The sequence below is a fragment of the Dyella sp. S184 genome, from assembly GCF_009766065.1.
Lineage (GTDB): Bacteria > Pseudomonadota > Gammaproteobacteria > Xanthomonadales > Rhodanobacteraceae > Rhodanobacter.
Window position 1 is genome coordinate 345315 of the sequence record NZ_LMUE01000012.1, and the last position, 57671, is coordinate 402985.

The window sequence follows — 57671 nt, forward strand, 5'->3', positions numbered from 1 at the left end:
CAAGGTGATGGCCGCCATCACGCGACTATTCGAAGCCGATGCACGGATATTGAAGGACCCGCCGCCGAACGTATCGATCGCCAGCCTGGCTGGCGACACGGTGAACCTGGTCTTGCGCGGCTGGACCCGCGTCAGCGACAGCACGGGAGTCCAGGCCGACCTGCTACGCGCGATCAAGCAGCGGATCGACGCGCAGGAGATCGGCATACCGACCCCGCCACTGGATATCCGCTTGGTCCAGGGCGTGATGCCAGCCGCGGTGAAACCGGACTGAGCCGCCGCTACTGCAGCGTCACCGGTCGCCGGTTGTCGCTGGAGACGCGGTCGATCAGTTCGTTGTACGGATCGATACCGGCTTCGAACGGTTTGCTGTCGACGGTCACGGTGATCGTGCTGTCACCGTTCGCCACCATCTGCTTCTTCAGGTACAGCGGCTTGCCATCCTTGCCATCGGCGGGCGCGGCAAACACGCCGATGTCGATCGGGATGTCCGGCGTGCCGTCGGTTTCCTTGCCGGTGCCATCGACGTAGACCTTGCCGGCATGCACCTTCATGGTCACTTCATATTTCCCGTCCGGCAGCTTCTTCGCCGTGGCCTCGGTCATGCGGTTGTCGAACAGGGTGATCTTCCAGAAGAAGTCATTAAGCAGTGGCTGCCACTTCGGCCCGGCGGACTTGGCCAAGGCGTTCATGAATTCCTGCGAGGTGGTGTAGGGCGGTTGCTGGAAACCCTTGTCGATCAGGAACTGCTTGAGCATTGCGTCGAGCTTGTCCTCGCCGATGTAATCCTGCAGCGCGTAGAACACCAGCGAGCCCTTGTTGTAATGGATGTACTGCTGGTTCTCAACCTTCGCCAGCGGCTCCTCGGCCAGCTTCTCGGTGGCGCGGCCCGCGAGATATTTGTCCAGTTCGTACTTCAGGAACTTGTGCATCTGGTCGGCGCCGTACTTCTGCTTCATCACCATCAGCGCGGAATATTGCGCCAGCGATTCGCTGAGCATGGTGGAGCCCTGCATGTTGGCGCCGATCACCCGGTGTGCCCACCACTGGTGCGCCACTTCGTGCGCGGTGATGTAGTAGGGGTAGTCGATCTTGGATTGATCGCGCAGATCGGCGATGAAGCCGACCGATTCGGAGAACGGAATCGTGTTCGCAAACGACTGCGCGATGCTTATGTAGTTCGGGAACTCCAGGATGCGCAGCTGGTGAAACTGGTATGGCGTGTAGTTCGCGTTGTAATAGTCCAGCGCGTCCTTCGTGCCCTGGATCATCCGGTCCACGTTCCATGCATGCGCCGGGTTGTAGTACACCGCGATATCGACGCCTTTCCAAAGCTCGTGCTTCACGGCATAGCGTGCCGAGAGGTAGGAGAAGAACGGCAGCATGGGCTGGTCCATTGTGTAATGGAAATAGTGCCGTCCGTTGGCCGTCCATTCCTTCTGCAGGTAGCCCGGTGCCACCGCGATCTGATCGGCGGCGGTTGACACGGTGGTGTCGAAGCTGATCCAGTCCGCATCGTTGCTGATATAGGTATTGGCGCGTGCCTTCTCGTCACCGAGTTTCGGCATTCGCGGCACTTCGCCGACAAGGTCGTACTTGCGGCGATCATTACGATCCGTGATCTGCGCATCCGTCTGGTAGCCGAACTGCGGCATCACCGTGTTATTGAAGAAGGTGCCGTTATAAGCGAGGAATTGGCCTTCCGGGCTGTTGGTAAAGCCCTTCGGCGCGTACTCCATGTCGAAGTCGAAGTTCATGGATGCGCCCGGTGCCAGCGGCGTCTTCAGCCGGTAGATGGTGTAACCGAGATCCTTGTCTTCGCTGATCGTGTCATGCGGCGCGAAATCCAGCGACTTCAGCTTGAAGCCGTCGGTGTAATTCACATGCAGTTCGCTGATCGGCGTGTCGTGCTTGTTCACCAGTGTGTAGTGGCCGCGGATCTCCAGCCTGCGCTGGTACGGGTAGATGTCGACATCGGTCTTTACCGCGGTGATGCGCGGCTGCGGCAGATCCTTGTACTTCGCGTATTTCCTCTCGTAGTTGGCATGCTGCTGTAACTTGTCGCTGCTGCTCAGGTAGTGATTGAGCACGTTGGTGTTGTAGTAGATCCACGCGCCGCTGCCGACGAACGCGAGCAGGCCGAACGCCATGGCGATCTTCGCCGGTACATGCAGTCGTACCCTTGCTTCGCGCATCCGCTCAGGCCAGGTCTGGTCGGTGCCGCGTACCCAGAACAGCGCGGCCAGTACCTGCAGCACTACCGCGCAGCTGGCCCAATAAAAGTCGAACCACAGTGTGGCCGCGAGGAAATGGCCGAAACCGTTCATGTCCGAATACGGCAGGTCCGGCGCGCTGCCGTAGTCATACAGGTTCTGTTCCCAGTGCAGCAGGCCGAAGCCGATCTGGCAGACGAACCACATGATGGTGAACAGATAGCCAAGGAACTTGTTGTTCGACAGCACCTGCAGGAACAGCGCCAGCGCCGCCAGCAGCGCGAATGGAATCGCATCCAGCGCCAGCGTCTCCAGGTACAGACCCAGCTCCAGATGGGTGTAACCATGCGCCAGCTGCCAGCCGATGCCGACCAGCGAGCCGACCAGCAGGAATGCCCCGATCACTGCCAGCAGCGCACCCAGCTTGGCGGTCAGCGGGATCCAGTCTGGCAACGGAAACGCGTCGGTAACCTCGGCCGAGCGCTGGCTGCGCTCGCGCCACACCAGCTCACCGGCATAGAAGGTGATGATGATGTACAGCAGCCACTGGAAGCCGCCGCGGATGTTTTCCAGCACCTGATGGGTGACCGGCCAGGTCGCGGTGCCGTAGATCTGTCCGGAGAACATCAAGGCGCCGAACAGGTTGGCCAGGCCCAGCGCCAGCATGATCAGGAACGGCGCGCCGCGCAACACGCCGAGCGTGTCAAACGCGAACTGCGTGCGCAGCTGCAGCAAGTGCGCGCCGAGGTTGTCGGCCAGGCGAACCTTGGGCAGCGTCAGTGTGGTGTTGCTGGCTTGCGGGCACAGCATCGGTGGCTCTGCGCGCTTCTTGCGCCGTGGCAGTTGCAGTCCTTCGCGGTTCGGCCGGAACAGTGCAAACGTGGCGCCGAACATGGCCACACTGACGCCGGTCCACAGCAACCGATTGAACAACAGGACACCGGTCAGCGCGGGCAACTCGTGATTGGACTGGTAGGCCGACCAGTAGCGGGTGACCAGCGCAACCGTGCGCCCGCCGAACGGATCGAGCATGGCGGCAACGTAGTGATTGTTGACGTCCTTGGTCAGCTGGCCAACGATGCTTTGCAGTACGAAGTAGGCGATCACCCCGATATAGGTGGCCAGCAGCGAACGCGTGGTGGTGGCGAGCAGGAACAGCAACGCAGCAATGAACAGCATGTCCGGCACCACCATCACGCCGAACGCCCACGCGTAGCCGTGCCAGCTGGCCGGACCCAGTCGTAGCACATCGATCCACGGCATCATGCCGCCGAATGCGATGCCAAGCGCACAGGCCAGCATGATCGCCAGCGAGGCCAGGTAGCCTGCGGCGAAGCGGCCGCCGAGATAGGCGCCGCGGCTCATCGGCGTAGTGAAGAACAGTTCGGCGGTGCGCTGCTCGAAGTCGCGCAGCGCGGCGCCAGCGACGAATACCGTCACCAGGAACATGCTGAGTACGGTCAGCGCGCTGAGCAGCCGGACGATCACCAGCGGTGCATTGCGCAGCACGTTGCCGCTGGCGCCACCAACGGTCACCGCATCGGTTGTCACCAGGGTGAAGGCAAGCGTGCCGAACACCGCCGTAATGATCCAGAACAGTGGCGCCTTCAGCTGCTGGCGCAATTCGAATCGGAGGATCTCGAAGAACATCGGTATTCGCGTCCCTGTAATGGAAGACTGCTGCCGGAGCGGCGGGTGTCAGGCGGCTCTGGCAGTGGCCTGCTCGCGCAGGCGCCCGAAATAGACGTCTTCCAGATCGGGTACAACGGCTTCGAAGCCTGCCTCCGGCCGGGTGTCGGCCAGTACATGCAGCAGGGTGCGTCCGCCGGCGAGGCGGGTGGACAGGATGTTCATGCGGGCGCGGTAACCGTCCAGTTCGGCCTTGTCGATCGTGCGCCGCCACACGCGGCCGTCGAGCGAACGGATCGCCTCGACCGGCTCACCACTCAGCAGCACCTGGCCCTGGCCGATGATCGCCATGCGCGAGCACAGGTCGGTGACGTCCTCCACGATATGTGTGGACAGGATCACCACCACCCGCTCGCCGATTTCTGCGAGCAGATTGAGGAAGCGGTTGCGCTCCTCCGGGTCGAGGCCCGCGGTGGGTTCGTCGACGATCACCAGTCGCGGATCGCCGATCAGCGCCTGCGCAATACCGAAACGCTGGCGCATGCCGCCGGAGTAGGTGCCGAGCTTGCGCTTGCGTACATCCCACAGGTTCACCTGGCGCAGCAGCGACTCGACCAGCTCGCGACGTTCGCTTTTCACGGTGACGCCCTTGAGCACGGCGAAGTGGTCCAGCATCGCCTCGGCCGAGACCCTCGGATACACCCCGAACTCCTGCGGCAGATAGCCGAGCAGACGGCGGGTGGCCTGCTTGTCGGCCATCAGGTCCATGTCGTCCAGCTTGATCGTGCCCTCGTCCGGATCCTGCAGGGTGGCGATCGTGCGCATCAGCGACGATTTGCCCGCACCGTTGGGGCCGAGCAGGCCGAACATGCCATTGGGGATGTCCAGCGACACGCCGCGCAGTGCCCGCACTCCGTTGGCGTAGGTTTTCGACAGGTCACGAATCGTCAGCATGGCTTGCTTCCCGGTACCGCTCTGAGCGGCGTTGGCTGAGCCCAGATTAGGGGAACGATTGAGGCAGTGCGTGCGCTCAAGGTCATGCATACGCGCGCGCATGGTAACCGTCGAAAGAAGCTGCCGCACAACATCAGGCATACGAATCGGGCAGCGCTTCGTTATGATTGAGGCCTTGTCTGCGGCCGCCATCCCCGAGCGGCACGCCACCGCCATTGCAGGAGTCATCATGGCCGAGCTCAAAGAAGCCCTTGTTCCCGATATCGGTCACGCCGACGTCCCCGTCATCGAAGTGCTGGTCAAGGTCGGTGATCGCGTGGAGAAGGAGCAGAGCCTGATCACGCTGGAGTCGGACAAGGCCACGATGGAAGTCCCTGCGCCGTTCGCCGGCACGATCAAGGAAATGAAGCTGAAAGTGGGCGACGAGGTGTCGGAGGGCGCTGTGATCGCGATCATCGAGGCCGACGGCGCCGCTGCTGCACCTGCCGCCGAGGCGCCGAAAGCCGCTGCGCCAGCTCCAGCCCCGGCACCTGCGCCAGCCAAGGTGGCCGCGCCGCAGGTCGAGGAAAAGCCCGCGCCGATCGGCGGCCGCAGTGTGCTGCCCGGCAACGTGCCGGAAGGCGACGTGTCGCCGGCTGCGCGACCACCGCTGGATGCACGCCTGGTAATGCCAGGCGATGCGCCGTACGCCAGCCCGGCGATCCGTGCCTTCGCGCGTGAGCTGGGCGTCGACATCACCCAGGTCAAGGGTTCCGGCCGCGGCGGCCGCATCCAGCGCGAGGACGTCAGCGCCTACGTGAAGCATGCGCTCGCTTCCGGTGCGCGACCGACAGCTGGCGCTGCGGCGTCGCTCGGCGGCCTCAGCCTGCTGCCGTGGCCGAAGATCGACTTCGCCAAGTTCGGCGAGATCGAGGAGAAGCCGCTGTCGCGCATTCAGAAAATTTCCGGCGCCAACCTCGCGCGCAACTGGGCGATGATCCCGCACGTTACCCAGCACGATGATGCCGATATCACCGAGCTGGAGGCCTTCCGCAAGAAGCTTGGCGAAGAGAACAAGGAGTTGAAGGTCACACCGCTGGTGTTCCAGATCAAGGCGGTGGTGGCGGCGCTGAAGCAGTTCCCGCAGTTCAACGCCTCACTCGACGAGAGCGGCGAGAAGCTGATACTGAAGAAGTACTTCCATATCGGCATCGCGGTGGACACGCCCGATGGCCTGGTGGTGCCGGTGATCCGCGATTGCGACAAGAAGGGCTTGCTCGACCTTGCCCGCGAGCTGGGCGAGATTTCGAAGAAGGCGCGCGACAAGAAGCTGGGGCCGGCCGAGATGTCCGGTGGCTGCTTCTCGATCTCCTCGCTCGGCGGTATCGGTGGCACCGGCTTTACGCCGATCGTCAATGCGCCGGAAGTGGCGATCCTCGGCGTCTCCAAGGCGGCGACCAAGCCGGTGTGGAACGGCAAGGAATTCGCGCCGCGGCTGATCCTGCCGCTGTCGCTGTCCTACGACCATCGCGTGATCGACGGCGCGCTCGCCGCGCGCTTCGCGTCCTTCCTCGCCACCCAGCTCGGCGACATCCGTCGCCTGCTGCTCTGACCGGGAGGATGACGATGGCCAACACGATCGAAATCAAGGTTCCCGACATCGGCGGTCACGGCAACGTGCCGGTGATCGAAGTGCTGGTGAAAGCCGGCGACACCGTGGCGAAAGAACAGAGCCTGATCACGCTGGAGTCGGACAAGGCGACGATGGAGATTCCCTCCAGCGCCGCCGGCGTGGTCAAGGAGTTGAAACTCAAGGTGGGCGACGAGGTCTCCGAAGGCGCGGTGATCGCCGTGCTTGAAGTTGCTGATGACACTGCTGCGCCCAAGGCCGAGGCGCCACAAGTCGAGGCACCACGAGTCGAGGCACCCAAGGCTGCTGCGCCGGCACCTGCTGCGAGCGCGCCTGCCGCGGCACCGGCTCCACAAGCCGCCGGTGCTTCCGGCCGCAAGGCCGACATCGAATGCAAGCTGGTCGTGCTTGGTTCCGGCCCGGGCGGCTACTCGGCGGCGTTCCGCGCCGCGGATCTGGGTGTCGATACCGTGCTGGTGGAACGCTATGCCACGCTCGGCGGCGTCTGCCTCAACGTGGGCTGCATCCCCTCCAAGGCGCTGCTGCATGCGGCCGCAGTGATCGACGAAGCGGCCTCGATGGCCGCGCACGGCGTCAGCTTCGGCGCGCCGAAGATCGACATCGACAAGCTGCGTGGCTTCAAGACCAAGGTGGTCGGTCAGCTTACCGGCGGCCTGACCAGCATGGCGAAGCAGCGCAAGGTGCGTACGCTCGAAGGCAACGGCAGCTTTGTCTCGCCGAACGAAATGGAAGTCCAGACCAAGGACGGCGTGAAGCTGGTCCGCTTCGAGAACGCAATCATCGCCGCCGGTTCGCAGTCGGTGAAGCTGCCCTCGTTCCCGTGGGACGACGATCGCATCGTCGACTCCACCGGCGCGCTGGAGCTGAAGGACGTACCGAACAAGCTACTCGTTGTCGGCGGCGGCATCATCGGCCTGGAAATGGCGACGGTGTATTCCGCGCTCGGCAGCGAAGTGACCGTGGTCGAGTTCATGGATCAGCTCATCCCAGGTGCCGATGCCGACCTGATCAAGCCGCTGGCCAAGCGCATCGGCGGCAAGCTCAAGGGCGTGCATCTGAAGACCAAGGTGGTCGAGGCGAAGGCGACCAAGAAGGGCATCGAAGTCAGCTACGAAGGCGATAGCATCCCCGAAACCACCTTGTTCGATCGCGTGCTGGTGTCGGTGGGCCGCTCGCCGAACGGCGGCAAGATCGGCGCCGACAAGGCCGGTGTTGCGGTGACCGATCGCGGTTTCATCAACGTCGATAGCCAGATGCGCACCAATGTGCCGCACATCTTCGCGATCGGCGACTTGGTCGGCCAGCCGATGCTGGCGCACAAGGCCACGCACGAGGCGAAGGTCGCCGCGGAGGTCGTCGCCGGGCAGAAGAGCTACTTCGATGCACGGGTGATTCCGTCGGTGGCCTATACCGATCCGGAAATCGCCTGGGTCGGCGTGACCGAACGCGAGGCGAAGGAAAAGGGCCTGAAGATCGGCGTGGGCAAGTTCCCGTGGGCGGCCAGCGGCCGCGCGATCGGCATCGACCGCACCGAGGGCTTCACCAAGCTGATCTTCGACGAAGCGACCCATCGCATCGTCGGCGGCGGCATCGTCGGCGTGCATGCCGGCGAGCTGATCTCCGAAGTCGCGTTGGCGATCGAGATGGGCAGCGAGGCCGCTGATATCGGCCTGACCATCCACCCGCATCCCACGCTGAGCGAGTCGATCGGCATGGCGGCCGAGGTGTACGAAGGCACGATCACCGACCTGTACCTGCCAAAGAAGAAGTAAGTCGCGCCGCCGCGATAAAACAAAAACTCGGGTCGCCCCGAAGGAGTCGTGATGAGTCATTCGCAGATCCGGATCGGCGCTGCCGTCGCCTTGTTGGTGGGGCTGACGGCCGCGACGAATGTCAGTGCCGATGTCGGCCGGGGTGATCGCTACTCCGGCCATCCCTGGGCCTCCCGTTCGCCGGTGCTGGCCCAGCATGGCATGGCAGCGACCGAGCAGCCGCTGGCCTCGCAGATCGCGATCGACATCCTCAAGAAGGGCGGCAGTGCGGTGGATGCCGCGATCGCGGCGAACGCGGCGCTCGGCCTGATGGAGCCGGTGTTGAACGGCATCGGCGGCGACTGCTTCGTGATCGTGTGGGATCCGAAGACGCACAAACTCTACGGCTACAACGGCTCCGGCCCGTCGGCAAAGGGCCGCGATCTGGCGAAGATGCAGGCCGAGGTCAAGGCCGCGTATCTCAAGGCCGGCCTGCCGGTGAAGGATCACATTCCCGCCGTCGGCTCGCTGCCGATCACCGTGCCTGGCACGGTCGATACCTGGGGCGCGCTGCACGACAAGTTCGGCAAGCTCTCATTGGCCGACGATCTGGCGCCGGCGATCGGCTATGCCCAGAACGGTTTCCCGGTCACCCAGCTGGTTGCCCAGTACTGGAAGGGCAACATGGCCGCGTTCGAGCGGATGCACGGGCTGATCGAGGAAAGTGCCAATGCGCGCCACACCTATTTGATCGACGGTCACGCGCCGGCCGAAGGCGAGGTGTTCCGCAATCCCGATCTGGCCCGCACGCTGACGCTGATCGCGCAGGGCGGCCGCGATGCGTTCTACAAGGGCGCGATCGCGCACACCATGGATGCCTACTTCAAGCGCATCGGCGGCGACCTGCGCTACGAGGACTTTGCCGGTTATCACGGCGAGTGGGTGACGCCGCAGTCGGTGAACTACCACGGTTACGACGTCTACGAACTGCCGCCGAACGGACAGGGCTTCGCCGCGCTGGAAATGCTGCAGCTGCTCAAGGGCTTCGACCTGAAGAAAATGGGCGTGGGCAGCGCCGACGCGCTGACCGCGATGCTGGAAGCCAAGCGCCTCGCCTATGAGGATCTGGCCAAGTACTACGCCGATCCGCGTTTCGTCGATGTGCCGATGAAGGGCCTGCTGTCCGAGGGCTACGCCGACCAGCGGCGGAAGCTGATTCATCTCGACCACGCCAACGCGGACATCGGTCCCGGCGATCCGAAGCTGTTCAACGGCGACACCACGTACTTCACCACCGCCGACAAGGACGGCATGATGGTCTCGATCATCCAGTCCAACTACCGCGGCATGGGTTCGGGCCTGGTCGCCGACGGGCTCGGCTTCATGTTCCAGGATCGCGGCGAGCTGTATTCGCTCAAGCCTGGCGCGGCGAATGTCTACGCTGCCGGCAAGCGGCCGTTCCACACCATTATCCCGGGCTTCGTGATGAAGGATGGCGCGCCGTACATGTCGTTCGGCCTGATGGGCGGCGACATGCAGCCGCAGGGTCACATCCAGGTGCTGACCAACATGATCGATTACGGCATGAACGTGCAGGACGCCGGCGATGCCGCGCGCTGGCGCCACTACGGCAACGCCGAACCCACCGGCGAAGCCTCGCAGGGCATCGGCACGGTGGAGATGGAGTCGGGCTTCGACCCCGCGGTGAAAGCCGAGTTGGTCAAACGCGGCTACAAGGTCGTGCCGGGCACCGGCAACTTCGGCGGCTACGAGGCGATCATGTTCGACGCCAAACAGCAGGTGTACTGGGGCGCTACCGAGATGCGCAAGGATGGCGAGGTGCTCGGGTATTGAAGCGACTGGTGCGGAGTGCCGAAAGCGCCGCCGCACCGCGTATCGCTGTGCATCGATACGGGACCGATCCTGGGCTGACGATCAGGCCTGCAGGAACGCCAGCTTCCGCTCCCGCGGCAACTGCTTGATCGCCCACTCCGCACGCGAGGCGCTGGCGCGATCGGGATAGCTGCGAAAGCCCAACAACCGCAGCGGCGGGTTGGCGCGGGTATAGCGCGCGCCGCGGCCGGCCACATGGGCGGCGTAGCGTGCGTCGAGGCGGTTGGTGATGCCGGCATAGTAGCTGCCGTTGCGGCATTCAATCAGGTACAGGCACCACGTACCGCTGGCTTCCGCCAGCTGCGATGGGGCGTCGATGGGTGTCGTTGCGGCCACGGGATTTCGGTTCAATCGTCGTTGGTGATTCGGGACAAGCGTGCCACGCCAGATTACTCTGCGCTGATCACGACAAGAACCATGAGGTCACCATGTCACTGAAGGTATGTGTTGCCGGCGCCACCGGCTGGGCCGGCTCCGAACTGGCGCGCGGTATCGCCGCGGCCGATGACCTCGCGCTGGTCGCTGCGGTGGCACGCAAGCACGCTGGGCAGACGCTCGGCGACGTGTTGGGCGAGCCGCGACTGGCGACACCGATCTTTGCCAGCGCCACCGAAGCGCTGACACAGCCCTGCGATGTCTTCGTCGAATACACCCGGCCAGACAGCGCGAAGGCAAATATCCTTGCCGCGCTGGAGCATGGCGCGCACGTGGTGGTCGGCACGTCGGGCCTCACCGACGAGGATTACGCGCAGATCGATGCGCTGGCTCGCGAGCGGCAGCGCGGCGTGCTTGCCTGCGGCAACTTTGCGCTGACCGCGGTGCTGCTGATCAAGTTTGCCGAGATGGCGGCGAAGCTCATCCCGCAATGGGAGATCATCGACTATGCCTCGGCCGGCAAACCGGATGCACCCAGCGGCACCGTGCGCGAGCTGGCCGGCCGGCTGGGCAAGGTGCGCCAGCCGACACTGGAAGTGCCGCTGGAGCAGACCATCGGTATGCGCGAGACGCGTGGCGGCACGCTGGCCGGCAGCCAGGTACATGCGCTGCGCCTGCCGGGTTTCGTGATCGGGGTCGAGACGATCTTCGGCATGCCGGACCAGACGTTGAGCCTGCGTCACAACGCCGGCAGCAGTGCGAAGCCTTATGTGGGTGGCGCGTTGCTGGCGATCCGCAACGTGTCGGGGCTGGTTGGCGTGCATCGCGGACTGGATGCAGTACTCGATCTGTGAACGGCCGCGATCGAACGGCGCGTATCTCCTGCGTCAGTCGCGTCCATGCCTGTGCTGCTGCCATGAGCCCAGCAGCCACGACATGCCGATGCAACCGGCGAAGGCCAGCAGCCAGCGGATGGCCGATGGGCCGGGCGCGGGTAGTGCCGCGCTGATCGAGGGCAGCCACGTGCTGCCATAGATTACCGTCGCCGCGCCAGCGGCCAGTACGAAGACGATGACGAGGGAAATCGTCAATGCAAGTTCGAAGCGGGTGCTGGATGTCGGTTTGGCCCTCATGCCTGCGGCGGCCAAGGTGGCCATGTGCCGTGCGAAGTCGGGCGGCAGGGACTCCTGCAGCGGTTGCCGCAATGCATGCGCCAGCATCCGATAGCGCAAGGCCTTTGCATCATCGCCTGCGGGGTCGAGGTGCAGACGTTCGCGCCGCATGGCGCGCTCCTGCAGCAGCCATTCGCGTTCGTGGGCCGCGTCGTCGAAAGGAGGGATGGTGTCGTCGATGTCGTGATTCATGCTGCAACTCCGGTCCGGGCTTCGAGTGCGCCGCGCAGGCGCAGTCGTGAGCGGAACAAGTGGCTCTTGATGGTGCCGCTGGCCAGCCCGGTGATCCGGGCAATCTCGGGAATCGTGACTTCCTCAAGGTAATACAGCGTCAGCACGGTCCGCTGCAAGGGCGGCAATGCCTCGATGGCAGCGTGCAGGTGCTGCGTCGTTTCCGCGTCTGCGCAGGCAGCTTCGAGATCGAAGCCGTCGCCGATGTTTTCCACCAGCGCATAGTCATCGTCATCGGTGTTCTCGAGCAGCGGGATGCGTTTGTGTTGCAGGTGGCGCAGCGCGATGGTGTAGGCCACGCGTCCGATCCACGATTTCAGCGCGCTCTCGTAGCGATACTGGTGCAGGCACTGATGCACGCGCAGAAAGGTGTCCTGGCACAGCTCGCGCGCATCCTCGGGGTGGCGCACCATCCGATGGATGATGTGCCAGCACAGGCCCTGATACTCGCGCACCAGGCGCTCGAACGCGCCCGGCCGGTTGGCCAGCACGGCGTCGACCAGTTCGCGGTCCGGGCTGCTGCGGATGTCTTCCATGCCGCAAGGGATACGCGCATCGCCCCAATGGTTGCAAGTGGATGGCTGCAACCGCTGTGAGGGTGGCTGTCTCTATGGTCCCGACAGCCAATCATTCCACCATCACTCCCAAGGAGAGCCCCATGAATTTCGGCGACTTTATCCCGATCAGCCTGTTCATCTGCATTGCCTACTCGATCAAGGTCTGCGTCGACGCCATGGTGCGCCGGCATATGGTCAACGCCGGCGGTTCCGAGGATCTGGTCAATTCGATCCTGCGTGACGAGGCGCTGCGTCGGCGCAACTCCTCGCTGCGCTGGGGCATCGTGCTGGTGTCAGTGGCGGTCGGCTTCGGCCTGATCCAATGGTTCAACTGGCAGGAAGTCACACCCGGCCTGGTCGCCGTGCTGGCTGGTGCCACGGGCCTGGGCAACCTGGCGTTCTTCGCTATCTCGCGGCGGCTCAGCTGAGTTGAGCGCGACGCGCCGTGCATCGGCGCGTCGCGCTTGCCAGCCTCGGCAGATATTCCCCCGCCGCCTCGCCGGAAGGAAAGCTACGGTGCATTCCAGAATCCTGGTTACCTTGCTTGCGTTATGCACATATTTCAGTTCTATGTTCGCGGTTGCCCAGACGTCTTCATTCCGGTTCCTGGAAAAGCCGGGGCTGTATCCGGTGGGGCTGAAAGTAGTGAATCAGTACGATCACTCCCGCAGCTTCCCCTCGGCACCCGGGGCCTTGGGGAAACCGGCCATCAAGGATGGTGCGCGCCCGTTGCAAACCCTGATCTGGTATCCGTCGCTGCGAAGCACGGAGGAGCCGATGACGGTTGGCGAGTATGCCCAGCTGGCCGACACGGAAATCCACTTCGACGCTCCGCATCCGGGCGAGAATCGGTGGCGTTCGCTACTGAAAACGTCCTTCGACGTCCCACTGTGGGCGGTGCGGAATGCGAAGCCGATGCAAGGACGTTATCCCGTGCTCATTTACGCGCCCGGCGACTCTTCCGTTTCATGGGAGAACGCCGACTTGTGCGAGTATCTTGCCAGTCACGGCTATGTCATTCTCGCAAGCCCATCGATGGGAGTGTCGACGCGCGATATGACGGACGATCTCGACGGGATCAACGCGCAGGCCCGCGACATCTCGTTTCTCATTGCGTATGCCAAGACGCTTCCCGACGCGGATATGTCCAGGGTAGCCGTATTGAGCTGGAGCTGGGGCGGAGGATCAAGTCTGTTTGCGGCAGCGCGCGATCCGCGTATCGATGCCCTGGTATCGCTGGACGGCAGCATGCGCGTTTACCCGGGCCTTGTGAAAATGGCCGGGGACGTTCGTCCAGAGCGAATGGCCATACCACTTCTTTTCTTCCTGGGAGGGTATCCGAACCTTCTTGAGGATATTGAAAAATATCATGATGGCCCGCTGGAATGGACCGAGGGCCCCAACGTTCTGAATGCATGGACACACGGTGACCTCCTTACGGTGAACATGCTGGGCATGGCACATCCGGAATTCAGCTCGATGTACCAACGCAGAGAGAGTGCACAGCGCTTTGCTGAAAATCAGGTGGCCGATTACGGGCGGGATGACGCCAACACGTATCATGCCTGGACCGCACGCTATACCCTGAATTTCCTGGATGCTTACCTGAAACACGATGCGGCGGCAGCCGCCTTCCTCAAGAAGACACCGGCCGAAAACGGTGTTCCCAAACATTTCATGGCTACGAAATTTCGCCCCGCACAAGGGGCATCCCCATCCGGTGCGGGCTCGGTGTCAAATCCCTGAAAGGGCATGAAAAGCATGCGGAGCCGAGGAGTGCGGATGCGTGCTTTCGACGGTTGATCGAGCCTGCCAAACTGGCCGGATGCCTTGCACGTCACCAGGAGTCAACACCATGCACGCCAGCGGTACGTTCGAAGTGAAGATGATTCCGCAGCCGGCGGAAGACGGCGTCGGCGACGCCAGCATTGGCCGGATGGCGCTGGACAAGCAGTATCACGGCGACCTTGCGGCGATCGGCAACGGCCAGATGCTGGCGCTCCGCACAGCAGTCGAAGGCTCGGCCGGCTATGTCGCGCTGGAGCGGGTCAGTGGCACGCTGCATGGGCGCAGCGGCGCGTTCGCTTTGCAGCACAGCGGCACGATGACGCGTGGTGCGCCGCAGTTGATCATTTCTGTGGTACCTGACTCGGGTAGCGACGAACTGCAGGGGTTGGCCGGCACGCTGGCGATCACGATTACCGGCGGCCAGCATTTCTACGAGTTCGAGTACACGCTGCCCGCAGTGGACTGAGTGTCAGAGTGGTGTTGTTCCGTTCAGCCGGGCGCGATGTCGAACAGGTCGGTCTGCGCGTGGTAGCTGTCCTGTTCCACGAAACCGGCCAGACCCACGCCGACGAGGCGATAACGACTATCGGCGGGACGCTCGACCCGATCGCGCAGCGCGCAGGCGATATCGGCCAGTTCATTGGCTGATTGTGGCCGTTGCAGCGGAGTCAGGCTGCGCGTGAGCGTGTGGAAGTCGGAGGTCTTCAGCTTGAGCACAACGGTGCGCGCAACACGGCCCTGTTCGCGTTGATGACCGGCCCAGGCCTTTTCGGCGAGTCGGCGGATGTGTGGTTCGAGTTCGTCGAGCAGTAGATCGTGCTCGAACGTATCCTCGGCGGAGACCTGCAGGGTGAGACGCTCGGGTTGCACCACATGTTCGTCGATGCCGCGCGCCAGTTCATAAAGGCGTCGACCCCAGCGACCGAAGCGCTGCTCCAGTTCCGTCAGCACAAATCCACGCAAATCGCCGACGCTGGCAATGCCAAGCACGGCGAGCTTCGCCTCCATCACTTTACCGACACCCGGCAGGCGGCCGACCGGCAGTGGCGTGAGAAACGCATCCACCTGATGAGGGCGGATCACGCACAGACCGTCCGGCTTGTTCCAGTCCGAAGCGATCTTTGCCAGGAACTTGTTCGGTGCCACGCCAGCGGATGCGGTGAGCTGGGTTTCCTCGCGGATCGCCGCACGGATCGCTTCGGCGGTGGCGGTGGCCGAGGGCAGGCCGGTCTTCGTCATGGTGACGTCGAGATAGGCTTCGTCCAGCGACAGTGGTTCGATCAAGTCGGTATGCCGCGTGAAGATCTCGCGCACCTGCCGCGACACCGCCTTGTAACGCACGAAATCCGGTGGCACGAAGATCAGCTGCGGGCACAGCCGTTCGGCGCGGATCGCCGGCATCGCCGAGCGCACGCCGAACACACGCGCCTCGTAACTTGCGGCACACACCACCGAGCGTGCGCCGCGCCATGCCACCGCCACCGGCTTGCCGCGCAACGACGGATCGTCACGCTGCTCCACCGACGCGTAGAACGCGTCCATGTCGATATGCAGGATCTTTCGTGCGGGTGGGACAGGCATGCGGTGATTCTAGGACGTGGCAGCTCGCGTGTCGGTGTTGTCCGTAAGCCGTCGGTTGCGAACAAGCCGTTCCGCCACACGCCGTGCCAGGCATTCGGCGGCGCCCGGCTGGATGCCCAGGTGCAGGAACGGCTCGATCAGCTCCAGCTCCATGATCAGGAAGCGGCCGGCGCAGATCACGCCGTCGACACGCACGTAGAGGTGATCGCCATGTCCTATGTCGGCGACTGCAGCAAGTGCGCGCTCTGCGGCCGCCAGTATCGCGACACTCGGCATGATTCGGTCGGCGCTCCCGCCGTATTCGCTCTGCACGCGGTAGTCGCCAGATGCCGGGCGCTTGATCACGGCGTGACTGAATTCGCCTGCGAAATACAGCAGCGACCACTCGCCGTCGCTGACGATCTCCGGTACGAACGGCTGCACAAGGTAGTCGTATTCGCGTGGCAGTTGCGTCACGGCCTGAGCGAAGACTTCGTCGCCGACGGTACCGCGCAGCGTATGCCAGGCGCCGCCGCTGATGGTCGGCTTGATCACCACCTGCTGCGCCGGTGTCGCTGCCAGCACGTCGCCCAGCTCATGCGCACTGGCGAGCTGCGTCGGGATGATGTCGATGCCGTGTTTGGCGAGTTCGAGCAGGTAGCGCTTGTCGCTGTTCCAGCGCAGCAGGGCGTTGTCGTTGATGGTGGGCACACCCAGCCGGTCGAGTCGGTCCAGCCAGTCCAGAAATGCTGCGTGGTATTTGAAGTAATCCCAGATCGTGCGGATCAGCACCGCATCGAAGGTCGACCAGTCCACGTCCGGGTCATTCCAGACGCAGACGATCGGCTGGATGCCGAGGCGTTCCAGCGAGGCGGCCAGACCGGCATCGTCCAGCTGGATGGATGGATAGTCCGCGGATGTGGCGAAAGCGAGCCGGCGAGTGGCAGCGGGAAAAGACATGGCGACACCTCCATAAATGGACAGGGCGCCCTTGCGATGGAGTCGCATGCCGAGCGTGGCGGATGGAGGTCCGCTGCAGCACCCCTCGGTAGCGATGACGCAGCGAAGTGGCTGCTGCGTCATGAACAGGCAGCGTGTATCGCGCTGCCAATACCAGTGTTTCGGGACGCAGGGCGCTTGTCAATTTGCACTTGGAGCTACCGCCGCCGCCTGAAAAGCTTCGTATGCCACGCGGGACTGGCCGAAACGGTGCGCACAATGGCATGGTAGCGCCCATGCTGACCGAACCCGCCAATGCTTATGTCCGTCGCCTGAACACCTGGGACGCCGCGATGATCGTCATCGGCGGCGTGATCGGTGCAGGCATCTTCATCACGCCGGCCACGGTGGCGCAGAACACCTCATCCGGCATGCAGGTACTGATCCTTTGGACGATCGGCGGCCTGCTGACGCTGGCTGGTGTGCTGTGTTATGCCGAGCTTGGCGCACGGCGACCGCAGGCGGGCGGCATCTATGTGTACCTGCGCGAGGCGTTTGGCATGCTGCCGGCGTTCCTGTTCGGCTGGACCATGGCGCTGATCAACTATCCCGGCAGCGTGGCCGCGGTGGTGACCAAGTTCGCCGTCTATTTCTGCCGGGCGCTGGGCCTGAGCCGACTCTACGAAATGCCGGTCGCGGTCGGCGCGATCGTGTTCATCGTCAGCATCAACCTGTTCGGTATCCGCGCCGGCGCATGGATGCAGAACATCTTCACGGTGTTGAAGGTGATGGCGATCGCCTTGCTGGTGGTGGCCGGCTTGGTGCTGGCGCATGGCCAGCTGGCACTGGTGCTGGTGCCGGATACCACCCAGCCGGTGTCGTCGTGGGCTTTTGCCGGCGCCTTGCTGCCGGTGCTGTTCGCGTACGGCGGTTTTCATTACCTCAACGATCTGGCCGGCGAAGTGCGCAACCCACAGCGTACCCTGCCACGCGCGCTGGGCATGGGCATGGCCGGCGTGGTCCTCTGCTACGTACTGGTCAACTTCGCGTATTTGGCCGGGCTCGGCCATGCTGGCCTCGCAACCAGTCTGGCGCCAGCGGCGGACCTGATGCAGAAGCTGTTCGGTGTGCATGGCGCCACCGTGATCGAGGTCGGCATTGCCTGCTCCACCTTTGGCTACTGCAGTATTGCGATCGCCGGTGGCGCACGTGTGCTGCAGACGATGGGTGCAGACGGCGTGTTCTTTCGCGCGACCGGGCGCGTCGATCCGCGCACGCGTGCGCCGCAGATCGCGCTGGCTGTACTCGGGGCATGGGCGATCGTGCTGACTGTATCGGGCAGTTTCAATCAGCTGCTCAACTACACCACGGTGGGTGAGTGGCTGGGCCACATGTTCGGCATCGGCACGCTGTTCTGGTACCGCAAGCATTTCATCGACCAGCCGGCGCCGTACCGGGTGCCGTTCTATCCGCTGCTGCCGCTGATCTTCGTGATCACCGTGTTCGGCGTGATCGTGGCCAGCGCCATCCACGAGCCGGGCGATGCCGGCATGAGCCTGCTGATCATCGCGCTGGGCGTGCCGGTGTATTACGGCTGGCGGTGGTGGTCACACCGGCACGCGGCGTAACGGGCAGGTAGTTTCCCGACGGCGCTGCTCTCCAGCCGCAGCGCGCTCTTTCGACCGCGCCACTCTCTTTCCCTTTCGTCATTCCGGCATAGGCCGGAGTAGCTTCACAACAGCGAAGCTGGTAATCGCACTTGGTCTTCAGCCCATCCGGCATCGGCGTCGACCTTTGCACGTTGAACTTCACACCGCCGCCGCATAATGCCCAGGCATCTCACCGCGAGGCCTCTTACGCATGAATCGTCGAGTATCGATCTGGCTGTGCCTGGGTAGCCTAAGCGCCTGCCATGCGGCGAGCATCCCCGCTGTCGCGGATCTCGCCAGTCCCGATGCCATCGCGCAGGTAGCGCTCGATCAGGTGCAGCGCGCGAATGCCGTCGAGCACGCCGCTGACGGTGTGGCGCAACAGCGTTATGCCTTCCAGCCTGCAGCACATCCGCAAATCGTGCTGAGTCCTGCGCATGGTGCATGGGACTGGTCGAAACAGGGCGAACTTGATCTGCGCGTGCAGAACGCGATGCCGTGGGCGGTCACGTTGAACGTGGATATCGACGGCACCGGCGAGGGCCAGCATCTGCATGCGACGGTCGGCGTACTGCCCGGGCCAGCGCAGACGCTAGTGATTCCGCTGCATGCCGTGTCGCCGCGCGCGTTCGGCATGCAGGTTGGCCCACCGATGCCGTTCGATGAGGCCGGTCGCAACGTCCTGCTGGCAACTACGGTGGAAGGCGCGCTGGATCTGCACCAGGTTCATGCCGTGCATATTGGTATGCCGACGCCGCAGGCGGCGCAGACTGTACTGCTGGGTCGCGTCCAGACGGTTGCCGGCGATGCGGCCCTGCACGCTGCCTATGTCGGCATTGTTGATCGCTACGGGCAGTACACGCGCGGACGCTGGCCGGAGAAGGTTGACTCGGATGCTGCGCTGAGTGCTGCACAGTCAAAAACTGGCGCCGCCCAGGCTGGCGCAGTGTCGAAGGACATGGATCGCTACGGCGGACGTCTGGACGTCCATGGCCTGCAACAGAGCGGCTGGTTCCACGCGCAGAAGCTGAGCGATCGCTGGAGGCTGGTGACGCCAGACGGTCATGCGTTCTTCTCGCTGGGCGTGAACGCGGTGGTCGCCGATGGTGGTCGCACCTATGTGCAGGGCCGCGAATTCATGTTCAGGGATCTGCCGCCGGATAGCGGCGAGTTGGCGCCATTCTACGGCGGCGGCGACAACCGCCGGGTGGATCAGGGCGCCAGCGCGGGCATCGGTTACAACCATGGCCGCTGGTTCGACTTCTATGCGGCGAACCTGTATCGCGTCGACGGCCAGGACTGGCTGAGTGCATGGCGCGCACGCACGCTGGATCGCCTGCAGGCGTGGGGCTTCAACACCGTTGGCAACTGGAGCGACGAGGCGCTGGGCAGTGCGCACCGCTTGCCGTACACGCGCTCGATCAATATCGCGGGCAATTATGCAAACGTCGCCAGCGGCTACGACTACTGGGGTCGCATGCCCGATCCGTTCGATCCGCGCTTCGTGCAGGCCACCGAGCAGGCGGTGGCAAAGGAAACGGCGAACGTGGTCGACGACCCGTATCTGCTCGGTTATTTCGCCGACAACGAGTTGGCCTGGGCGGGACAGGGGCCGCAGGGTCGCTGGGGACTGGCGATCGGCACCTTGCGTGGTGATGCAAACAGCCCAGCCAAGCAGGCCTTCATCGCCATGCTGAAGAAGAAATACGCTGATCCGATCAAGCTGGGCAATGCATGGAATCTGCCGCTGGGATCCTGGGACATGCTGCAGGCGTCAGGCTTTGTTCCGCCGAATCCGGACGAGGCGCATCCGGCGATCGCCGAAGATTACAGTGCGTGGCTGCGCGAATATGCCGATACCTATTTCCGCGTGGTTGCCGCGGCAATCCATCGGCATGATTCGCACCACCTGTTCCTTGGTGGCCGCTTTGCGGTGAACACGCCGGAGGCCGTCGCTGCCTGCGCGCAGTACTGCGACGTGGTCAGTTTCAACGTCTACGCCGACCTGCCACAGCACGGTTTCGACGCGGCTGCGATGCACCAACTGGACAAGCCGGTGCTGATCAGCGAATTCCACTTCGGCTCCGACGATCGCGGCCCGTTCGGCAAGGGCGTCGTGTCGGTGTGGAACGAGCCGCAGCGCGGCGAGGCGTATGCAAAATTCATCGCAGCGGCGGCAGCCGACCCGGATATCGTCGGTGCGCACTGGTTCGAGTACACCGACCAGCCGGTGACTGGCCGTCTGCTCGATGGCGAGAACAGCCATATCGGGCTGGTGGGTATTACCGACATTCCGTTCGGTGGTTTTGTCGAGGCAGTGCGTGCGGCGAACAACGCCGTGGGTTACTGACCGCGCTTGTCGCGATCACGCTTGCGATGCTCGCCCTCGGCGAGCACCTTGAAGCGATTCAGTGATTGCAGCCACAGTGCATCGTGGCTTGCATCGCTTTCATGCGTGGCCTCGTTCTCGCTCCCGGTGTCGGGGATGCGGTTGAACGGGATGCGCATCGGTGCAGCATCGTGCTCCAGCGCCAGCTGCATGCTGCCGAAGTAGAGCTTGTTGTAGCCAAACTTCGCGTTGATGCGGTCGACCAGCGCATCGATGCGGCCGGTGTCTTCCGCGGGTGCGAACAGCGAGCCGCTGCTCTGCGTTCGCGGCACCAGCCGCATGAGGGTCACGCTGACCGATAGCGGTGTGGCATTCACCGGCCCGGGCAACAGCCGGCGCTGGTTGCCGCTGTCGAGCATGCCGTTCAACAGGCGCAGCAGTTCGCGGCTGTCGTCGGTGGGGTCGAAGGCGAGGTCGCGTTCCCAGCGTTGGTCGTGGCCGATGAAGCGGATGCGCACGGCCAGCGCGCCGCTGAGCATTTCCTCGCGGCGCATGCGCATCGCCGCCTTCACCAGCAGTTTCTTCAGTACCGCGCGGGCGCCGATGGCCGTGCGCAGTTCCGGTCCCAGCACATGCGAGTGGCCGATCGAGCCGCGTTCGGTGGGTGCGGTCGGTAGCCAGGCACCACGCAGCAGCCCCCACATGCGCTCGCCTTCGATGCCGCCCCAGGCATGCCGCAGCCGGTGCTTGTCGGCGGCGGTGAGCTGCGCCACGGTGGTGATGCCGGCTTCGTGCAGGCGTGCCTCCATCGAGTGGCCGATACCACACAGGTCGCGCAACTTCAGTCCATGCAAAGCCTGCGGCAGGTCGGCCTGCTCGATCACGCTGAGGCCGTCGGGCTTGCGCATGTCCGAGGCGGTCTTGGCGAGGAAATCGTTCGGCGCGATGCCGATTGAGCAGCGGATCGCACCGCCGGGAGCGGCCAATGCGATTTCATGCTTCACCTGTTGCGCGATCTCTTCGGCGATGTCGCGCCGGCGCTGGCGACCGACCAGTTCGCAGGCCACCTCGTCGATCGAGCCGACGCGGGCAATCGGAATCGCGTGGTCGATCGCCTCGATCAGGCGGTGATGCCAGTACACGTAGCGCTCCGGGCGTGCCACGCGAATCTGGATACCAGGGCACAGCCGTCGCGCCTCACGCACCATCGTGCCGGTACTCACTCCGAACGCCTTCGCCTCGTAGCTGGCGGCGATCAGGCTGGTGGTCTCGGCGGCCACCGGCGCCACGCCGACCGGCCGGCCGCGCAGCGCCGGATCTTCGTGCTGTTCGACCGAGGCAAAGTAACTATTGAAGTCGACAAACAGGCTGCGCAGGCTCATGGAGCATCTCGTAAGCAAGCGGAGAGTTATAGCTTGCGCCGGTCTCGCGCGGGGAGACAGTGCACCTGCCGAAGGCGTATGGAATCAGTTAGGCTGGCGCCACCGTCGGAAGGGGAAGGGGTGGCATGGGGATGCCAGCCGATGGTTTCTGTTCAACAGGCTTCCGTTCACTCGGGGGGAGTGTCATGGGGACTTCTTCGTTGGTCGCGCTGGCGGGCATGGGTTTGGTTGCCATGCTGGTGGCGTTCGTTGTCGGCATCCTGATTGCCGGACTGGCTTTATGCGTGGCGTTCCGGCTGATCATCGGTTACATGCCGGCCTATCTGCGTTCGTTGGGCGTCGTGCTGCTGACCGCAGTTGCCGTGATGGTGGCATCGATCGTGCTGGGTATGCTCATGCACGGCGGGGCGAGCTGGCTGGGCGTGGCTGTGGAGTTTCTGGTCGGCGCCGCGGTGGTGAACTATCTGTTGCTGTCGGAGAACGGCAGCCGGATCGGTTACGGCAAGGCCTGCCTGGTGCAGCTGGTCTACATGGTGATCGGTTTTGTGCTGTTCGTGATCGCCGCCGCGATCCTGGCAGTCATATTTGGCACCGCGATACTCGGCACGCATTGAGCGCAACTGATGATTTTCGCTGATTCAAGTGCAGCCTGGCGGCTCATGCCAGGCTGGTGGCGATGCCGAAGCTGATCGCCATGATTGCGGCTACCGCCATGCAGGCGCTGCCGGGACGGATGCGGTGCGCATCGATGCGCGGGGTGAGCCGCCACACCAATGCCGTGCCGATCAGCATGTCCAACACCAGCGCACAGCGCAGCAGGCCGGAATTGAGCAGCGCTGCATAGGGTGGGTGCAGGTGGCCCTCGTACGCGGCTACGCCGGTGATCAGCAGGAGGCCGATCATCGTCCACAGCAGGCAGGCCAGGTAGATGCGGTTGAACACCACCGCGCAACGTTCGGTCCAGCGCAGCACCGACCAGCCGATCAGGGCGAAGAACAGCGCGCCGATACTGCTGTACAGCACCCACCAGAGCAGGCTGCTGATCAAGGTAAGCAGGGTCGTCATGTGGTCTGTTTGAATCCCAGCCGGCGAAGCAGTTTGGCCATCAGCCAGGCGGGGCCAATCAGCAGATACGACAGGTCGGTGAGGAAGCTTGGCCGGCGTCCCTCGAACTTGTGGCCGATGAACTGGCCGATCCAGGCGACGACGAAGACGCCGATCGCCAGGTAGCACAGCGACACGGCGCCGAGTCGATCGAACAGCACGTGCGTGAGCAGGCCCAGCAGGGCAAATGCGATCAGCAGCGCGATCGCCAACCGGTGCGAATGCTTCCAGTACCAGTAGAATGCCAGCACCATCACCGCTACCGCCCAAGCGCCGGGACGCAGGAACGCCGTTGGCACCGGCATCGCCCACAGCAGCGCGATCACCGACCACACGATCGGCGGCACGCACAGCCAGTGGAACAACCGGTTGGTCGGGTTCTGGTGGTCGCTGCTGTAGCTGTCGAGCCAGTCCTGCATGGTGCGCATGGGGCCACTCCGGGTTGAGTTGGATCTAGTCGAGCTTGATGCCAGCCAGTCGCTGCAACGCCTCGGCGTACTTCGCGGCGGTAGCCGCGATGACGTTGTCCGGAATCACCGGGCCTGGCGCGGTCTTGTTCCAGTCCTGTGTCTCCAGATAATCACGCACGAACTGCTTGTCGTAGCTGGGTGGGCTGATGCCGACGCGGTATTCGTCGGCGGGCCAGAAGCGCGAGGAATCCGGCGTCAGCATCTCGTCCATCACGTACAGCTTGCCGCTGGCGTCGGTGCCGAATTCGAACTTGGTGTCAGCGATGATGATGCCGCGTTCGGCCGCATAGGCCGCCGCCCACTGGTAGATCGCCAGCGTGGCGTCGCGCACCTTGCCGGCCAGTTCGGCGCCGACCGTATCAACCACCACGTCGTAGCTGACGTTCTCGTCGTGGTCGCCGACGGCGGCCTTGGTCGACGGGGTGAAGATCGGTGCGGGCAACTGCTGCGCCTGCTGCAGGCCGGCGGGCAATGCGATGCCGCACAGCGAGCCAGTGGTGCGGTAATCCTTCCAGCCCGAGCCGATCAGGTAACCGCGGGCGATCGCTTCCACTGGGACCGGCTTCAGCCGCCGCGTCACCACCGCGCGCTTTTCGTACAGAGCCAGGTCGGTGCCGGGCGGCAATACCTCGGCCAGCGGCACGTCGAGCAGATGGTTCGGCAGCAGGTGCGCGGTCTTGCCGAACCAGAAATTGGAGATCTGCGTGAGCATCTCGCCCTTGCCCGGGATCGGGTTGGGCAGCACCACGTCGAACGCCGACAGCCGGTCGGTGGCGACCATCAGCAGCCGATCGTCGGACAACGCGTAGACATCGCGCACCTTGCCGCGATGGAGCAGTTCCAAGCCGGGCAGATTCGATTGCGGCAGGGTGGTGGGCACGACGGGGGTTCCACGGAGGGGGAGGAGAGCGCCCATTCTAGCTGCTGTGGACGATAGGCCGGAAAGTCGCACCCGGCAGGCCGGATCATCGGGCACTGCTAGAATTGCTGGCCTTTACCCCCCCATGTGTTGCCGATGCGAATCCCAGAGCCTGCTCATGATCTGCCAGTGGCCCGCGCCACGGCCCGAAGGGTTGAGCCGCTGTGGCCGCCAGGCGGTAGCGCGCGGCTTGACCTGACGGCCAGTCAGGCGCTGCGCCACGCACTACCGCCTGGCGGCCACAGCAACTCAACGCGAACCACCGGCAAACCATGAGCAGGCTCCTGACTGCGGTGCTGTGCCTGGCCGCCGCCATTCCAGCCCTTGCCCAGAGCCCGGCCGCGGCCCAGCCAAGCCGGCTGGGCCTGTGCGCGGCCTGCCATGGTGAAACCGGTCACGCCAGCATGCCCGGCGTGCCGAACCTGGCCGGTCAGCAGCTGGACTATCTGCGCAGCGCGCTCAGGCACTATCGGGATGGCAGCCGCGACGTGCCGCTGATGCGTGCGGCAATCGGCCCGGTCAGCGATGCCGATCTCGACGCGCTGGCCCGCTGGTACAGCGCGCAGTCGCCGCAGGCACATCCATGAGTTTTTCCTACACGCTGTGGTTCGCGTTTTTCGGCCTGATCATCGGCCACCTGCCCGGTGCGATCACCGGGGCCGTGGTTGGCTTCATCTTCGACAACCTGCGGCACAGCCAGCGCAAGAACGCCACACCGGAAGCCGGTGGCTTTGTCGGACCGCTGTTCACCCTGCTTGGCGCGGTGGCGAAATCCGACGGCCGCGTATCGGAGCAGGAGATCGCGATTGCCGAGCGGATGATGACCCGGATGAATCTGGATGCCGAGCTGCGCAAGCAGGCGGTGGTCAGCTTCAATGTCGGCAAACAGCCCGAATTCGACGTCACCCAGACCATCACGGCGTTGCGCAATTGGGTCGGCATGCGCCGTGACCACGCGTTCCCGGTGCTCGACGTGGTGATCGATACGGTGCTGGCCGAGGGCAACCCGGCGCCGGAAAAGATGGCGATCCTGCGCCAGCTCGCCTTCGCACTGCGGGTCAGCGAGATGGAGCTGATGGCGCTGATGGCGATGAAGGGTTATGCGTGGAACGGCGGTGGTCAGCGCGGTTATGGCTACGGACAGGGACATGGTTCGGCCGGTGGTGGCTATGTACCGCCACAGCGCACTACGCTTGGGCCGGATCCGTATGCTGTGCTCGGCATCGAGCGCAGCGCCGACGATCGTGCGGTGAAGCGTGCCTATCGCAAGCTGATTTCCGAACATCATCCCGATCGCCTGGGTGATCTGCCTGAAGACATGCGCAAGCGCGCCGAATCGCGCGCCAGCGAAATCAATGCCGCCTATGACCGCATCAAGGAACAACGGGGTTTCAAGTAATCTTGATCGGGTCTCACCCGGCACGCTTCCGCACCGAGAAAAATCATGAGCAAACAGACTCCGATCATCGCCCCGTCCATTCTCGCCGCTGATTTCGCGCGACTCGGCGAAGACACCGCTGCGGCGCTCGCTGCCGGTGCCGACTGGGTGCATTTCGACGTGATGGACAACCATTACGTGCCGAATCTCACGATCGGGCCGATGGTGCTGCAATCGCTGCGCGGTTATGGCATCACCGCGCCGATCGACGTGCACCTGATGGTCAAGCCGGTCGACCGCATCGTGCCGGACTTCGCCAAGGCCGGCGCCAGCCTGATCAGCTTCCATCCGGAAGCGAGCGAGCATATCGATCGCACGCTCAGCTTGATCAAGGAATCGGGCTGCGAGGCTGGACTGGTGTTCAACCCGGCTACGCCGCTGGATTACCTCGATTACGTGATGGACAAGCTCGACCTGATCCTGATCATGTCGGTCAACCCCGGCTTTGGTGGGCAGAAGTTCATCCCCGGCACGCTGGAAAAACTGCGCCAGGCACGCCGGCGGATCGAGGCCAGCGGCCGCACGATCCGGCTGGAAGTGGACGGTGGCGTCACCGCCGACAACATCGGCGCGATTGCCGCCGCCGGTGCCGACACCTTCGTCGCCGGTTCAGCGATCTTCCACGCCAAGGATTACCGTGCCGAGATCGCCGCCATGCGCAAGGCGATCGCTTGAGAGTTGCCGCCGCCATGCGCAAAGTGATCGGCTGAACGTCGGGCATAAAAATCCCGGCGCCGAGAACTGCGGCGCCGGGATAAACGTCGTCGGATGACGTGAGAGGAAACACCATTGATCGGTGTGCCGATACGACCGCATCGGAGGGAGGGGGTCGCGGCCGTACCGGCACGTTCCACGGCAATGGAACGGTACCAATCAGTAACTCTGACCCGGGCGATCCGGTTTGGTTCCGGCCAAATCATGAACGTGCTGAATTGACCGCGCGATCGGTTCAGATTCCAAAAAAATCCCCTCGTTAAGGAGGGGAAAGTAACCACCATGTCGGACGGAATACAGTTGCACTAGATGGGTTGCCAATCGGGATCCGGCTCTTCGTGCCCCGCGTCCGGCGCGATTCCCTTCGCGCCGGACGCACCGATGCCTTCCACGGCAGAAAGTTTGAAGATGTTCATGTGCATGGCGTCAACTCCGAATCAATGCATGCCAAGGATCAGGCCGAGCAGCAGGGCGCCCAGCGCCAGGGTCACCCGCAGCGGTTCGAAGTTGCGCAGTTCGGCGTTCGGGTCGTGTTCGGTGGGTTCGATCTTGGACATCGTTCAGCTCCATGCGTGGTGCATGGGACACATCAAACATCCGGCCGCGGCGCTGGCGCCGGCACAATCGGGCCGGCTTGCCGCTGGTATGTGGCAAAACGCGGGCAGTCATGCTGCACAGCTTGCGCACGCGCGTTCCACATAGCACGCTGCGCGCACTACCAAGGGAGCGCGCCATGGGCCGCAGCATTGCCATCGTCGAGGATGAACCGTTGATCCGTGCCAACTACGTCGAGGCGCTGAACCGCTTTGGCTACGACGCACGTGGTTACGGTTCGCGACAGGAAGCGTCCAGCGCATTCGCGATGCGACTGCCGGAGCTGGTGATCATCGACATCGGCCTCGGCGACGAGCCGGAGGGCGGCTTTGACCTGTGCCGCGAACTGCGTGCGAAGTCGTCCACGCTGCCGCTGATCTTCCTCACCGCGCGCGACTCGGATTTCGACGTGATCTCCGGGCTGCGCTTGGGCGCCGACGACTACCTCAGCAAGGACACCAGCCTGCATCAGCTGGCCGCGCGCATCGCCGCGTTGTTTCGCCGGATCGAGTCGTTGAAGGCGCCGGCTTCCAGTGAGACCGTGATCGAACATGGTTCGCTGAAAATGGAATCCGAACGCATGCGGATCAGCTGGAATGGCGAGGAAGTACCGCTCACCGTCACCGAGTTCTGGATGGTGCACACGCTGATCCGTTTCCCCGGCCACGTGAAGAACCGCGACCAGCTGATGCGGGAGGCGGAACTGGTGGTGGACGACGCCACCATCACCTCGCACATCAAGCGCATCCGCAAGAAGTTCATCGCGGTGGCGCCGGAGTTCGACGCGATCGAAACGGTGCATGGCGTGGGCTATCGGTGGAAACCGTGACGGATGTATGCGCTTCCCCATAATGCCGTCTACAGATGAGTGGCTGACAATGACGACGCAGGTACGGGATGTACCCAGCCGGCTGGATGCCATGTGGTTCTGGTTGCGTTCTCGTCGGTTGATCGTTCTGCAGGCTTGGCGCAACGTATTTGATCGGCGATTGCGTCGATGGGCAGCCGGAGACGCGTTGGTTGATGCCCCGATTCTTGCGCAACTGCGCACACCCCTGTGGAATGATGGCCGTCCTGACGAGTTCATGCTGGTTGCGGGCAAGGTGCATAACCTACGCATAGCCGCAAAGGCCTTCCATGCGGTGGAAGTGCCAGCCAGAGCATGTCTGAGTTTCTGGCAACAGCTGGGGCGACCGACGGCACGACAGGGCTTTGTCCGTGGGCGCGAAATACGCGAAGGTTGTGTGGTGCCAACGCTTGCCGGTGGTCTCTGCCAAATTTCCAATGCATTGGCAATCTGCGCTATACAAGCCGGTTTCGAGTTGGTGGAACGGCATGGACATAGCGCGCGTATCGAGGATGCCGGTGCTCATGCTGAGCAGGTTGATGCCACCGTCTTCTGGAATTACGTGGATCTCAAGATCCGGGCACCCAAGGCATGGCGGCTTGAGCTGGAGCTGGATGCAAGCGAACTGGTGCTGACTCTGCGTGCAGAGGCGGCGGTTGAACCATCGACGCTCCAGTCGATTCCATGGGCAGTGGCTCTTGGGAAATCAGCGCTGCCGACTGCACGTGGCTGCAATAGCTGTCAGGAGACTTCGTGCTTTCGGCACCAGCCAAGGCAACAAGTGATGCAGGGGATGACGGCGTGGCTGCTGGATACCTGGACACCCGAACTTTCAGCTTATCTGTTCGACCATGGGCAAGCGGCCGATCTTCTGTTGCCATTGCCGCCATTGTGGTTGCGACGCTGGTTAGCTCTGCGCAGGACAGGCAAGGTGGGTTGGTTTCCGTTGAAGCCAAGCACTGGTGCGTGCGTCGAGCATGCCGGGTGGACTTGGCTGCGGCGCAGCTGGTGGTTGCGCCGTTGGGCGCGGCACGCAGGTCGCCGGCAGGCCAGTGTCATCGATGGCCAACGCTGGCTTGCGGCAGCGTATGCACGCAAGTTGCGGCCCGAGCATACCCATCTCGTGATCGATCAGGGTTTGTTGCCATATCTGCATCAATACGGTGCGCTAGGCGGACGCACTTACGAGGTGCTGGCCACTACCTTGCCGATGTACGAGATCCAGCGCCGACTCGATCTGGCACACCATTCCACGAAGGTTGGTGCCGCACAGGCAGCGACATTGACGGACTTCCGCGCTGAACCCGACCTGCTCATGGCGGAAATCGACGCCATGCGTGGAGCGCGCCAAGTAGTTACCGCGCATGGTGAAGTGGCCGCGCACTGGCGTGAACGTTTCGGACTGGACGTGCTTCAGCTGCCCTGGATACTGCCGTCTGTGAAGGCGCATAAGCCGGTTACCTCGACTAGGCTTCCACTGGTGGTTTTTCCGGCCAGCGCGATGGCGCGCAAAGGTGCCTGCGAGCTAGCTGAGGCCTTGCGTGGGCTGAACTGTCGCTTGCAAGTGCTCGGCACGCCCTCGGATGACCTCACACTCTGGCAAGGAATTGACGTTGAGTACGCTGGCTATGCCAGCGACTGGCTCATGCATGCCGATGCGGTAGTACTGCCGGCGCATGTGGAGCACTCTCCGCGCGCGGTGCTGGCTGCCGTGGCAGCCGGTGTCTCGGTGATTGCCACGCCTGCCTGTGGCCTGCAAGACTTGCCGGGCATATCAACGATACCTGCTGGGGACGTTGCTGCACTGCGTGCCGCGTTGCTGATGACACTGGCGAAGCGCATGCCGCAGCCATCGGAAACCCAGTTCCAACTATGAGTTGCCCCTGTCCATGACTCTATGCTGCAAAACAGATCTAGCGCATCCGCAAGAAGTTCATCGCGGTGGTTATCGGTGGAAACCGTGATGTGGCGTGTGCTGCTGATGCTGGGGTTGTCGGTGTCTGCGATGCTTGCAAAGGCGACCACGCCGCCAGACAACCTACTGGCGCACGGCGCGCGCGACGGCGATGCGCCGGCGTGGGCGATCACCGTTGCATCGCCGGCTGGCTGGACGCGTGATTGCTGCACCTATGCGAGTGCGATCGGCGTCGATGCCGTGCTCTACCAGGGCGAATGGACCGGCAAGCCGCAGCGGGTGATGGTGCTCAACGTGTCGCCGCGCAAATTGCCCACCTTGGCGGAGGAGGTGCAGGCTGACCGCAAGCATTTCCTGCAGAGCGATCCGCGCGCGAAGGTTACTGACCTCGCCGTGCAGCATAAAACGATGCCTTGCGCGGCGACGGTCTATCAGGGCAGTGATCATGTCGATGATGTAGTGGTGTTCTGCGATCCGGGCAAGGACAGCGGTATCCGCATGAGCTGGTCGATGACCTTTGACGATGGCGATCCCATGCGGCGTGCGCTGCTCGATGACTTCATGCAGGTGGTGGTCGCCTCGCGCTATGTACGCTATGTGGCCCCGCCGACGGCATTGCCTGCACATGGCGGCTGAGCCGTCGTGCTGATGATGCCGGTACCCGCACGATGACGCTGCGTCGCAAGCTGCTGCTGGTCGCCCTGTGCACGCTTGCGTTGCCGATCGCGGGTTGGCTGTACGTGCAGCAGATGGAGAGGTTGCTGCGCGAGGGTCAGGCGCAGGCGTTGCTGGCATCGGCGCGCGCAGTGGCGCGTAGCCTGGTGGTGACCGGTGCGGTGGCACCGGGGCAGGGCAACGGCTGGTATGTGCAGCAGGCGCAAGATCCGATCACTGTGGATGGCTATGGCGACGACTGGGCGCCCTTGACGCCGTGGAGCCAGTCGCTGGGCCAGCGTGGCCGGTTGTTGCTGGCCGAGGATGCTGACGGGCTGTATCTGTATGCGGACGTGCCGGATGCACAGCGTACCCGCGCCGATGCTGATGACTTGAATGCGCTGGCGGCCGATCACCTGATCCTGGCATTGGGCAACGCGGCCGGGCAGCGCCGTTACCTGTTGGCCAGCGCGGCGCCGGGGGCGCTGACGGCGCGACCGCTTGATCCGGCCGTTGACGGCTTGCCCGATCTGATCACCGCGCAATGGCAGGAGGACGGCAGCGGTTACCGGGTCGAGCTGCGCCTGCCGCGCAAGCTGCCGTTGCTCACGCTGGGTGTGGGCGTGTACGACGCCCACGTTGGTGGCGATCCGATGGCGGTGGATACGCGTCCGCTGCTGCGCTACTCCAGCACGCTTTCCGGCGAGCTGGCGCAGTTTGCGCCTGACCAGGTGCAGGCGCGGGTGTTGTCGCCGCAAGGCTGGTTGCTGGCTCGCAGCGGTCGGCTCAACACGGCGCCCGGCACTGACGGGCAGCCGGGCTGGTTCGCCTCGATGATCTATCGCTCGCTGCTGGCGACCCGGCTGGAGGATGCCAACCTGTGGTCGCAAGACGTGCCACGACTGGATACGGCCGAAGTTCGTGAGGCGCGTGCAGGCACTTCGGTCAGCGTCTGGCGCAGTGGTGAGGAGCGTGGCAGCGTGGTGCTCAGCGCCGCCGTGCCGATCGAGCGGGCAGGGCAGGTGGATGGCGTGCTGCTGCTGGAGCAGGCCAGCCGTGCCGTACCGTTGCTGGCCAACCGGGCGCTGCTCGGGCTGCTGCTGACCAGCTTCGGCGTGCTGCTGGTCGCTGGCGGCATTCTGCTGGCGTTCGCCACCCGCCTCAGCCTGCGGCTGGGGCGCCTGCGCAATGCGGCCGAGCGCGCGCAGCTCAATGATGGACGTCTGGACGGCCTGTTCAAGCATGGCCGCTTCCCGATGGTCGACGCATCGGACGAGATCGGTGATCTGGCGCGCAGCTTCGAGCGCCTGTTCGAGGTGGTCGACGGCTACACCGACTACCTGCGCACGCTGGCCTCGAAACTCTCGCACGAACTCAACACGCCGTTGGCGATCGTCAAGTCCTCGCTGGACAACCTCGAGCACGCGGCGCTGCCGGCCGAGGCGCAACCCTACCTCGCGCGTGCCCGTGACGGCGTCGCGCGGCTCGGCGCGCTGGTGCGTGCGATGAGCGAGTCGAGCCGGATGGAGCGCTCGATCATGGCGGCGGAACCGGAAGACGTCGACCTGCGTGACGTAGTGAGCGGCTGTGCCGACGCCTATCGCCCGCTGATTGGCCAGCGCCGGCTCGAGTGTGTCTTGCCCGAGGCGCCGCTGCATCTGCATTGCGCGCCGGAGCTGATCGCGCAGGCACTGGACAAGCTGCTCGACAATGCGCTGTCGTTCACGCCGGAAAGTGGCTGGTTGCGGCTGACCCTGCGCACCACAGTGGACGGTGCCGAGATCGAACTCGCCAACCAGGGACCGCTGTTGCCCGAAGAGATGCAGGGCCGGCTGTTCGATTCGCTGGTCAGCCTGCGCGACAAAGCCACGCCCGGCGACGCACCACACCTGGGTCTGGGCCTGTACGTGGTACGGCTGGTGGCCGAGCGTCACGGAGGCGTGGCGGCAGCCCGCAACCTCGACGATGGCAGAGGCGTGGCCTTCAGCTTGCAATTGCACGGTATGCCGCGACAGCGGTTGAGTGGCTGAGCGCGCGCTTCGCCTACAATGGCTGCTTCCTCAGTTTGGCCATGCGGACTTCCCCACGTGATCTCCCGAGACGAATTCGACGCGCTGGTTGCCCAGGGGCACACGCGCATCCCGCTGGTGCGCGAGGTGTTTTCCGACCTCGACACGCCGCTGTCGGTGTACCTGAAGCTGGCCGATGGCCCGTACACCTTTCTGTTCGAATCGGTCGAGGGCGGCGCCACCTGGGGGCGCTATTCGATCATTGGGCTGCCGGCCAAGCGCGTATACCGCTTGCGCGGCCACGAGCTGGAAGTGGAGGACTCAGGCGAGGTCACCGACCGCCGCCATCTTGACGATCCGCTAGCCGAGATCGAAAAGCTGCGTTTGCAGTACGACGTGCCGCGCTTGCCGCAGCTACCAGCGTTCAGCGGTGGCCTGGTCGGCTACTTCGGTTTCGAGACGATTGGCTATATCGAGCCGCGGCTGGCGCAGTGGAATCGTGCCGATGAACTCGGCACGCCGGACGTGCTGTTGATGCTGGCTGAGGAAGTCGCGGTATTCGACAACCTCAAGGGTCGGCTGTACCTGATCGTGCATGCCGATCCATCGCAGCCCCAAGCCTATGCCGAGGCACAACGCCGGCTCGACGCGCTGGTCTACCGGCTGCGCCAGGGTGGTGCCTCGTATCCGCAGCTCACGCAGTCGATCGCACTGGACGAGGCCGATTTCAAATCCTCGTTCACCCGCGAGGAATTCGAGGCGATGGTCGAGCGCGCGAAGGAATACATCCGCGCCGGCGATATCTTCCAGGTGGTGCCGTCGCAGCGGCTCAGTGTCGGCTTCAATGCGCGGCCGGTCGATGTGTACCGTGCACTGCGCGCCATGAATCCGTCGCCTTACATGTACTTCGTCGACTTGGGCGACACGCAGATCGTCGGATCTTCACCGGAGACGCTCGCGCGCCTCCGCGACGGCAAGGTGGTGGTACGCCCGCTCGCCGGCACGCGCAAGCGCGGTACGACCGAAGCAGAGGACCAGGCGCTGGAAGCCGAACTGCTGGCCGATCCGAAGGAGCGCGCCGAGCACGTGATGCTGATCGACCTCGGCCGCAATGATGTCGGTCGGATCAGCGAGGTCGGCAGCGTCGAGGTAAGCGAGTCGTTCGCGATCGAGCGCTACTCGCACGTGATGCACATCGTCTCGCAGGTACAGGGCACCGCGCGCCCAGGTCTCAGCTACATGGACGTGCTCAAGGCCACGTTCCCCGCCGGCACGCTCAGTGGCGCGCCGAAGATCCGCGCGCTGGAGATCATCCAGGAGCTGGAGCCGTACAAGCGCAACATCTACGCCGGCGCGATCGGCTGGATCGGCTGGTGGGGCGATGCCGACACCGCCATCGCGATCCGCACCGCCATTATCCAGGACGGCCGCCTGCACGTGCAGGCTGGCGCCGGCATCGTCTACGACTCTGACCCCGCCGCCGAGTGGGAGGAGACCATGAACAAGGGGCGCGCCCTGTTCCGCGCGGTAGCACAGGCCGCCAAGGGACTGTGATTTCAGGTATGGAGAGAATGCAGCGGCGGCGATAGTTTGCGGCGTCGCTGCCCGTCAGTGCCCGGTTGGCGCTTGTATTCGCCAAGCTCGGCGGCTTGCCTGGAGGTCATGACCTTCGGCACGGCTTTCGCTTGCATTTGATACGATATATTGTTACAGCCAGACTCTCTCTCCAAGACGCGCTCGCATGAACCAGACGTGGGCCGATGTGTTTGCCAGGATCGAACGGACGAGAGATGAGATAGCTAGGGCAGTCTCGTCGCCTGCTCATTCGTCGCCATCGCGCGCCCGGCCCGTCATCGCGGCTGCGGCCTGTCTGCTAATTGCCGGTTGTGCCGTAGGGCCCAACTTCAAGCGACCTGCTGCCCCGGCTGTCAGCGATTACACCGCGCACCCGCTCTCGAGCACGGTCGCGATCAAGAACGTCGACGGTGGCGAAGCCCAACGCTTTGCCAAAGGCAGCGATATTCCCGGCGACTGGTGGACCTTGTTCCATTCCCGGCCGCTCAATGAGCTGATCGAGCAGTCGCTCGCCAACAATCCCGATCTCAAGGCGGCGCAGGCGGCGTTGTCGGTGGCCAGGGAAAATGTGCTGGCGCAACGGGGTGTTTACTTCCCCAGTGTCTCGGCGGACTTTTCGGCCAGCCGCCAGAAGACGCCAGGGACGATCTCGCCCACACCCAGCTCGAACGCCCTGCTTTACAGCCTGTACACCCCGCAGGTCAGCGTTTCGTATGCGCCCGATATCTTCGGCCTGAACCGCCGCACGACGGAGTCGGTGAAGGCACAGGAGCAGGCGGTTCGCTTCCAGATGATCGCCACGCAGATCACGCTCAGCAGCAATGTGGTGGCCGCCGTGGTGCAGGAGGCATCACTGCAGGCGCAGGTTGACGCGACCCGCCAGCTCATCGACATCAACACGAAGATGCTGCAGATCCTGCGCTACCAGTTTGCCAAGGGTTATGCCGGCCGGCTTGATGTGGCCGCGCAGGAATCGCAGCTCGCGCAAGTCACCGCCACGTTGCCGCCGCTCATCAAGCAACTGGTTCAGCAGCGCGATGCGCTGGCCGTTCTGGTCGGCAAGTTTCCGAGTCAGGCATCGGCTGAGAAATTCGAACTTTCAAGTTTGCAGTTGCCGCAGGAACTGCCGGTGAGCCTTCCTTCGGTGCTCGTTGCGCAGCGCCCGGATGTGCTGCAGGCCGAGGCCAACATCCATGCGGCCAGCGCCCAGATTGGCATCGCCATCGCGAACCGGTTGCCCAATATTGCGCTGACCGCGAATGCCGGCAGCAGCGCGCTGGCCATCGGCCAGGTGTTCAAGTCGGGTACGGGTTTCTGGGGTGTGGGCGCGGATCTGACCGCACCCATTTTTCAGGGCGGCGCCTTGCTGCATCAGGAACGCGCCGCGAAGGCAGCCTATGTGCAGGCGGCAGAGCAATATCGCAGCACGGTGCTGACGGCCTTCCAGAATGTCGCGGATACATTGACGGCGCTGGATCAGGATGCCGAAGGCCTGAAGGCGGCGGCCGCCGCCGCGGACGCCGCCAAGGTCACCCTGGACTTGTCACAGCGCCAGTGGAAGGACGGCTACGCCAGCTATCTTTCGCTGCTGAGCGCCGAACAGGCCGATCAGCAGGCCCGGATCAACCTGGTGCAGGCGCAGGCCAATCGTTATGCCGACACGGCAGCGTTGTTCCAGGCGCTCGGCGGTGGCTGGTGGAACCGCGCGGATTTGCTGCAGGCGGACCCAATCAAGGCCGACTCAATCAAGGCTGGTTCAACCAAGGCTGACGATGAAAAATAAATCGCTTTACGGGATGCCGGCTGCGCAACGTCGGGGAACCTCCGCGCGCGCACTGGTTGTAGCCGCCATGATGCTGGCGACGGTGGTGTTGTCTACCGGCTGTTCACACCAGGCGGACGACAACGCGCAGGCCGCCGCGGTGACCGCCCGCAATGTGACCCTGACCGCGGAGCAGCGACAGAGCATCCACCTTTATACGGTCGCACCGTCGACGTTCCACCAGACAGTCGAGAGCATCGGTGCGGTCGACTTCGACAACGATCAGGCCACCAGCGTGCTGGCGGCGTTCTCCGGCCCGGTGTCGCGGCTGCTCGTTTCCCCCGGCGAGCACGTCAAGAAAGGCGACCCGATGGCGATCGTGGATTCGCCGGACTTTGCGGCGGCCATCGGCACGTACAGCAAGGCGCTCGTCACGGCGAAGAACGCTCGCCGGCTGGCCGATGTGGACAAGGATCTGGTCCAGCACAACGGTGTATCCCAACGTGAGTACGAGCAGTCGCAAACCGACGCTGCCAGCGCCGAGGCCGATCGCGACGCCGCGCTGCAGGCACTCGTCTCGCTGAGCGTGGATGCGCAGACCATCAAGGACATCCAGGCCGGCCGCTTGGTTTCGCGCATCCAGGGCGTGATCCGCTCACCAATCACCGGAACCGTGGTGGAGAAGCTGATCACGCCCGGCGAACTCCTGCAGGCGGGCACCACGCCGTGCTTTACCGTGGCCGATCTTTCGCGCGTGTGGGTGATGGCGCAGATTTCCGCTTCCGATCTTGCTTCGGTGAGTACGGGCGACACGGCCGACGTGGAGACCGGTATCGATGGGCAGAAGATTTCCGGCACCGTGGACAACATCTCGGCCGTGGTGAACCCCGATACCCGGGCCGTTATCGCCCGGGTCGTCGTCGAGAATCCCAAAGGCCTGCTGAAGAAGCAGATGTATGTCCGTGTGCAGATCCATGCCAAGCAGGCAAGCACGGGCATGCTGGTGCCGGTGTCGGCGGTCTTGCGTGACGATGAGAACCTGCCGTTTGTCTATGCCGCCCAGCACGATGGCAGCTTCGCTCGGCAGCATGTGACGCTCGGTTCACGCACGGGTGACCAATACATTATTCCGGACGGCGTCAACGCCGGTGACCAGATCGTGGTCGATGGCGGCATCTTCATCCAGTTCATGCAAAACCAATGAGCGACCAACTGCCTTCGACCGGGCCCCAGTCGCGAACGGTCTCGATCATGAACCGGATCGTGGCCTCTTCGCTGGGTCAGCCCCTTCTCGTCATCCTGATGGCGCTGCTGCTGGTGGGATCAGGCGCACGCTCCCTGCAGCGCCTGCCGGTGGATGCTTATCCGGATCTCTCGCCGCCGATCGTCGAGATCATCACCCAGTGGCCCGGGCACGCCGCCGAGGAAGTGGAGCGGCTGATCACGGTACCGGTCGAGCTCGGCATGAACGGCATTCCGAATTCGGACAATGTCCGCTCGATCTCGCTGTACGGACTGTCCGACGTCATCATCACGTTCCACAACGGTGCGGGCGACCTGCCTACGCGCCAGGAAGTCTTCAACCGCTTGCCCGACCTGAGCCTGCCGGCTGGCGTGACCCCTTCGGTGTCGCCGCTGTCCGCGCCTTCAGGCCTGATCTATCGGTACGTGCTGCAAAGCCCGGACCGTTCGCCGATGGAGCTGAAGACCCTCGAGGCCTGGACCATCGAACCACAATACCGGTCTGTGCCTGGTGTGGCGGATGACTCGGGGTTTGGTGGCGGCACCATGCAATACCAGGTGTTGCTAGACCAGGCCAAGATTGCCGCGGTCGGCTTGTCGGCGGTACAGGTGGAGGCATCCCTGGCAGCCAACAACAGCAACGCCGGCGGCGGCTTCTATTCGCAGGGCGGCCAGTTCTATTACGTGCGCGGCATGGGCAATCTGGAGACGCTGGAAGACATCGGCAACGTGGTGCTGGCGGTGCATGACGGCACCCCGGTCTTGCTGAAGGACGTCGGCCGCGTGGTCATCGGTATCGCGCCGCGCCTGGGTGAATTCGGCTACGAGAAACAGGACGACGCGGTGGAAGGCGTCATCCTGTTGCGCACGGGTGAAAAAACCCAGGATGTGCTGAAGCGGGTCGAGGCGAAGACGAAGGAGCTCAACAACGGCGTGCTGCCCAAGGACGTCAAGATTGTCCCGTACTACGACCGCACCGACCTGATCGGGCTGACCACGAAGATCGTGGAAGGCAACCTGTTGCGCGGCATGTTGCTGGTCATCGTGATCCTCATTTTCTTCCTGTACGACGTACGAGCAGGACTGATTGTCGCGATAACCATACCGCTGGCCTTGCTGTTCGCCTTCATCTGTCTCGATCTGCAAGGCGCTTCGGCCAACCTGCTGTCGATCGGTGCGATCGACTTCGGCATCCTGGTGGATGCGGCGGTGGTGATGGTGGAAAACATTTTCCGCCAGATCGCCGAGCGCAAGGGAACGCCGCTCAACGTCAGGGAAATCATCCGGGATGCAGCAGCGGAAGTGGATCGTCCGCTGTTCTATGCCGTCGCGGTGATCGTGGTCAGCTTCATGCCGATCTATGTCTTGTCGGGGCCTTCCGGGACGCTGTTCAAACCGATGGCCGACACGATGATTTTTGCCTTGGTCGGTTCCCTGGTGGTTACCCTCACCTTGTTGCCGGTGCTGTGCGCGTGGTTCATGCGCAAGGGCGTAAAGGAACGACACAACCGCGCTTTCGAAGCCACCAAATCGGTCTACGTCAAAGGCCTCGATTTCTGTCTCGCCCATCCGTGGGGGACGACACTCGCCTCGACCCTTCTGCTGCTGTGTTCGCTGCTGCTGATCCCGCGCATCGGCGCCGAGTTCATGCCGCAACTGGATGAAGGCGCGCTGTGGGTGCGTGCCACCATGCCGTACACCATTTCGTTCGACGAGTCGGCGAAGATCACCCCGAAGATTCGCGACATCCTGCGCACCTTTCCCGAAGTCACCACGGTCGCCTCGGAACTGGGTCGTCCTGACGATGGCACCGATTCGACCGGCTTCTTCAACGTCGAATTCTACGTGGGCCTCAAACCCTACTCGGAATGGAACGGCGCCTATCACACCAAACCCGAGCTGATTGCAGCGATCAACCAGAAACTGCTGGCCTTCCCCGGTATCAATTTCAATTACACGCAGCCGGCAGAGGATGCGGTGGACGAGGCGGAGACCGGCCTGAAGAGCGCGCTGGCGGTCAAGGTTTTTGGTTCCGACCTGAATACGCTGCAGCAAAAGGGCAAGGCAATCAAAAAGGTGCTGGAGCAGGTGCGCGGCATCCGTGACGTGACCCTGGTGCAGGAACTCGGACAGCCCAGTCTGTCCATCAAGATCAACCGCGCCGCGATTGCCCGTTACGGTTTGAACGTCGCCGACATCAATGGCGTGATCACGACCGCCATCGGCGGGGACGTGGCCACCGAGGTGGTGCAGGGAGAAAAGCAGTTCGATCTGGTTGTTCGCCTTGAACAGAAATATCGCGACAACCCCGAGGAAATCGGCAATATCCTGGTGGCGACGCCCGGCGGTCAGCAGCTTCCGCTGAAGGAGTTCGCGGACATCCAGGTGACCAACGGCGCCTCGTTCATTTACCGCCAATACAATTCACGCTACATCGGCGTGCAATTTTCGGTGGAAGGACGCGATCTGGCCGGCGCGGTGGAAGACGCCATCCAGCAGGTCAACCAGAAGGTCAGCGTGCCGCAGGGCTACCACCTGGATTGGGGCGGCGAATACTCGGAATACACCGCTTCGCGTGCGCAAATGAATGTCATTCTTCCGCTCACGCTAGCGCTGATTTTCCTGTTGCTGTTCACCCTTTACAGCAATTTCAAATTCCCGTTCATCACCGTGCTCGGCGTGCTGCTGTCCGCACCGGTCGGCGGCATCGTGGCGCTCTGGCTGACCGGCACGCCGTTCTCGGTGTCTTCCGGCATCGGTTTCCTGGCTCTGTTTGGCGTCTCGGTGCAGACGGCCGTCGTGTATATCTCGTACGTCAACGAGCTACGCCTCAGCGGCACCGGTCTCAACGAGGCGATTCGTCAGGGCGCGATCCTGCGCCTGCGCCCGATCATGATGACCGCGCTGGTAGCTGCATTGGGGTTATTGCCGGCAGCGCTGGCCACCGGCGTCGGCACGGATACTCAGCGACCATTTGCCTTGGTCATTGTCAGTGGCCTGTTCACGCGACTGTTGATCAGCATCTTCCTGATGCCGGCGCTGTATGCCCTGGTGGCGCGTCCGGATGATCGGCTGGAGGTGTGAAGTGGTTTCCCGTAGATGTGAGTCGATCATCACGATGAGCCATGTCGTCCCACGCTCTGGCTTGGCGGTAGTGCTGCTGGCGTATTCGCTTGGCATCGCTGCACGGGAGCCTGCAGGGCGCTGGCCCGACACGCCGCTCAGTCGCACGCAGGCGCTGGCCGAATTGCAGACGTTGAATGCGGATCTGTTGAGTCACCCGAGTGCCACCCTGACCCTGGAGCGCTGGTGCGGTGCGCATCATCTGGCCGCCGAGGCGAAGATCGTTGCGCGGCGTGTGCAAGGTGCGGACAAGCCGTTGCCCGACGGTGCCCGTGCGCAACTCGGTATCGGGCCGGATGAACCGGTGCGCTATCGGCGGGTGCAGCTGGCTTGCGGTGAGGTGGTGTTGTCCGACGCGGACAACTGGTATGTGCCGGCGCGGCTCACTACGGCGATGAATCAGCAGCTGGACAGCTCCGACGTACCGTTCGGCAAGGTCGTCCAGCCGCTGCATTTTCGTCGCCAAACGCTCTCCGCCGAACTGCTGTGGTCGCCGCTGCCGGATGGTTGGGACAGCGGCACCGTGCTGCCGCCGTCCAGCGACAAGCCGCTGGCCATCCCGGCGCATGTGCTGCAGCATCGCGCACTGCTGTACACGCAGGACAACCAGCCCTTCAGCGTGGTGATCGAGAGCTATACCGCGAACGTATTGGCTCGTCCCTGAGCCGGACGTAGGGAGCCTCGAAAAACCGGGCTTTTGCTCGTCATCCCTGCTTTCGCAGGAATGACGATGGTTTTGCGAGGTTCCCCGTAGTGACCAGAGTCGACGCCAGTCACATGCAATACGGCTTCTGTGCGATTACAGCGTCAGCGTCACGCTGGCGCGCACCGTCCGTGGCGTGCCCTGGTTGAGCATGAAGCCCCAGTTGGTGAGCCAGTATTTTTCGTTGGTGATGTTGTCGATGCCGGCGCGGTAGGTGATTGCGTGGCTGCCCAGCGAGGTGCTGTAGCGCGCGCCGATGTCGAAGGTGTGATACGCGCCGATGAAGTTGCTGTTGTCGGCCTCAATGGCTTCATTGCCCACGTAGCGGCCGCCGGCGTTCAGTACCAGCCCGGGGAGCTGCGGCACGGCATATTCGACGTAGAAATTGCCCTGCACGCGAGGTGCGCTATAGGCACGCTTGCCATCCACGTCAGCGGCGGCGCGCACGTTGCTGGCGTCGAGATACATCACGCCGCCGATCAGGGTCCAGTCTCTGGCCAGGGACATCTGCGCGGATAGATCGACGCCCTGGTAGCGCGTCTGCCCGTTCTGCACGAACACGTTGTCGGAGTTCAGGTACTGCAGGCCGCGGTCGACGCGGAACAGCGCAAGGTTGGTGCTCCAGGTATCGAACCCGGTCTTGGCGCCGACCTCGAACTGCTTGCTGATCGTGGGCGCGAAGGTCTGGTACGCATTTACGGCAGTCTGCGGGGCGCTGCCGCCCTGTTCCAACGACTGGACATAGCTCGCGTAAAGCGAGACTTGCGCGATGGGCTTGTAGATCAGCGCCGCGGTCGGCGTCAGCGGGCTTTTCTCATAGCGTGCGGCGACTAGCGGGCTGCCGGCATTGAACGTCTTGTCGTCATAGTCCATGTAGCGCAGCCCGAGCAGGGCCGACCATTGCGACGAGAACGTGACGGTGTCGCTGGCGAACAGCGCGCGCTGCGTGGTGGATTCCGCCAGGTAGTTGCTGTGGCTGACCGGTACATTCGGGTTGGCGAACGCCGGTACGTTGTAGATGTTGCCCTGGCCCAGCACCTGATCGGCGAAGTCGAGCGGGTAGTGCGCATCCAGGCTCTGCCAGGAAGCACCGAACACCACATCGTGCTTGATCGAGCCCGTCTCGAACTTGCCGCTGAGCATGCCCTGCCACTGCTGGTAGTTGTAGACCGAGTAGCCCAGATAGTTGAGGTCGGTGTAGCTGCCTTGGTTGTCGGTGAGGATAATCGCGCTGTCGTGGTTTTCGCGGGTCTGCTTCGCATAACTGTAATCGACGCCGAAGTTCCAGTCGGGCGAGATGTCCCACTTCACACCGGTGTTGGCCACACGGAACGAGGTCTGGTAGCCGGTGAAAGGCTGGCTCACGCGCTGGTCGCCGTCGAGCGGTGCGGGCACGTGCACACCCGTCGCCATGCCGTAGTCCTGACCGAGGATGATGCCGTAGTAGGCGCCGCGCACGTCGCGATCCTGATAGATGCTGTTGAAATGCCAGTGCAGGTTCGCTGCGATGTCCTTGGTCAGCGCCAGCGAGGCGGCATTGCGCTTGATGTGGCCGCCATCGACGAAGGTGTCACCATCCTCGTGTGCCAGGTTGATGCGGTAGCCCCATCCACCCTGGCCGCCGAACGTGCCGCCGAGATCGACGGCCTCCTTGAACACGCCATCGGACACATAGCCGAGCGTGAAGCTGGTATACGGCTGCAGCGTCGGTTGTTTGGACACGAAGTTGAGGATGCCGCCCGGCTGGCCGAAGCCATACATAAAACCGCCCGGGCCTTTCAGCAGTTCGATCTGACTGAACGGTTCCAGTGGCATGTCGCTGCCCCAGTTCGGAATCGACAGGCCGTCCATCTTGAAGCCGTTGAGCGAGTCCACCTGCAGTCCGCGCACGGCGATGCCGGATGCTTCACCGGCATAGCCGGTTCCCAGCGGCGTGACACCGGGGTTGGCGGCGAAGGCGTCGTTGATATCCAGTGCCTGCCGGTTCTGCAGCAGGTCAGACGTGACCGCGTCGATGCTGAAGGGTGTGTCGAGCAGGCTGCGCTGGCCCAATGCGCCGGTATTGGCTTCGTTCGCGCGATAGAGGTCGAGGCTGCTGCCCGCGGTGACATTCACCTGGCCGAGTACCTTGGCATCCTGTGGATCGGCGTCGTCCGCGTGCGTGGCCGTGGCCATCAGTGCGGCGAGGATGAGCACGACGGCACGCCGATGGATACCGAGGCGGCGCGCGGCGCCACCGGAAAGGGCAGGGGACATGATGAAACTCCTTGGATTGATCCATGCCCGGCTGGCGTCGGCTTGCCGGAGGTTGGGGGTGATGCGTTATACGATCAGTGCGGTGCTGGCAGCGCCCAGACGCTGTGTGCGTCGCCATGGCGTGCACGTCGCAAAGCAGCCCGCGCCAGGCAGGCGAAGACGATGCCGAGGGCGATGCCGGTGAGGTCAACGCCGAGTGCGGAAGTGGTGCCGGGCGCCCACGCGCGGCTCCATGCAGCTGCGTTGCCGAACAGGTCGGTAATGGCCACAGCGATCATCAGCACGGCAGTCGCCGTCAGCAGTTCGACGGCCGCGCGCGGAATCGGTCGCACACAGGCGTAGGCGCAGGCGGCGAGGAACAATCCATAGCAGGCGAACTGTTGCGATATCGCCGCGTCGAGGCCGAGATGCGTAGCCGCCAAAGTGGCGGCGAATGCACCGGAAATGCCCAGGCAGGTGCCCACGCAGACGCCAATGGTGGCGCGAGCCATGATCCGCGTACTGTGTGGCTGATCCACGTGGCGCCGCTTGCGCCGCGACTCGATCCACAGCAGGTTGCCCGAATAGAACAGGAACGCCCCTGCGAGCCCGAGTGCGAAGTACAGCCAGCGCACCGTGCGGCCGCCGTAGCTGCCAAAGTGCAGGGCGTACAGGGACGAGTTGCTGATGCCATTGATGCTGAGCTTTGCGCCGACGTGCGTGGCCAGCACCCGGCCGTCATCGCCGGATAACGCGACGGTGCCGTAGGTACCCAGGGTGTGCTGCGACAGGCCGCGGACTTCCACCACCGCATTGCGGTCGCCGTAGTGCGTGTAGTGCAGGTAGTCCGGCTCGAAGCTGGTGACACCGGTCGCCAGCGCTGCCGCGCTGGCGCGTTCGATCAGTTGTTCCGGTGTGAGCATCACCGCAGGCGTACCACTGGCCGCTACCGTCGGTGCCGTGGCGATCGCCTGCGCGAACGAACCGAACAGCTTGCCGTCGAACGCGATGACGTTGAGCGCGGCGAGGGTGAGCGTGAACAGGCAGAGGATCGAGCCGGTGGCCGCGAAGATGAAGTGGAACGGCAGGCTTAGCACGCCGATCGCGTTGTGCGCGTCCTGCCACAAGCGTTTCATGTTGTGTCCCACGCGCATCGCGAACAGGTCCTTGGCCAGTTGCGGCAGGTGGATCAATAGTCCGGACACCAGCGCCAGGCCATACAGCACGCTGACGATGCCCATCACGTACAGGCCGACCACGGGCAGGCCGAGCGAATCGTGCAGCGCGTAGACGAAGTCGGCGAGGTCACCACGGCCGGCGACATCACTTGGCGCCGTCATCTCGCTGGCGGTGGCGAAGCGCGCGTTGTCCTTGTCCTGCCAATACGCATAGGCGGCGTGGGCGTCGTCGCTGGGCAGCACAATGCCGAAGTCGTCACGTGTTTCCGGATGCTGCGCAATCAGGTGATCGATCAAGCTGCTGATCGGAACATGGGCGTCCTGCGCGCTGCGCCATGGCGGGTTCTGCCACGCGGCGATGTCGTCGTGGAATACGGTGAGTGCACCGGCATAGAACGCCACGAACAGCGCGAAGCCGGCGATGAGGCCGGTCCAGGTGTGCACGGTCTGGAAAGTTCGGATCGTTGCGGATTTCATCGTGCGCGCTCTTCAGAGGCCAGCCGCTTGGCGGGTCAGCCACAGCGCGAAGAAGGCAACCGCATTCGCGCTGCCCAGCGTCAGCCACGCGCGGGTGCCGCTACGAAACGCGTAGGCACCGGTCATGAAAGCGATCCACAGCGGGAAAAACAGGATCAACGCGGGAATGACATAAGCATCGCCACCTTGCGGCAGGGCGTGCAGCAACAGACTTAGCAAAACGGCAGCCAGCGGAAACCCGAGCAAGGTGCCGGCGAGGCAGCGGGCGATCATCGAGAGCCCGCGCGCGTGGGTTCGGACGCGCCACGCCACCAAGCAAGATACGGCAACGTCACCCAGGTCAGCATCCATGTCGTCAAGGTGGCCGCGATGCCCGCGCCGGTACCGGCTGCCTCGAGCCATGCCACCACGCCACCAATGGCTATTGCCATGGCCACAAGGTGTGTATGCGGACGCAGTGGCGCGGACAACAGCTTCTGCTGTGTGCTGGCCAGATAGGTGAGGGTGGCGCCGGCCATGCTGAGCAGCAGTGCGCAGAGGGTCATCACGTAGCAAATCCCTGATGGTGGAGTGTGCCTTCAGGCACCTACGAGCAGAGGGCGTGGGGCAACGACGCAATAGTTAATGCGAAGCATTCTCATTTAATGAGTTGTGCATGTCAAGAACTTGCGATCGATGGAAGCCGCATCGTGGAGACGAGTGGACGTCTGAATGCAGCGATGGATGCAAGTCCGCGGCAGTGCCGGGTTGCATCGGCATGCGCTGTGGCATGAATCAGGATGACGACGCCAGTCTGCTTCGCGCACAATGAAGCTCGTCACCATTCAGCGGCGGCCATTGAAAAAGCGAGTCATGTCGCGCAGGCGAGAATGCCCGGGCGCATGCGCGCTTGCGTATCGACAGGATCTGCGTGACATGTTGCTTATGATCGGATAAGCAGCCTCGGAATCCCACAAGGTTCGAAGTTGTCCGATGCTCCCGCCAAAAGCCAACCTGCTTCTGGGCAGGCTGCCGTCCGGTCATATTGCCGAATATGAGCCTTGCAGCAGCGATGCTCGCCCCGCGAGGATGACGCTTGCACGGCCTGCCGAGCGACCGACTCGGCCGTTTCGCACGGCTATACTGTGCCCCCCAGCGGCGAGGGCGCCGATGCCTGCGGCGCCTTCAGTGCAACTGGGGCCATGGGTACGAGCACTTTCATCTGCTACTTCACGTAGTGCCGGTAAGTGTCATGCACTCCGGTAGCGACGCAGTCGTGGGGTAACCGACTTCGGAAGCTATTCGACGTCACTTGATCAAGAGAAATCAATGGCAGCTCGCAGCCAAACATACATGCCACATATCGATGGGCTCCGATGCCTTGCGGTCATGGCTGTCCTGCTTTTTCACTTTGGCGTTCCCGGGCTGGGCGGGGGATATGTTGGCGTCGATGTCTTCTTTGTCATCAGTGGCTATCTGATCACCAAGGGCATCGCCGATGAGCTTGTCCGGACCGGAAGCTTCAGTTTCAGTCACTTTTACGCGCGCCGTATTCGCCGCATCATCCCCGCCCTGATCGCCACGTTGGCCATGACGACGATCCTGGCGATCGCGAGCCTGACACCAGCCGATCTTGTCGCTTACGGCAAATCGCTGATTGCATCTTCCGTCTCTCTTTCCAACCTCCTGTTCTGGTCAGAGAGTGGCTACTTTGATGCTGCTTCCCAGACCAAACCACTGCTGCACACATGGTCCCTTAGCGTGGAGGAACAGTTCTATCTGTTCTGGCCTGCGCTCATTTATCTAGCCTACCGGCTTTTCAGCAGGCGAGGCCTGTTCTGGAGCATCGTTGCGGCTGGCGTGCTGAGCTTCATCGCGAACCATCTTGTCGTCACTGCCCACAACATTGGTTATAAATCGGATCTGTTCTTCCTGCCGCAGTTTCGTGTCTTTGAGTTTGCCATTGGCGCCATAGGGTGCTTCGTTGTAAAGAAGCTTCCATCATCCCGCTGGCTGCATGAGCTATTAATGGCCTTGGGTCTGGCCATCATTGCCTATTCCATTGCCTGGCTCAGGGAGGGCATGGTTTTTCCGTATGTGAAAGCGATTGCGCCATGCCTGGGTGCGCTCTTGGTTATCGTTGCACATAGGTCGACAAGTGCTGGCGCGTTACTCACCAACAAGGCAGCGACCTGGATCGGGGCGATCAGCTATTCGCTCTATCTGACGCACTGGCCAATTGTGGTGTTCGTTGACCAGTATCTACCGGTAGCGGCCTGGGGCATCAAGTTTGCAGTCATGGCCTCGCTTTCGCTAGTGACCGCCACGGCCCTTCACTATTGGGTCGAGGCCCGGTTCCGCTATACGCGATCCAGCCCTGGCCGTGGCAATCTGATCGGCCGGATCATCGCAAGCGCGGCCGCCATGTCCGTCTTGGGTGCCGCCGTGTTCGCTTCCAACGGCATGATCTGGCGCTACAACTATTTCATGCCTGGCTCCTTTGGCAGGTCGATGGCGGAGACAGCCCTCGTACCACCGTCGAAGGAGAGCGAGCCGGCTGCTGTGGCTGGCGAGACCTCGAAGACGGATCTCCGGGGCGCGCCTGAACAGGCCAATCCTGTCTTTCGTCCGCTTAGTGCAACAGAAATCGAGGCTGGTAAGAGTCGGCGTTTCGCAGGCATCTTGACCGCGTGCAACGTGCAGGTGCTTCAGGACGCGAAGCGATGCTTCATGGATCGACCCGTGCAAGTCCTGTTCTTTGGGAATTCGCATGAGCCCGATGCCTTCAATGCCTTCAATCACGTGTATGGCAAGGATCCACGGGTCAACCTGATCAATTTCGGTACGGTCAACGATTGCAAGACAGTCCAGACTGCGGACTCCATTTCTTCGCCGACGCAAAACCTGGCTTGCGATAAGCGTTTCGCTACCTTGAATGATGAGAGGTTCCTTAGGCATGTCAATGTGTTGGTCTACAATGTCCACGATGGATTCGATGAGGTTGCACGGTATCTTTGGGGCATCCTCGAACTCCTGAAGAGGAAGAATCCCTCTATCAGGATCATTGCCATCGGGTCCTATATGCAGACCAAGATGGATTGTTCGTCCTTGTACAACAAGTACGGAACGTACGACGCTTGCAAGCGCAAGGAATTCGTGCAGAGTTTTGATCCTGATGAGCGGGCGTTGTCGCCCATTCCGCAGGTAAAAACTCTCGATTATGTCTATATCAGCAAGGATGAGCTGTTCTGCAAGGGAGGGAAGCTTGCAACGTGTACGATGTATGCAAACGGCGAGCCGGCGTTCTACGATGAGGACCACCTTTCCATGGGTTTTGCCAGGTACATGGGTGACCGGATTGTAGAGACCCATCGGGCCGATCTGACCGCGGTTGGGCTTCCGGTCCCGGATGGAGCGGATTTGAAGCTGTCCGGCACGGGCTCGCCAGTGCAAACAGAATCTCCCTCGATTCAGGCTGGCCCGAAGCGCTAACGGGCAGGGGCGAGAGCTCTGGTGGTTTCCATGACGAACCAATCTGGCAGGTATCGGCAATGCTGCTGATGATCGACAACTACGACAGCTTCACCTTCAACCTCGTGCAGTACCTGGGTGAACTGGGGCAGCAGGTGAAGGTGGTGCGCAATGATGCGCTGGATATCGCCGGCATCCGTGCGCTGAAGCCTTCGCACATCATGATCTCGCCAGGTCCCGGTACGCCGGATGATTCGGGCGTATCGCTGGATGTGCTGCGCGAGCTGGCTGGCGAGATTCCGGTGTTTGGCGTATGCCTCGGCCACCAGGCGATCGGCCAGGTCTTCGGCGGCAAGGTGATCCGTGCCAAGCAAATCATGCATGGCAAGACCTCGCCGGTGCGTCACCTCGGCCAGGGCGTGTTTGCCGGCTTGCCGGATCCGTTCGAGGCGACGCGCTACCACTCGCTGGTGGTGGAGCAGTCTTCGCTGCCGGATTGCCTGGAGGTCACTGCGTGGACCGAAAACCCGGACGGCTCGATCGACGAGATCATGGGCCTGCGCCATAAGACGCTGCCGGTCGAGGGCGTGCAGTTCCATCCCGAATCGATCCTGACCCAGCATGGCCATGACTTGCTGCGCAATTTCCTTGGCCTACCACTGAAGCTGGCCGCATGAACGGGCATGGTCGCGACATCACGATCACGCCACAGGAAGCCTTGCAACGGACGATCGAGCATCGCGAGATCTTCCACGACGAGATGATCGCGTTGATGCGCCAGATCATGCGCGGGGAAGTGAGCCCGCTGATGACCGCGGCGATCATGACCGGTCTGCGCGTGAAGAAAGAAACCGTGGGCGAGATCACTGGCGCGGCGCGCGTGATGCGCGAGTTGTCTGAGAAAGTGCTGGTCGCAGGCGGCAACGAGCATCTGCTGGACATCGTCGGCACCGGCGGTGACGGCGCCTCCAGCTTCAACATCTCCACCGCGTCGATGTTCGTTGCGGCGGCGGCAGGTGCACGCGTCGCAAAGCATGGCGGCCGCAGCGTGTCGTCGAAGTCCGGCAGCGCGGATGTGCTGGAGGCATTGGGCGCATTGATCGATCTGAAGCCGGCCCAGGTGGCCGAGTGCATGACCGAGACCGGGATCGGCTTCATGTTCGCGCCGAACCATCATCCGGCGATGAAGGTGGTGGCGCCGGTGCGCAAGGAGATGGGCGTGCGCACGCTGTTCAACATCCTCGGCCCGCTGACCAATCCGGCCGATGCACCGAATATCCTGATGGGTGTATTCCATCCCGACCTCGTCGGTATCCAGGTGCGCGTGCTGCAGCAGCTGGGCGCGCAGCACGCAATGGTGGTGTGGGGACGCGACGGCATGGACGAGATCTCGCTGGGCGCGGCCACCCTGGTCGGAGAACTGCGCCACGGGGTGGTGCGCGAATACGAGATCGAGCCGGAGGACTACGGCCTGGCGATGGCTTCCAGCCGCAATCTGCGGGTGGAAAACGTGGATGAGTCGAAAGCGATGCTGCTGGGGGCGCTTGAGGGTCGCCGCGGCATCCCGCATGACATCGTCTGCCTGAATGCCGGCGCGGCGCTGTATGCGGCCGATGTGGTTGATTCCATCGATGACGGCATCGAGCGTGCGCGCGAAACGATTGCCAGCGGCGCCGCGCATGCGAAAATGCAGGCCTTCGTGGCAGCCACCCGACGGCTGGCCGGCTCGATGTGACAGCACGCTGAAGAGCGTGTGTTCATCGCGTTGACGACACGACATCGCAATCGCGCATAGGATGCGCTTATACACGAACGAGTGAGATGCCATGACCGACATCCTCAATCGCATTCTTGCCCGCAAGGCAGAAGAGATTGCCGAACGCCAGGCGAAGCTGCCGTTGGCCGAGCTGATGGCACGCATTGCGGAGCAGCCGGATACCCGCGGTTTTGCCGCCGCGATCGAGGCGAAGATCGCCGCTGGCCTGCCGGCGGTGATCGCCGAGGTGAAGAAAGCCAGCCCGAGCAAGGGTGTGATCCGCGCGAATTTCGATCCGGCGGCGATCGCGAAGAGCTACGAAAAGGGCGGCGCCGCCTGCCTGTCGGTACTGACCGACAGCGATTTCTTCCAGGGTAGTGAGGCCTTCCTGCAGCAGGCGCGCGCGGCCTGTTCGCTGCCGCTGCTGCGCAAGGATTTCATCATCGATCCGTACCAGGTGTACGAGGCGCGTGCGATCGGCGCCGACTGCATCCTGCTGATCGTCGCCGCGCTGGACGATGACGTGCTGATGCAGCTGTCGTTGCTCGCCGCCGAGCTCGACCTGGACGTGTTGTGCGAGGTGCACAACGAGGAAGAGATGGAACGCGCGCTGGCGTTGCCGGTGCCGTTGATCGGCGTCAACAACCGCAACCTGCGCAATTTCGAGACCTCGCTGGAAACCTCGCTGGCGATGCTGGCACTGATCGAGTACGACCGCGTGCTGGTGGCCGAATCGGGCATCCATACGCCGGAAGATGTCGCACGCCTGCGTGAAGGCGGCATCCAGGCGTTCCTGATTGGCGAGGCGTTCATGCGTGCCAAGGATCCGGGCAGCGAATTGCGACGATTGTTCGCCACGCCGTGACCATCATGCCAGAGGGGGAGATGGATGCGGCACCGTTGGAAGCTGCAGGGCCGCGTGTGGTGTTGTTCGATTTCGACGGCGTCCTGATCCACGGTGACGCGTTTTACCTGTTCATGCGTGAGCGTTACAAATGCGCGCCGTGGCGGGTATTGCTGGCGCTGCTGTGCTCGCCGCTATTGCTGTTGCAGCTGCTGTTCTCGCGCCGGCTGCCGCTGCGCACGCTTGTGCGCATAGCGTTGCTCGGGCTGGGCGAGAAACGCTATCAGGCGGCAGCGACCGCGTTTGCCGGGACTCTGGTGCAGCGGTCGCGACAGTTTTGTCGCGACGGCCTGCAGGCGCTGCGCCGGCATCAGGCAGCTGGCGACCGGGTGATCGTGGTGACGGGCTGCGAGCACGCCCTGGTCAGCGGCATCCTGCAGCAGCTGGGTCTGACCGATCTGGAAGTGCTTGCCTCGCGGCTGCGCCGTGGCTGGTTCGGCATGCGGCCGCAGTGGCACAACGTGGGGCGGCGCAAGATCGAGTCGTTGGCGAAGCACGGGCTCACCACCTGGCAGGTGGCCTATGGCGATTCGATCTACGATGCGCCGATGCTGAAACTGGCCACCGAGGCCGTGCTGGTTAACGGCACGCCCACGCTGTGCAAGAAGGTCGAGAAGGCGCTCGGCCGGGCGGTTACCCGCGTCGAGTGGTTCTGACAACATTGCCGCTGCATCCTAAGATTCTGGCCAGGCGCACTTAAGTTGATACAGTCACAGGTCAAGATCGTGCCGTTCGAGCCACGCTTGCGCGAGTACTTCTACACGCTCAATGCCGCGTGGCTGCAGAAGCACTTCGTGATCGAGCCGATCGACGAACAGATACTGCGTGATCCCGAGCATGCGGTGCTGGAGTCTGGCGGCGCGATCTTCTTCGCGCTGCTCGGTGAGGTAGTGATCGGTACCTGCGCCTTGCTGCACGAGGCGCCGGGTGTCTACGAACTTTCCAAGATGGGCGTGGACGAGTCTTTCCGAGGGCTGGGTGCTGGCAAGCTGCTGCTGGATGCGGTGATTGCCGAATTCCACCGGCGTCATGGCCATACCCTGTTCCTCGAATCGAACAGCAGCCTCAAGCCTGCGTTGCACATGTACGAACGGGCCGGCTTCGTGCTGCAGCCGACGATCCGCGATGGCTCGCATTACGCGCGCGCGGATGTCTACATGCTCTATGCGCCGAAACCGGCCGTCCCGCCGCCCCGTAAACCCTAGCGGGTGCCACGCACCACGATGGTCTTGCCGGAGACGTCGATCATCCGCTGCTCTTCCAGCTGCTTGAGCACACGGCCGACCATCTCGCGTGAGCAGCCGACAATGCGGCTGACTTCCTGGCGCGAGATGCGGATCTGGGTGCCGTCCGGATGGGTCATCGAGTCAGGTTCCTGGCACAGGTCGAGCAGGGTGCGCGAGATGCGGTTGGTGACGTCCATGAACGCCATCCGGCTGACCTGGCGCGAGGTGCGCAGCAGGCGGTTGGTGAGCTGGGCGCCAATCGCGAACAGGATCTTCGGGCATTCCTCGCGCAGCGGGCCTTCCATCAACTGAAACAGGCGCTCGTAGCTGATCTCGGCCATCTCGCACGGAGTACGTGTGCGCACCATCGATTCGCGCTGGGCCTGCTCCACGAACAGGCCCATCTCGCCGATGAACTGGCCGCGGCTGATATAGGCAAGGATCAGTTCACGACCCTGCTCGTCCTCGGTGCATACCGCCAGCGAGCCGTCGATCACGTAGTACAGGGTATTGGCCGGGTCGCCGGGGCGGATGATCGCGGTCTTGCCGGGGTAACGGCGGCGATGGCACAGCCCGAGGAAACGTTCCATCGCGGCGGGGTCGGGGGCAAAGCCGAGTGGTGCCTGCGAGCGCTCGAAAGCCTGTTGGAGCTGGTATTTGAGTTGCGCCACGTTCATCCCCGAAAAATGGTTACCTTGCCGCAGCGATTCATTGCAACCGCAGCATGCGTGTTTGTGACCCCCTGTAAGCTCGGCATTATGGCAAACCCGGGCGGCTTGCCGCAGGTTCAATTTCTTTTCGTTTTGCCGCATACTTCGCAGTCTTCCGGCGGCGACGAGACTGTCGCACGCCGTTCACAAGGGTCGTGCAGGCTACCTGCCTGTACTTCACACCATTCTGCGGGGACCCTTGTCGCTAACCCGCCTCTACTGCTGACCGGATGTCCGGTCATGGAGAGCCGCCGTGGTCAAACCACTTCCCCGTCTGCGCCTGCAGGGTTTCAACAACCTCACCAAGGCGTTGAGCTTCAACATCTACGACATCTGCTACGCGGTGTCGGAAGACCAGCGTCGCAACTACATCGAGTACATCGATGACCAGTACGATGCCGACCGCCTGACCCAGATCCTCACTGACGTGGCGGAGATCATCGGCGCGAACATCCTCAACATCGCGCGCCAGGATTACGACCCGCAGGGCGCCTCGGTGACGATGCTGATCTCCGAGGAGCCGGTGCTGGAGAAGCTTGGCCGCGACACCATCTCCGGTGCCGTGGTCGCGCACATGGACAAGAGCCACATCACCGTCCACACCTATCCGGAAACGCATCCGCACAACGGCATCGCCACCTTCCGCGCGGACATCGACGTGGCCACCTGCGGCGTGATCTCGCCGCTGAAGGCCCTGAACTACCTGATCGACAGCTTCGAGTCGGACATCGTGGTGTGCGACTACCGCGTGCGCGGCTTCACCCGCGACATCAAGGGCAAGAAGCACTTCATCGACCACAAGATCAACTCGGTGCAGGACTACCTGGCCAAGCACATCCGCCAGAAGTACGAGATGTTTGACGTCAACGTGTATCAGGAAAACATGTTCCACACGAAGATGCACATCAAGGACTTCGACCTGGATACGTATCTGTTCGACTCGCACGCCGATGACCTGTCGTTCAAGGAGCGCCAGCGCATTGAGCAGCTGCTGCGCCGCGAGATCGAGGAACTGTTCCACGGCCGCAACCTGATGTGACAAAAAACCCGCCGAAAGGCGGGTTTTTTCTGGGGGCTTTTTTGTAGGGGCGCACCCTGTGCGCGATGCTCTAATGTCGATCGGAGCAAACAGCATCGCGCACAGGGTGCGCTCCTACACGCGATACGCCACCGTCTTCATGACCGTCGAGCTGAAGTGCATCAGCTGCGGCAGCGGGAATGGCAGTTCGATGCCACCGCGCTGCTGGGCCGCCTGCGCATGGCGTATTTCATCGGCCTGCATCTGGGTCAGCACGGCGCGCGAGCGTTCGTCCTGGGCCGGTAGTTTCTCCAGGTGTTCGGCCAGGTGCGCTTCCACCTGACGTTCGGTTTCCACCACGAAGCCTAGGCTGACGGGATCGCCGGCCAGTGCGGCGGCCGCGCCGATCGCATAACTGCCGAGGTACCACAACGGATTGAGCAGGCTGGCGCGGCTGTCCAGCTGCTGCAGCCGTTGCGTGCACCAGGCCAGGTGGTCGGTTTCCTCGGTGGCGGCGTGCAACAGGTGTTCACGGTTGTCCGCGTTGCGCGCCAGCGCGGCCTGGCCGAGATACAGCGCCTGGGCACAGACCTCGCCGGTATGGTTGATCCGCATCAGGCCAGCAGCATGGTGGCGTTCGGCATCGTCCAGCTCAGCCTCGCCGATGCCGGTGGCAGGCGAGGGACGCTGCGCCTGCGGCGAGCCGGCGATCGCTTCCAGTGCGCGCTCACAACCGGCGAGCAGGCGATCGAGCGGGGTCAGCGTACGGACGTTCATGGGCTTTCCTGCTGGAATGGGTACGTTCAATGGGCGTGTATCAATTGCTGGGCCAGCAAGGTCAATGGATGCCGGGTGGGCCAGTGCAGGCCCTGCGCATCGATCCCTGCGGCCAGATGCAGGCGGCAGCCGATATTGGACGACAACAGCTGCTGCGGATCCAGCGTGGCGACTTGTCGCAGTGTCGCGTCGCGCAGTTGTGCGGCGCGTTCGGGGAATTCCAGCAGATGACTGCCAGCAGCGCCACAGCAGTACGGTGGCCGCGGCAACGGCAGCACGTCCAGATCCGGCACGCGGCGCAGTAGCTGCAGCAAGGCGTGGTCGCTGCGTGCCACATTGATCTGCGTGCATGGCAGGTGCAGCGTGATCCGTTGCGCCAGCGGGCGGAAAACCAATGCATCGGCGTGCGTCGCCAGCAGTTCCACCGGGTCGACCACACTCACGCCTGGTAACGCGCGACGCAGCGTGCCAAGGCAGCCGGGCGTCACCGAAACCAGTTGTGTGGCGCCGCATTCGGCCCAAGCGCGGCGTACATGCTGGGCAGCCCGTTCGGCAGATTCCGTCGCGCCACCATGCAGATCCATCGCGCCGCAACAGAACGCCGGCAGCAGGCTGATCTGAAAACCGGCAACCTGCAGGAGGGTGATCGCCGCCTGTTGCGCTTCGGCATCGTCGATGCTGGCCACGCAGCCGGGGAACAGCGCCACGCATGGTTGTCCATGGTTCTTGTCGCTGGCTCGGGCGCGTGCCGCCGGGGCCTCAATGGGTATCACCAGCAGGGCAGCACGCCAGGGCGAGTCCGCCGGCAGTCGCCGCGCCAGCCAGCCTTTCCAGCGCGGTAGCGCCATCCACCCGCCGATGTGGTGCAGGGCGCGCATCAGGACCGGGCGCTTGATCAGGTTCAGTAATTGCCGGGGAGATTGCGGCCCAGGCCCCAGTAGGGCGCGGGTTTCGATCAGCAGTTCGCCATACTGCACATTGGCCGGGCAGGCTTTTTCGCAGTTCAGGCAGCCCAGGCAATGATCCAGGTGTTCGCGCAGCCCGGCGGTGGGATCGACCTGGCCCCGGGCCAGCGCAGCGGCAATGGCGATGCGGCCGCGCGGCGATTCCGCCTCATTCCGGTCCAGCGCATAGGTGGGGCAAACCGGCAGGCAGAGCCCGCACTGCACACATTGATCAGCCAGTTCGGCAATGCGGCCGACAGGCGCGCGCGTGGGGGACTTTTCAAGCGGCATGCTCATCATGCTATCATTGCCAGCTCACAGCCCGCCGGTCGGTGGGCTTGCGCCATGGATGACTGCTCCGCTATCATCTCGCGCCTTTGTTCCACCGATTACGCGTACCGCCACACGGCGGCAGACTAGGTATTCTGAAATGAAAACGTTTAGCGCCAATGCAGACAACGTCAAGCGCGACTGGTTCGTGGTCGACGCCACGAACAAGACGCTCGGTCGCCTGTCGACCGAAATCGCTCGTCGTCTGCGCGGCAAGCACAAGCCGGAATACACCCCGCATTGCGACACCGGCGATTATATCGTGGTGATCAACGCGCAGAAGGTGGCCGTCACCGGTGCCAAGCTGGACGACAAGAAGTACCACCGCTTCACCGGTTATATCGGCAACCTGAAGACGACCAGTCTGAAGGACCTGCTGGCGACCTACCCGGAGCGCGTGATCGAGATCGCCGTCAAGGGCATGCTGCCGAAGAACCCGCTGGGTCGCGAGATGTACCGCAAGCTCAAGGTCTACGGCGGTGCCGAGCATCCGCATACCGCACAGCAACCACAGGCGCTGGAACTCTAAGGAATCATCATGACGATCCAGCAGAATTACGGCACCGGCCGCCGCAAGACCTCCGCCGCCCGCGTGTTCCTGCGCAAGGGCAAGGGCGCGATCGAAGTCAACGGCAAGTCGCTTGAGGCATTTTTTGGTCGCGAGACCTCGTGCATGATCGTGCGCCAGCCGCTCGAACTGACCCAGAACACCGAGAAGTTCGACATCACGGTGACGGTTGCCGGCGGCGGCATCACCGGCCAGGCCGGCGCGATCCGCCTGGGCATCGCCCGCGCACTGATCGAGTACGACGAGAGCCTGAAGTCGCCATTGCGCAAGGCCGGTTTCGTGACCCGTGACGCCCGTGAAGTCGAGCGCAAGAAGGTCGGTCTGCACAAGGCACGTCGCGCCACCCAGTTCTCCAAGCGCTAATTCTCCTTCGGGAAATCGCGTTTGTCGGTTCGATGCAACAAAGTCAGAGCGCATCGATCCAGCTGTTTTTGGGAGATCGTCTAACGGTAGGACGACAGCCTCTGACGCTGTCTATCTAGGTTCGAATCCTAGTCTCCCAGCCAAGATCAAAGGCCCCGCGAAAGCGGGGCTTTTGTTTTGGGGCTGCACAAGGGTTTGAAGGCATTTGGAGCTCGTCCCGAGATTCACCCTCTCAAACGACGCGAGCAGTCTGCTCTGGCCCCGTGAGTCTGGCCCCAACCGACTAGGTGTCAGGCGATACGCAGACCCAGAATGTCAGGTGGAACCGACGAGCAGGGCACCCTCTTCATGCGGTAAATTGAAGCTCCACAAGACAAGCTGGAGATCGTGCTGGAGTTCGCTAAGCAGATCAAAGGCCCATGATAGGAGCGTGCGATGTTGCTTTTGAGGGTCACGTTGGCTGCGCTGTTGATGGGTATGAGCTCCTCCGCTTTCTCCGAGCAACTGAAACACGTGTCGTTCGACGAGTTCACGGGCAAAATCTTGCCTTTTAGTATTCCGCTGCGGATGAGCGTCCCGGAGACATACGAGCGTGTGGAAGCGAATCGGCCTGG

General features: G+C 63.1%; 51 protein-coding genes and 1 tRNA gene (2 of these 52 cut by a window edge). 34 read left to right on the top strand and 18 right to left on the bottom strand.

Annotation, left to right across the window (positions count from 1 at the left end; translation table 11 throughout):
- On the top strand, positions 1–274 hold the 3' portion of the coding sequence (locus GSQ75_RS17230; RefSeq protein WP_158756107.1) for a mechanosensitive ion channel domain-containing protein. The gene continues 575 nt to the left of window position 1, outside the view; 274 of the gene's 849 nt are visible here — the last part of the coding sequence; the start codon falls outside the window, past its left edge; its stop codon occupies positions 272–274.
- A gap of 7 nt (positions 275–281) precedes the next feature.
- Here the strand turns inward: GSQ75_RS17230 and GSQ75_RS17235 are convergent, their stop codons facing one another.
- Both GSQ75_RS17235 and GSQ75_RS17240 read right to left on the bottom strand, forming a co-directional pair.
- Positions 282–3863, bottom strand: coding sequence for a M1 family aminopeptidase (locus GSQ75_RS17235; protein WP_158756108.1), 3582 nt, complete (start codon positions 3861–3863; stop codon positions 282–284).
- Between the two features lie 48 nt (positions 3864–3911).
- Entirely contained in the window at positions 3912–4796 is an 885-nt protein-coding gene (locus GSQ75_RS17240) for an ABC transporter ATP-binding protein (protein WP_158756109.1), read from the bottom strand.
- A gap of 163 nt (positions 4797–4959) precedes the next feature.
- Here GSQ75_RS17240 and aceF point away from each other — a divergent pair, with 163 nt between their 5' ends.
- Genes aceF through ggt form a run of 3 tightly spaced genes read left to right on the top strand, consistent with a single transcriptional unit; the run spans position 4960 to position 10031 of the window.
- Positions 4960–6387, top strand: coding sequence for a dihydrolipoyllysine-residue acetyltransferase (gene aceF, locus GSQ75_RS17245; RefSeq protein ID WP_158756110.1), 1428 nt, complete (start codon positions 4960–4962; stop codon positions 6385–6387).
- 14 nt (positions 6388–6401) lie between these two features.
- Entirely contained in the window at positions 6402–8198 is a 1797-nt protein-coding gene (gene lpdA, locus GSQ75_RS17250) for a dihydrolipoyl dehydrogenase (RefSeq protein ID WP_158756111.1), read from the top strand.
- 51 nt (positions 8199–8249) lie between these two features.
- On the top strand, positions 8250–10031 hold the full coding sequence (gene ggt / locus GSQ75_RS17255; RefSeq protein ID WP_158756112.1) for a gamma-glutamyltransferase: 1782 nt from the start codon (positions 8250–8252) through the stop codon (positions 10029–10031).
- An 81-nt stretch (positions 10032–10112) separates the two neighbouring features.
- Here ggt and GSQ75_RS17260 read toward each other — a convergent pair whose 3' ends face one another.
- Positions 10113–10370, bottom strand: coding sequence for a GIY-YIG nuclease family protein (locus tag GSQ75_RS17260; protein ID WP_158756179.1), 258 nt, complete (start codon positions 10368–10370; stop codon positions 10113–10115).
- 128 nt (positions 10371–10498) lie between these two features.
- Between GSQ75_RS17260 and dapB the strand changes: the two genes are divergently transcribed.
- Positions 10499–11299, top strand: a complete 801-nt coding sequence (dapB, locus tag GSQ75_RS17265; RefSeq protein WP_158756113.1) for a 4-hydroxy-tetrahydrodipicolinate reductase — start codon at positions 10499–10501, stop codon at positions 11297–11299.
- Between the two features lie 33 nt (positions 11300–11332).
- Here the strand turns inward: dapB and GSQ75_RS17270 are convergent, their stop codons facing one another.
- Entirely contained in the window at positions 11333–11809 is a 477-nt protein-coding gene (locus GSQ75_RS17270) for a hypothetical protein (RefSeq protein WP_158756114.1), read from the bottom strand.
- The gene (locus tag GSQ75_RS17275) at positions 11806–12384 is read right to left on the bottom strand and encodes a sigma-70 family RNA polymerase sigma factor (protein WP_158756115.1); all 579 of its coding nucleotides are present in this window, start codon (positions 12382–12384) and stop codon (positions 11806–11808) included. Before GSQ75_RS17275 ends, GSQ75_RS17270 begins: the two co-directional genes overlap by 4 nt.
- A 122-nt stretch (positions 12385–12506) precedes the next feature.
- Here GSQ75_RS17275 and GSQ75_RS17280 point away from each other — a divergent pair, with 122 nt between their 5' ends.
- From GSQ75_RS17280 to GSQ75_RS17290, 3 genes are all read left to right on the top strand, one after another.
- Positions 12507–12833, top strand: a complete 327-nt coding sequence (locus GSQ75_RS17280) for a hypothetical protein (protein ID WP_077442826.1) — start codon at positions 12507–12509, stop codon at positions 12831–12833.
- A gap of 88 nt (positions 12834–12921) precedes the next feature.
- The gene (locus tag GSQ75_RS17285; RefSeq protein WP_158756116.1) at positions 12922–14151 is read left to right on the top strand and encodes a dienelactone hydrolase; all 1230 of its coding nucleotides are present in this window, start codon (positions 12922–12924) and stop codon (positions 14149–14151) included.
- A 109-nt stretch (positions 14152–14260) separates the two neighbouring features.
- Positions 14261–14659: a DUF3224 domain-containing protein gene (locus GSQ75_RS17290; RefSeq protein WP_158756117.1), complete on the top strand. Its 399-nt coding sequence runs from the start codon at positions 14261–14263 to the stop codon at positions 14657–14659.
- A gap of 23 nt (positions 14660–14682) precedes the next feature.
- Here the strand turns inward: GSQ75_RS17290 and dinB are convergent, their stop codons facing one another.
- Both dinB and GSQ75_RS17300 read right to left on the bottom strand, forming a co-directional pair.
- Positions 14683–15774, bottom strand: coding sequence for a DNA polymerase IV (gene dinB / locus GSQ75_RS17295; protein WP_158756118.1), 1092 nt, complete (start codon positions 15772–15774; stop codon positions 14683–14685).
- A 9-nt stretch (positions 15775–15783) separates the two neighbouring features.
- A complete protein-coding gene (locus tag GSQ75_RS17300) occupies positions 15784–16713 on the bottom strand; it encodes a hypothetical protein (protein WP_158756119.1) in 930 nt (309 codons plus the stop codon).
- A gap of 275 nt (positions 16714–16988) precedes the next feature.
- Between GSQ75_RS17300 and GSQ75_RS17305 the strand changes: the two genes are divergently transcribed.
- Together GSQ75_RS17305 and GSQ75_RS17310 are read left to right on the top strand one after the other, a co-directional pair.
- The gene (locus GSQ75_RS17305; RefSeq protein ID WP_158756120.1) at positions 16989–18320 is read left to right on the top strand and encodes an amino acid permease; all 1332 of its coding nucleotides are present in this window, start codon (positions 16989–16991) and stop codon (positions 18318–18320) included.
- Positions 18321–18552: 232 nt separating this feature from the next.
- Entirely contained in the window at positions 18553–20691 is a 2139-nt protein-coding gene (locus GSQ75_RS17310; RefSeq protein ID WP_158756121.1) for a beta-agarase, read from the top strand.
- Here GSQ75_RS17310 and GSQ75_RS17315 read toward each other — a convergent pair.
- Positions 20685–22052: a DNA polymerase gene (locus tag GSQ75_RS17315; RefSeq protein ID WP_158756122.1), complete on the bottom strand. Its 1368-nt coding sequence runs from the start codon at positions 22050–22052 to the stop codon at positions 20685–20687. The two genes, GSQ75_RS17310 and GSQ75_RS17315, sit on opposite strands and share 7 nt — an antisense overlap.
- A 185-nt stretch (positions 22053–22237) precedes the next feature.
- On the opposite strand from GSQ75_RS17315, the gene GSQ75_RS17320 reads away from it, so the two are divergent.
- Positions 22238–22666, top strand: a complete 429-nt coding sequence (locus tag GSQ75_RS17320; RefSeq protein ID WP_158756123.1) for a hypothetical protein — start codon at positions 22238–22240, stop codon at positions 22664–22666.
- Between the two features lie 43 nt (positions 22667–22709).
- On the opposite strand, the gene GSQ75_RS17325 is transcribed toward GSQ75_RS17320, so the two are convergent.
- From GSQ75_RS17325 to GSQ75_RS17335, 3 genes are read right to left on the bottom strand one after another with little or no spacing between them, the layout of a single operon-like run.
- Positions 22710–23117, bottom strand: coding sequence for a hypothetical protein (locus tag GSQ75_RS17325; protein WP_158756124.1), 408 nt, complete (start codon positions 23115–23117; stop codon positions 22710–22712).
- The gene (locus GSQ75_RS17330; RefSeq protein WP_158756125.1) at positions 23114–23584 is read right to left on the bottom strand and encodes an Mpo1-like protein; all 471 of its coding nucleotides are present in this window, start codon (positions 23582–23584) and stop codon (positions 23114–23116) included. Before GSQ75_RS17330 ends, GSQ75_RS17325 begins: the two co-directional genes overlap by 4 nt.
- Before the next feature lie 25 nt (positions 23585–23609).
- Positions 23610–24506 (bottom strand): phosphoribosylaminoimidazolesuccinocarboxamide synthase, encoded by an 897-nt coding sequence (locus GSQ75_RS17335; protein WP_158756126.1) that lies wholly within the window; start codon positions 24504–24506, stop codon positions 23610–23612.
- Between the two features lie 311 nt (positions 24507–24817).
- On the opposite strand from GSQ75_RS17335, the gene GSQ75_RS17340 reads away from it, so the two are divergent.
- From GSQ75_RS17340 to GSQ75_RS17395, 12 genes are all read left to right on the top strand, one after another.
- Complete coding sequence (locus tag GSQ75_RS17340; protein WP_158756127.1) at positions 24818–25132, top strand: c-type cytochrome; 315 nt, start codon at positions 24818–24820, stop codon at positions 25130–25132.
- Positions 25129–25944 (top strand): co-chaperone DjlA, encoded by an 816-nt coding sequence (gene djlA, locus GSQ75_RS17345; protein ID WP_158756128.1) that lies wholly within the window; start codon positions 25129–25131, stop codon positions 25942–25944. The genes GSQ75_RS17340 and djlA overlap by 4 nt, the downstream gene beginning before the upstream one ends.
- Positions 25945–25989: 45 nt before the next feature.
- On the top strand, positions 25990–26658 hold the full coding sequence (rpe, locus tag GSQ75_RS17350) for a ribulose-phosphate 3-epimerase (RefSeq protein ID WP_158756129.1): 669 nt from the start codon (positions 25990–25992) through the stop codon (positions 26656–26658).
- Positions 26659–27430: 772 nt separating this feature from the next.
- Positions 27431–28120 (top strand): proteobacterial dedicated sortase system response regulator, encoded by a 690-nt coding sequence (gene pdsR / locus GSQ75_RS17355; RefSeq protein ID WP_158756130.1) that lies wholly within the window; start codon positions 27431–27433, stop codon positions 28118–28120.
- A 49-nt stretch (positions 28121–28169) separates the two neighbouring features.
- The gene (locus GSQ75_RS17360; protein WP_158756131.1) at positions 28170–30014 is read left to right on the top strand and encodes a VanW family protein; all 1845 of its coding nucleotides are present in this window, start codon (positions 28170–28172) and stop codon (positions 30012–30014) included.
- 105 nt (positions 30015–30119) lie between these two features.
- Positions 30120–30689, top strand: coding sequence for a hypothetical protein (locus GSQ75_RS17365; protein WP_158756180.1), 570 nt, complete (start codon positions 30120–30122; stop codon positions 30687–30689).
- Positions 30690–30721: 32 nt separating this feature from the next.
- Positions 30722–32737, top strand: coding sequence for an ATP-binding protein (locus GSQ75_RS17370; RefSeq protein WP_158756132.1), 2016 nt, complete (start codon positions 30722–30724; stop codon positions 32735–32737).
- A gap of 57 nt (positions 32738–32794) precedes the next feature.
- Positions 32795–34270 (top strand): anthranilate synthase component I, encoded by a 1476-nt coding sequence (gene trpE, locus GSQ75_RS17375; protein WP_158756133.1) that lies wholly within the window; start codon positions 32795–32797, stop codon positions 34268–34270.
- Between the two features lie 187 nt (positions 34271–34457).
- On the top strand, positions 34458–36074 hold the full coding sequence (locus GSQ75_RS17380; RefSeq protein WP_158756134.1) for an efflux transporter outer membrane subunit: 1617 nt from the start codon (positions 34458–34460) through the stop codon (positions 36072–36074).
- Positions 36064–37257: an efflux RND transporter periplasmic adaptor subunit gene (locus GSQ75_RS17385; protein ID WP_254058631.1), complete on the top strand. Its 1194-nt coding sequence runs from the start codon at positions 36064–36066 to the stop codon at positions 37255–37257. Before GSQ75_RS17380 ends, GSQ75_RS17385 begins: the two co-directional genes overlap by 11 nt.
- A 47-nt stretch (positions 37258–37304) precedes the next feature.
- Positions 37305–40379: a CusA/CzcA family heavy metal efflux RND transporter gene (locus GSQ75_RS17390; RefSeq protein WP_158756135.1), complete on the top strand. Its 3075-nt coding sequence runs from the start codon at positions 37305–37307 to the stop codon at positions 40377–40379.
- Between the two features lie 34 nt (positions 40380–40413).
- The gene (locus GSQ75_RS17395) at positions 40414–41082 is read left to right on the top strand and encodes a hypothetical protein (RefSeq protein ID WP_254058632.1); all 669 of its coding nucleotides are present in this window, start codon (positions 40414–40416) and stop codon (positions 41080–41082) included.
- Positions 41083–41217: 135 nt separating this feature from the next.
- On the opposite strand, the gene GSQ75_RS17400 is transcribed toward GSQ75_RS17395, so the two are convergent.
- From GSQ75_RS17400 to GSQ75_RS17415, 4 genes are all read right to left on the bottom strand, one after another.
- The gene (locus GSQ75_RS17400; RefSeq protein ID WP_158756136.1) at positions 41218–43377 is read right to left on the bottom strand and encodes a TonB-dependent receptor; all 2160 of its coding nucleotides are present in this window, start codon (positions 43375–43377) and stop codon (positions 41218–41220) included.
- A gap of 74 nt (positions 43378–43451) precedes the next feature.
- Positions 43452–45011 carry a PepSY-associated TM helix domain-containing protein gene (locus GSQ75_RS17405; protein WP_158756137.1) on the bottom strand — a complete coding sequence of 520 codons (1560 nt, stop codon included), beginning with the start codon at positions 45009–45011 and terminating at the stop codon, positions 43452–43454.
- A gap of 12 nt (positions 45012–45023) precedes the next feature.
- Complete coding sequence (locus GSQ75_RS17410) at positions 45024–45284, bottom strand: hypothetical protein (protein WP_158756138.1); 261 nt, start codon at positions 45282–45284, stop codon at positions 45024–45026.
- Complete coding sequence (locus tag GSQ75_RS17415; protein WP_158756139.1) at positions 45281–45559, bottom strand: hypothetical protein; 279 nt, start codon at positions 45557–45559, stop codon at positions 45281–45283. Before GSQ75_RS17415 ends, GSQ75_RS17410 begins: the two co-directional genes overlap by 4 nt.
- A 784-nt stretch (positions 45560–46343) precedes the next feature.
- Here GSQ75_RS17415 and GSQ75_RS17420 point away from each other — a divergent pair.
- The 6 genes from GSQ75_RS17420 to GSQ75_RS17445 all read left to right on the top strand — a co-directional run bounded on the left by GSQ75_RS17420 (position 46344) and on the right by GSQ75_RS17445 (position 52326).
- Positions 46344–48482, top strand: coding sequence for an acyltransferase family protein (locus GSQ75_RS17420; RefSeq protein WP_256369809.1), 2139 nt, complete (start codon positions 46344–46346; stop codon positions 48480–48482).
- Positions 48483–48541: 59 nt separating this feature from the next.
- Positions 48542–49138, top strand: a complete 597-nt coding sequence (locus GSQ75_RS17425) for an aminodeoxychorismate/anthranilate synthase component II (protein WP_158756141.1) — start codon at positions 48542–48544, stop codon at positions 49136–49138.
- Positions 49135–50196 carry an anthranilate phosphoribosyltransferase gene (gene trpD, locus GSQ75_RS17430; RefSeq protein WP_158756142.1) on the top strand — a complete coding sequence of 354 codons (1062 nt, stop codon included), beginning with the start codon at positions 49135–49137 and terminating at the stop codon, positions 50194–50196. The genes GSQ75_RS17425 and trpD overlap by 4 nt, the downstream gene beginning before the upstream one ends.
- Positions 50197–50287: 91 nt before the next feature.
- On the top strand, positions 50288–51082 hold the full coding sequence (gene trpC, locus GSQ75_RS17435) for an indole-3-glycerol phosphate synthase TrpC (RefSeq protein ID WP_158756143.1): 795 nt from the start codon (positions 50288–50290) through the stop codon (positions 51080–51082).
- 5 nt (positions 51083–51087) lie between these two features.
- Positions 51088–51777, top strand: a complete 690-nt coding sequence (locus tag GSQ75_RS17440) for an HAD family hydrolase (protein WP_158756183.1) — start codon at positions 51088–51090, stop codon at positions 51775–51777.
- A 45-nt stretch (positions 51778–51822) separates the two neighbouring features.
- The gene (locus tag GSQ75_RS17445; RefSeq protein WP_254058633.1) at positions 51823–52326 is read left to right on the top strand and encodes a GNAT family N-acetyltransferase; all 504 of its coding nucleotides are present in this window, start codon (positions 51823–51825) and stop codon (positions 52324–52326) included.
- On the opposite strand, the gene crp is transcribed toward GSQ75_RS17445, so the two are convergent.
- A complete protein-coding gene (gene crp / locus GSQ75_RS17450) occupies positions 52323–53024 on the bottom strand; it encodes a cAMP-activated global transcriptional regulator CRP (RefSeq protein WP_158756144.1) in 702 nt (233 codons plus the stop codon). The genes GSQ75_RS17445 and crp overlap by 4 nt on opposite strands.
- Positions 53025–53310: 286 nt before the next feature.
- Here crp and speD point away from each other — a divergent pair, with 286 nt between their 5' ends.
- Entirely contained in the window at positions 53311–54096 is a 786-nt protein-coding gene (gene speD, locus GSQ75_RS17455; RefSeq protein WP_077442802.1) for an adenosylmethionine decarboxylase, read from the top strand.
- A gap of 114 nt (positions 54097–54210) precedes the next feature.
- Here speD and coq7 read toward each other — a convergent pair whose 3' ends face one another.
- A complete protein-coding gene (gene coq7 / locus GSQ75_RS17460; RefSeq protein WP_158756145.1) occupies positions 54211–54852 on the bottom strand; it encodes a 2-polyprenyl-3-methyl-6-methoxy-1,4-benzoquinone monooxygenase in 642 nt (213 codons plus the stop codon).
- A gap of 26 nt (positions 54853–54878) precedes the next feature.
- Positions 54879–56093 carry a (Fe-S)-binding protein gene (locus tag GSQ75_RS17465; protein WP_254058634.1) on the bottom strand — a complete coding sequence of 405 codons (1215 nt, stop codon included), beginning with the start codon at positions 56091–56093 and terminating at the stop codon, positions 54879–54881.
- 133 nt (positions 56094–56226) lie between these two features.
- Here GSQ75_RS17465 and rplM point away from each other — a divergent pair, with 133 nt between their 5' ends.
- The 4 genes from rplM to GSQ75_RS17485 all read left to right on the top strand — a co-directional run.
- Positions 56227–56655, top strand: a complete 429-nt coding sequence (rplM, locus tag GSQ75_RS17470) for a 50S ribosomal protein L13 (protein WP_077440973.1) — start codon at positions 56227–56229, stop codon at positions 56653–56655.
- 9 nt (positions 56656–56664) lie between these two features.
- A complete protein-coding gene (gene rpsI, locus GSQ75_RS17475; protein WP_158756147.1) occupies positions 56665–57057 on the top strand; it encodes a 30S ribosomal protein S9 in 393 nt (130 codons plus the stop codon).
- Positions 57058–57126: 69 nt separating this feature from the next.
- Positions 57127–57200 (top strand) — tRNA-Gln (locus tag GSQ75_RS17480).
- A gap of 292 nt (positions 57201–57492) precedes the next feature.
- Positions 57493–57671: the start of a hypothetical protein gene (locus GSQ75_RS17485; RefSeq protein ID WP_158756148.1), read on the top strand. Its footprint extends 427 nt past the window's final position; 179 of the gene's 606 nt are visible here — the first part of the coding sequence; it begins with the start codon at positions 57493–57495; its stop codon lies off the right edge, out of view.

Bases quoted from the DNA above. Each gene is read 5' to 3' on its own strand.
- GSQ75_RS17330 (WP_158756125.1), bottom strand. From the start codon at position 23,584: ATGCGCACCATGCAGGACTGGCTCGACAGCTACAGCAGCGACCACCAG.
- lpdA (WP_158756111.1), top strand. From the start codon at position 6,402: ATGGCCAACACGATCGAAATCAAGGTTCCCGACATCGGCGGTCACGGC.
- GSQ75_RS17310 (WP_158756121.1), top strand. From the start codon at position 18,553: ATGAATCGTCGAGTATCGATCTGGCTGTGCCTGGGTAGCCTAAGCGCC.
- GSQ75_RS17320 (WP_158756123.1), top strand. From the start codon at position 22,238: ATGGGGACTTCTTCGTTGGTCGCGCTGGCGGGCATGGGTTTGGTTGCC.
- crp (WP_158756144.1), bottom strand. From the start codon at position 53,024: ATGAACGTGGCGCAACTCAAATACCAGCTCCAACAGGCTTTCGAGCGC.
- GSQ75_RS17340 (WP_158756127.1), top strand. From the start codon at position 24,818: ATGAGCAGGCTCCTGACTGCGGTGCTGTGCCTGGCCGCCGCCATTCCA.
- GSQ75_RS17425 (WP_158756141.1), top strand. From the start codon at position 48,542: ATGCTGCTGATGATCGACAACTACGACAGCTTCACCTTCAACCTCGTG.
- rplM (WP_077440973.1), top strand. From the start codon at position 56,227: ATGAAAACGTTTAGCGCCAATGCAGACAACGTCAAGCGCGACTGGTTC.
- trpD (WP_158756142.1), top strand. From the start codon at position 49,135: ATGAACGGGCATGGTCGCGACATCACGATCACGCCACAGGAAGCCTTG.
- GSQ75_RS17235 (WP_158756108.1), bottom strand. From the start codon at position 3,863: ATGTTCTTCGAGATCCTCCGATTCGAATTGCGCCAGCAGCTGAAGGCG.
- GSQ75_RS17440 (WP_158756183.1), top strand. From the start codon at position 51,088: ATGCCAGAGGGGGAGATGGATGCGGCACCGTTGGAAGCTGCAGGGCCG.
- coq7 (WP_158756145.1), bottom strand. From the start codon at position 54,852: ATGAACGTCCGTACGCTGACCCCGCTCGATCGCCTGCTCGCCGGTTGT.
- GSQ75_RS17370 (WP_158756132.1), top strand. From the start codon at position 30,722: ATGACGCTGCGTCGCAAGCTGCTGCTGGTCGCCCTGTGCACGCTTGCG.
- ggt (WP_158756112.1), top strand. From the start codon at position 8,250: ATGAGTCATTCGCAGATCCGGATCGGCGCTGCCGTCGCCTTGTTGGTG.
- GSQ75_RS17315 (WP_158756122.1), bottom strand. From the start codon at position 22,052: ATGAGCCTGCGCAGCCTGTTTGTCGACTTCAATAGTTACTTTGCCTCG.
- trpC (WP_158756143.1), top strand. From the start codon at position 50,288: ATGACCGACATCCTCAATCGCATTCTTGCCCGCAAGGCAGAAGAGATT.
- GSQ75_RS17305 (WP_158756120.1), top strand. From the start codon at position 16,989: ATGCTGACCGAACCCGCCAATGCTTATGTCCGTCGCCTGAACACCTGG.
- GSQ75_RS17420 (WP_256369809.1), top strand. From the start codon at position 46,344: ATGCCACATATCGATGGGCTCCGATGCCTTGCGGTCATGGCTGTCCTG.
- GSQ75_RS17280 (WP_077442826.1), top strand. From the start codon at position 12,507: ATGAATTTCGGCGACTTTATCCCGATCAGCCTGTTCATCTGCATTGCC.
- GSQ75_RS17400 (WP_158756136.1), bottom strand. From the start codon at position 43,377: ATGTCCCCTGCCCTTTCCGGTGGCGCCGCGCGCCGCCTCGGTATCCAT.
- GSQ75_RS17325 (WP_158756124.1), bottom strand. From the start codon at position 23,117: ATGACGACCCTGCTTACCTTGATCAGCAGCCTGCTCTGGTGGGTGCTG.
- GSQ75_RS17270 (WP_158756114.1), bottom strand. From the start codon at position 11,809: ATGAATCACGACATCGACGACACCATCCCTCCTTTCGACGACGCGGCC.
- rpe (WP_158756129.1), top strand. From the start codon at position 25,990: ATGAGCAAACAGACTCCGATCATCGCCCCGTCCATTCTCGCCGCTGAT.
- djlA (WP_158756128.1), top strand. From the start codon at position 25,129: ATGAGTTTTTCCTACACGCTGTGGTTCGCGTTTTTCGGCCTGATCATC.
- rpsI (WP_158756147.1), top strand. From the start codon at position 56,665: ATGACGATCCAGCAGAATTACGGCACCGGCCGCCGCAAGACCTCCGCC.
- GSQ75_RS17290 (WP_158756117.1), top strand. From the start codon at position 14,261: ATGCACGCCAGCGGTACGTTCGAAGTGAAGATGATTCCGCAGCCGGCG.
- GSQ75_RS17365 (WP_158756180.1), top strand. From the start codon at position 30,120: ATGCTGGGGTTGTCGGTGTCTGCGATGCTTGCAAAGGCGACCACGCCG.
- GSQ75_RS17360 (WP_158756131.1), top strand. From the start codon at position 28,170: ATGACGACGCAGGTACGGGATGTACCCAGCCGGCTGGATGCCATGTGG.
- dinB (WP_158756118.1), bottom strand. From the start codon at position 15,774: ATGCCTGTCCCACCCGCACGAAAGATCCTGCATATCGACATGGACGCG.
- GSQ75_RS17390 (WP_158756135.1), top strand. From the start codon at position 37,305: ATGAACCGGATCGTGGCCTCTTCGCTGGGTCAGCCCCTTCTCGTCATC.
- pdsR (WP_158756130.1), top strand. From the start codon at position 27,431: ATGGGCCGCAGCATTGCCATCGTCGAGGATGAACCGTTGATCCGTGCC.
- GSQ75_RS17275 (WP_158756115.1), bottom strand. From the start codon at position 12,384: ATGGAAGACATCCGCAGCAGCCCGGACCGCGAACTGGTCGACGCCGTG.
- GSQ75_RS17385 (WP_254058631.1), top strand. From the start codon at position 36,064: ATGAAAAATAAATCGCTTTACGGGATGCCGGCTGCGCAACGTCGGGGA.
- GSQ75_RS17380 (WP_158756134.1), top strand. From the start codon at position 34,458: ATGAACCAGACGTGGGCCGATGTGTTTGCCAGGATCGAACGGACGAGA.
- GSQ75_RS17300 (WP_158756119.1), bottom strand. From the start codon at position 16,713: ATGTCTTTTCCCGCTGCCACTCGCCGGCTCGCTTTCGCCACATCCGCG.
- GSQ75_RS17240 (WP_158756109.1), bottom strand. From the start codon at position 4,796: ATGCTGACGATTCGTGACCTGTCGAAAACCTACGCCAACGGAGTGCGG.
- GSQ75_RS17405 (WP_158756137.1), bottom strand. From the start codon at position 45,011: ATGAAATCCGCAACGATCCGAACTTTCCAGACCGTGCACACCTGGACC.
- GSQ75_RS17465 (WP_254058634.1), bottom strand. From the start codon at position 56,093: ATGAGCATGCCGCTTGAAAAGTCCCCCACGCGCGCGCCTGTCGGCCGC.
- dapB (WP_158756113.1), top strand. From the start codon at position 10,499: ATGTCACTGAAGGTATGTGTTGCCGGCGCCACCGGCTGGGCCGGCTCC.
- GSQ75_RS17410 (WP_158756138.1), bottom strand. From the start codon at position 45,284: ATGATCGCCCGCTGCCTCGCCGGCACCTTGCTCGGGTTTCCGCTGGCT.
- GSQ75_RS17395 (WP_254058632.1), top strand. From the start codon at position 40,414: ATGAGCCATGTCGTCCCACGCTCTGGCTTGGCGGTAGTGCTGCTGGCG.
- aceF (WP_158756110.1), top strand. From the start codon at position 4,960: ATGATTGAGGCCTTGTCTGCGGCCGCCATCCCCGAGCGGCACGCCACC.